The organism is Streptomyces sp. NPDC089919 (genome assembly GCF_040684615.1).
Lineage (GTDB): Bacteria > Actinomycetota > Actinomycetes > Streptomycetales > Streptomycetaceae > Streptomyces.
On sequence record NZ_JBFBGK010000032.1, the window covers coordinates 1 to 57,002 of the forward strand.

General features: G+C 72.9%; 46 protein-coding genes, 1 pseudogene and 1 riboswitch (1 of these 48 running past the window's edge). Of the genes and pseudogenes, 15 read left to right on the plus strand and 32 right to left on the minus strand.

What is annotated here, in order from left to right; translation table 11 throughout:
• Positions 1-116 precede the first annotated feature (116 nt).
• From AB0O40_RS15740 to AB0O40_RS15795, 12 genes and pseudogenes are all read right to left on the minus strand, one after another.
• Positions 117-1,511: pseudogene (locus AB0O40_RS15740) on the minus strand (proline--tRNA ligase); the annotation flags it as partial.
• A 71-nt stretch (positions 1,512-1,582) separates the two neighbouring features.
• A complete protein-coding gene (locus AB0O40_RS15745) occupies positions 1,583-2,164 on the minus strand; it encodes a GNAT family N-acetyltransferase (RefSeq protein WP_365040792.1) in 582 nt (193 codons plus the stop codon).
• 94 nt (positions 2,165-2,258) lie between these two features.
• On the minus strand, positions 2,259-3,101 hold the full coding sequence (locus AB0O40_RS15750) for a GNAT family N-acetyltransferase (RefSeq protein WP_365040952.1): 843 nt from the start codon (positions 3,099-3,101) through the stop codon (positions 2,259-2,261).
• Between the two features lie 172 nt (positions 3,102-3,273).
• The gene (gene ispG, locus AB0O40_RS15755; protein ID WP_365040795.1) at positions 3,274-4,431 is read right to left on the minus strand and encodes a flavodoxin-dependent (E)-4-hydroxy-3-methylbut-2-enyl-diphosphate synthase; all 1,158 of its coding nucleotides are present in this window, start codon (positions 4,429-4,431) and stop codon (positions 3,274-3,276) included.
• Between the two features lie 174 nt (positions 4,432-4,605).
• Positions 4,606-5,907, minus strand: a complete 1,302-nt coding sequence (locus AB0O40_RS15760; RefSeq protein ID WP_365040798.1) for a site-2 protease family protein — start codon at positions 5,905-5,907, stop codon at positions 4,606-4,608.
• Positions 5,904-7,154 carry a 1-deoxy-D-xylulose-5-phosphate reductoisomerase gene (gene dxr / locus AB0O40_RS15765; protein ID WP_365040801.1) on the minus strand — a complete coding sequence of 417 codons (1,251 nt, stop codon included), beginning with the start codon at positions 7,152-7,154 and terminating at the stop codon, positions 5,904-5,906. Before dxr ends, AB0O40_RS15760 begins: the two co-directional genes overlap by 4 nt.
• Before the next feature lie 21 nt (positions 7,155-7,175).
• Entirely contained in the window at positions 7,176-8,660 is a 1,485-nt protein-coding gene (locus AB0O40_RS15770; protein WP_365040804.1) for a hypothetical protein, read from the minus strand.
• Positions 8,661-8,717: 57 nt separating this feature from the next.
• Positions 8,718-10,667, minus strand: a complete 1,950-nt coding sequence (locus AB0O40_RS15775; protein WP_365040807.1) for an acyl-CoA dehydrogenase family protein — start codon at positions 10,665-10,667, stop codon at positions 8,718-8,720.
• Between the two features lie 209 nt (positions 10,668-10,876).
• On the minus strand, positions 10,877-12,457 hold the full coding sequence (locus tag AB0O40_RS15780) for a reprolysin-like metallopeptidase (RefSeq protein ID WP_365040810.1): 1,581 nt from the start codon (positions 12,455-12,457) through the stop codon (positions 10,877-10,879).
• Between the two features lie 275 nt (positions 12,458-12,732).
• Positions 12,733-14,178: an aldehyde dehydrogenase family protein gene (locus AB0O40_RS15785; protein ID WP_365040813.1), complete on the minus strand. Its 1,446-nt coding sequence runs from the start codon at positions 14,176-14,178 to the stop codon at positions 12,733-12,735.
• A 129-nt stretch (positions 14,179-14,307) separates the two neighbouring features.
• The gene (locus AB0O40_RS15790) at positions 14,308-15,894 is read right to left on the minus strand and encodes a PucR family transcriptional regulator (protein ID WP_365040816.1); all 1,587 of its coding nucleotides are present in this window, start codon (positions 15,892-15,894) and stop codon (positions 14,308-14,310) included.
• Positions 15,895-16,038: 144 nt separating this feature from the next.
• Positions 16,039-18,444, minus strand: coding sequence for an ATP/GTP-binding protein (locus AB0O40_RS15795; RefSeq protein WP_365040819.1), 2,406 nt, complete (start codon positions 18,442-18,444; stop codon positions 16,039-16,041).
• 221 nt (positions 18,445-18,665) lie between these two features.
• Here AB0O40_RS15795 and gabT point away from each other — a divergent pair, with 221 nt between their 5' ends.
• The gene (gene gabT / locus AB0O40_RS15800; RefSeq protein WP_365040822.1) at positions 18,666-20,000 is read left to right on the plus strand and encodes a 4-aminobutyrate--2-oxoglutarate transaminase; all 1,335 of its coding nucleotides are present in this window, start codon (positions 18,666-18,668) and stop codon (positions 19,998-20,000) included.
• Positions 20,001-20,383: 383 nt separating this feature from the next.
• Positions 20,384-21,010, plus strand: a complete 627-nt coding sequence (locus AB0O40_RS15805; RefSeq protein ID WP_365040825.1) for a phosphatase PAP2 family protein — start codon at positions 20,384-20,386, stop codon at positions 21,008-21,010.
• Here AB0O40_RS15805 and AB0O40_RS15810 read toward each other — a convergent pair.
• The 8 genes from AB0O40_RS15810 to AB0O40_RS15845 form a co-directional block, all read right to left on the minus strand.
• Positions 20,949-22,745: a glycoside hydrolase family 18 protein gene (locus tag AB0O40_RS15810; protein ID WP_365040955.1), complete on the minus strand. Its 1,797-nt coding sequence runs from the start codon at positions 22,743-22,745 to the stop codon at positions 20,949-20,951. The genes AB0O40_RS15805 and AB0O40_RS15810 overlap by 62 nt on opposite strands.
• A gap of 121 nt (positions 22,746-22,866) precedes the next feature.
• Entirely contained in the window at positions 22,867-23,340 is a 474-nt protein-coding gene (locus AB0O40_RS15815; protein WP_365040828.1) for a hypothetical protein, read from the minus strand.
• A gap of 174 nt (positions 23,341-23,514) precedes the next feature.
• Positions 23,515-24,933 carry an FAD-binding oxidoreductase gene (locus AB0O40_RS15820; protein ID WP_365040831.1) on the minus strand — a complete coding sequence of 473 codons (1,419 nt, stop codon included), beginning with the start codon at positions 24,931-24,933 and terminating at the stop codon, positions 23,515-23,517.
• 47 nt (positions 24,934-24,980) lie between these two features.
• Positions 24,981-25,775 carry an ABC transporter permease gene (locus AB0O40_RS15825; protein ID WP_365040834.1) on the minus strand — a complete coding sequence of 265 codons (795 nt, stop codon included), beginning with the start codon at positions 25,773-25,775 and terminating at the stop codon, positions 24,981-24,983.
• On the minus strand, positions 25,775-26,701 hold the full coding sequence (locus AB0O40_RS15830; RefSeq protein WP_365040837.1) for an ABC transporter permease: 927 nt from the start codon (positions 26,699-26,701) through the stop codon (positions 25,775-25,777). Before AB0O40_RS15830 ends, AB0O40_RS15825 begins: the two co-directional genes overlap by 1 nt.
• On the minus strand, positions 26,698-27,849 hold the full coding sequence (locus AB0O40_RS15835) for an ABC transporter ATP-binding protein (RefSeq protein ID WP_365040840.1): 1,152 nt from the start codon (positions 27,847-27,849) through the stop codon (positions 26,698-26,700). The genes AB0O40_RS15830 and AB0O40_RS15835 overlap by 4 nt, the downstream gene beginning before the upstream one ends.
• Positions 27,850-27,895: 46 nt before the next feature.
• Positions 27,896-29,146 carry a spermidine/putrescine ABC transporter substrate-binding protein gene (locus AB0O40_RS15840; RefSeq protein WP_365040843.1) on the minus strand — a complete coding sequence of 417 codons (1,251 nt, stop codon included), beginning with the start codon at positions 29,144-29,146 and terminating at the stop codon, positions 27,896-27,898.
• Between the two features lie 50 nt (positions 29,147-29,196).
• The gene (locus tag AB0O40_RS15845) at positions 29,197-30,711 is read right to left on the minus strand and encodes a gamma-aminobutyraldehyde dehydrogenase (RefSeq protein WP_365040846.1); all 1,515 of its coding nucleotides are present in this window, start codon (positions 30,709-30,711) and stop codon (positions 29,197-29,199) included.
• 174 nt (positions 30,712-30,885) lie between these two features.
• Here AB0O40_RS15845 and AB0O40_RS15850 point away from each other — a divergent pair, with 174 nt between their 5' ends.
• Positions 30,886-31,452, plus strand: a complete 567-nt coding sequence (locus AB0O40_RS15850) for an NADAR family protein (protein WP_365040848.1) — start codon at positions 30,886-30,888, stop codon at positions 31,450-31,452.
• Between the two features lie 39 nt (positions 31,453-31,491).
• Here the strand turns inward: AB0O40_RS15850 and AB0O40_RS15855 are convergent, their stop codons facing one another.
• Entirely contained in the window at positions 31,492-32,187 is a 696-nt protein-coding gene (locus tag AB0O40_RS15855) for a DUF4190 domain-containing protein (protein WP_365040851.1), read from the minus strand.
• A 113-nt stretch (positions 32,188-32,300) separates the two neighbouring features.
• Here AB0O40_RS15855 and AB0O40_RS15860 point away from each other — a divergent pair, with 113 nt between their 5' ends.
• The 5 genes from AB0O40_RS15860 to AB0O40_RS15880 all read left to right on the plus strand — a co-directional run bounded on the left by AB0O40_RS15860 (position 32,301) and on the right by AB0O40_RS15880 (position 37,366).
• A complete protein-coding gene (locus tag AB0O40_RS15860) occupies positions 32,301-33,326 on the plus strand; it encodes an adenosine deaminase (RefSeq protein ID WP_365040854.1) in 1,026 nt (341 codons plus the stop codon).
• A 21-nt stretch (positions 33,327-33,347) separates the two neighbouring features.
• Positions 33,348-34,070: a glycerophosphodiester phosphodiesterase gene (locus AB0O40_RS15865; RefSeq protein ID WP_365040856.1), complete on the plus strand. Its 723-nt coding sequence runs from the start codon at positions 33,348-33,350 to the stop codon at positions 34,068-34,070.
• Positions 34,071-34,201: 131 nt separating this feature from the next.
• A complete protein-coding gene (locus AB0O40_RS15870) occupies positions 34,202-35,293 on the plus strand; it encodes a sensor histidine kinase (protein WP_365040958.1) in 1,092 nt (363 codons plus the stop codon).
• Positions 35,290-35,958, plus strand: a complete 669-nt coding sequence (locus tag AB0O40_RS15875) for a response regulator transcription factor (RefSeq protein ID WP_365040859.1) — start codon at positions 35,290-35,292, stop codon at positions 35,956-35,958. The genes AB0O40_RS15870 and AB0O40_RS15875 overlap by 4 nt, the downstream gene beginning before the upstream one ends.
• A 211-nt stretch (positions 35,959-36,169) precedes the next feature.
• Positions 36,170-37,366 carry a serine hydrolase domain-containing protein gene (locus AB0O40_RS15880; protein WP_365040861.1) on the plus strand — a complete coding sequence of 399 codons (1,197 nt, stop codon included), beginning with the start codon at positions 36,170-36,172 and terminating at the stop codon, positions 37,364-37,366.
• Positions 37,367-37,405: 39 nt separating this feature from the next.
• Here the strand turns inward: AB0O40_RS15880 and AB0O40_RS15885 are convergent, their stop codons facing one another.
• Both AB0O40_RS15885 and AB0O40_RS15890 read right to left on the minus strand, forming a co-directional pair.
• Positions 37,406-38,584 carry a spermidine/putrescine ABC transporter substrate-binding protein gene (locus AB0O40_RS15885; RefSeq protein ID WP_365040863.1) on the minus strand — a complete coding sequence of 393 codons (1,179 nt, stop codon included), beginning with the start codon at positions 38,582-38,584 and terminating at the stop codon, positions 37,406-37,408.
• A 127-nt stretch (positions 38,585-38,711) separates the two neighbouring features.
• The gene (locus tag AB0O40_RS15890; protein ID WP_365040866.1) at positions 38,712-40,151 is read right to left on the minus strand and encodes a gamma-aminobutyraldehyde dehydrogenase; all 1,440 of its coding nucleotides are present in this window, start codon (positions 40,149-40,151) and stop codon (positions 38,712-38,714) included.
• 169 nt (positions 40,152-40,320) lie between these two features.
• Between AB0O40_RS15890 and AB0O40_RS15895 the strand changes: the two genes are divergently transcribed.
• The 6 genes from AB0O40_RS15895 (at position 40,321) to AB0O40_RS15920 (ending at position 46,353) form a co-directional block, all read left to right on the plus strand.
• Entirely contained in the window at positions 40,321-40,824 is a 504-nt protein-coding gene (locus AB0O40_RS15895) for an Lrp/AsnC family transcriptional regulator (RefSeq protein WP_365040869.1), read from the plus strand.
• A complete protein-coding gene (locus AB0O40_RS15900; RefSeq protein WP_365040872.1) occupies positions 40,809-42,188 on the plus strand; it encodes an aspartate aminotransferase family protein in 1,380 nt (459 codons plus the stop codon). Before AB0O40_RS15895 ends, AB0O40_RS15900 begins: the two co-directional genes overlap by 16 nt.
• Positions 42,189-42,429: 241 nt before the next feature.
• The gene (locus AB0O40_RS15905; RefSeq protein ID WP_365040875.1) at positions 42,430-43,206 is read left to right on the plus strand and encodes an ATP-binding cassette domain-containing protein; all 777 of its coding nucleotides are present in this window, start codon (positions 42,430-42,432) and stop codon (positions 43,204-43,206) included.
• Entirely contained in the window at positions 43,188-44,246 is a 1,059-nt protein-coding gene (locus AB0O40_RS15910) for a hypothetical protein (protein ID WP_365040878.1), read from the plus strand. The genes AB0O40_RS15905 and AB0O40_RS15910 overlap by 19 nt, the downstream gene beginning before the upstream one ends.
• 26 nt (positions 44,247-44,272) lie before the next feature.
• Complete coding sequence (locus tag AB0O40_RS15915) at positions 44,273-45,367, plus strand: LOG family protein (RefSeq protein WP_365040881.1); 1,095 nt, start codon at positions 44,273-44,275, stop codon at positions 45,365-45,367.
• 71 nt (positions 45,368-45,438) lie between these two features.
• Positions 45,439-46,353: a hypothetical protein gene (locus tag AB0O40_RS15920; protein ID WP_365040884.1), complete on the plus strand. Its 915-nt coding sequence runs from the start codon at positions 45,439-45,441 to the stop codon at positions 46,351-46,353.
• A 270-nt stretch (positions 46,354-46,623) separates the two neighbouring features.
• Here AB0O40_RS15920 and AB0O40_RS15925 read toward each other — a convergent pair whose 3' ends face one another.
• The 9 genes from AB0O40_RS15925 to rpsB all read right to left on the minus strand — a co-directional run bounded on the left by AB0O40_RS15925 (position 46,624) and on the right by rpsB (position 56,301).
• Positions 46,624-47,652, minus strand: a complete 1,029-nt coding sequence (locus tag AB0O40_RS15925; protein ID WP_365040887.1) for an ABC transporter ATP-binding protein — start codon at positions 47,650-47,652, stop codon at positions 46,624-46,626.
• Positions 47,652-49,259, minus strand: a complete 1,608-nt coding sequence (locus tag AB0O40_RS15930; RefSeq protein ID WP_365040961.1) for an iron ABC transporter permease — start codon at positions 49,257-49,259, stop codon at positions 47,652-47,654. The genes AB0O40_RS15925 and AB0O40_RS15930 overlap by 1 nt, the downstream gene beginning before the upstream one ends.
• Before the next feature lie 74 nt (positions 49,260-49,333).
• Positions 49,334-50,431 (minus strand): thiamine ABC transporter substrate-binding protein, encoded by a 1,098-nt coding sequence (locus AB0O40_RS15935; protein ID WP_365040890.1) that lies wholly within the window; start codon positions 50,429-50,431, stop codon positions 49,334-49,336.
• Positions 50,432-50,517: 86 nt separating this feature from the next.
• Positions 50,518-50,628, minus strand: a riboswitch (TPP riboswitch).
• 20 nt (positions 50,629-50,648) lie between these two features.
• On the minus strand, positions 50,649-51,761 hold the full coding sequence (gene rlmN / locus AB0O40_RS15940) for a 23S rRNA (adenine(2503)-C(2))-methyltransferase RlmN (RefSeq protein WP_365040893.1): 1,113 nt from the start codon (positions 51,759-51,761) through the stop codon (positions 50,649-50,651).
• A gap of 76 nt (positions 51,762-51,837) precedes the next feature.
• Positions 51,838-52,905: a phosphatidate cytidylyltransferase gene (locus AB0O40_RS15945; protein WP_365040896.1), complete on the minus strand. Its 1,068-nt coding sequence runs from the start codon at positions 52,903-52,905 to the stop codon at positions 51,838-51,840.
• On the minus strand, positions 52,905-53,462 hold the full coding sequence (gene frr, locus AB0O40_RS15950; protein ID WP_365040964.1) for a ribosome recycling factor: 558 nt from the start codon (positions 53,460-53,462) through the stop codon (positions 52,905-52,907). The genes AB0O40_RS15945 and frr overlap by 1 nt, the downstream gene beginning before the upstream one ends.
• Positions 53,463-53,514: 52 nt before the next feature.
• Entirely contained in the window at positions 53,515-54,294 is a 780-nt protein-coding gene (pyrH, locus tag AB0O40_RS15955) for a UMP kinase (RefSeq protein ID WP_365040899.1), read from the minus strand.
• 162 nt (positions 54,295-54,456) lie between these two features.
• Positions 54,457-55,293, minus strand: a complete 837-nt coding sequence (gene tsf, locus AB0O40_RS15960; protein WP_365040902.1) for a translation elongation factor Ts — start codon at positions 55,291-55,293, stop codon at positions 54,457-54,459.
• A 132-nt stretch (positions 55,294-55,425) separates the two neighbouring features.
• Positions 55,426-56,301 carry a 30S ribosomal protein S2 gene (gene rpsB / locus AB0O40_RS15965; RefSeq protein WP_365040905.1) on the minus strand — a complete coding sequence of 292 codons (876 nt, stop codon included), beginning with the start codon at positions 56,299-56,301 and terminating at the stop codon, positions 55,426-55,428.
• A 268-nt stretch (positions 56,302-56,569) separates the two neighbouring features.
• Between rpsB and AB0O40_RS15970 the strand changes: the two genes are divergently transcribed.
• Positions 56,570-57,002 carry the 5' portion of a M23 family metallopeptidase gene (locus tag AB0O40_RS15970; protein WP_365040907.1) on the plus strand. Its footprint extends 86 nt past the window's final position, so only the first 433 of its 519 coding nucleotides appear in the window; the start codon lies at positions 56,570-56,572; its stop codon lies off the right edge, out of view.

The window sequence follows — 57,002 nt, forward strand, 5'->3', positions numbered from 1 at the left end:
GCAGGCCGCCCGCCTCGGCGCGATGACGGCCGTGCACTCCTGGGTGTTCAACGGCACCGCGCAGCGGCACGGCCCCACCGGCACCGCCACGGAGCCCCAGCGTCCGGCCGGAGGTCCAGCCCCCGCGCGTCCGCGGTCTGCTCGGCCAGGGCCGCGACCACCCGCGAGACGCCGATGCCGTACGAGCCCATGGTCACCCGCACCGGCTTGCCCTGCTGCCCCAGCACGTCCAGCCCGAACGCGTCGGCGTACTTGCGGCCCAGCTGGAAGATGTGGCCCACCTCGATGGCCCGGTCCAGCCGCAGCCCGGCCCCGCAGGAGGGGCAGGGGTCGCCCTCGCGGACCACCACCACGTCCAGGTACCGGTCCACCTCGAAGTCCCGCCCGCAGACGACGTTCCGGGCGTGCGTGTCGGCCTTGTTGGCCCCGGTGACCCAGGACGTGCCGGGCGCCACCCGCGGGTCGGCGAGGTAGCGGACCTTCTCCAGGCCCTGGGGGCCGACGTAGCCGCGGACCAGGTCGGGACGGCCCGCGAAGTCGGCCTCGGTGACCAGCTCGACCACGGCCGGTGCCAGGTGCTCGCCGAGCTTGCCAAGGTCCACCTCCCGGTCGCCGGGCACGCCCACCGCGACGATCTCCCCGTCCACCTTGACCAGCAGGTTCTTCAGCGTGGCCGAGGCCGGTACGCCCAGGTGCGCGGCCAGCGTCTCGATGGTGGGGGTGTCGGGGGTGGCCAGCTCCTCCACCGCCCCGGCGCCCTCGGCGGAGACCGGCGCGAGGGCGAAGGTCACCGCCTCGGTGTTGGCCGCGTACGCGCAGGAGGGGCAGTCGGCGAAGGTGTCCTCGCCGGCCGCGGCGGGGGCCAGGAACTCCTCGGAGGCCGAGCCGCCCATGGCGCCCGAGATCGCCGAGACGATCCGGAAGTCCATCCCGAGCCGGGTGAAGATGCGCTGGTAGGCGGCCCGGTGCAGGGCGTAGGACTCGGCCAGCCCCTCGTCCGTGGTGTCGAAGGAGTAGGAGTCCTTCATCTGGAACTCGCGGCCGCGCAGCACGCCGGAGCGGGGCCGCGCCTCGTCCCGGTACTTGGTCTGGATCTGGTAGAGCATCACCGGCAGGTCCTTGTAGGACGTGCACTGGTCCTTGACCACCTGGGTGAAGACCTCTTCGTGGGTGGGCCCGAGGAGGTAGTCCGCGCCCTTGCGGTCCTTGAGGCGGAAGAGCAGGTCGCCGTACTCCGACCAGCGCCCGCTCACCTCGTACGGCTCCCGGGGCAGCAGCGCGGGCAGCAGCACCTCCTGGGCGCCGATCGCGTCCATCTCCTCGCGCACGATGCGGGAGACGTTCTCGAGGACCTTCTTGCCGAGCGGCAGCCAGCTCCACACCCCGGCCGAGCTGCGCCGCACGTAGCCGGCCCGGACCAGCAGCTTGTGGCTCAGGGTCTCGGCGTCCGCCGGGTCCTCGCGGAGGGTCTTCGCCATCAGTCGGGACATCCGCTGGACAGGCTGGGACATGGTGCGCTCCTGCACGTGAAGGGTGTGGTGACCAGGAGGTTAGCCAAGCCGGACGGGCCCGCGGAAACCGATTACGGCCCCGCCGGCCGCAGCAGCGGCAGCGGCGCGCCCATGACGGCGTACGGCTGCGCCGCGCTGGGGAAGTACACCCGGCGGGCGAGGTCCCGGTACCCGAGGGAGCGGTAGAGCCCGCGGGCGGGGCTCTCGACGTCGATGGCGGACAGCAGCGAGCGCGGCCGGTCGGCGGTGTCGGTGATCCGGGTGATCAGGGCGCGGCCCACGCCCCGGCCCTGGAAGCCGGGGTGGACGTGCAGCTCGGTGATGACGAAGGAGTCGTCGAGCCAGTCCTCGTCGTCCCCGGCGCGGAGGTAGGGCTCGACGACGGTGGACCACCAGTGGGCGCGGTCGTTGGGCATGCCGTAGACGAAGCCGACCAGCCGGCCGTCCTCCTCGGTGCTGGCGCCGAGGGCCCGGGCCCCGGGGAACTGCATGTGGCGCTGGACGATGTGGCGGCGGATGCCGACCTCCTCGTCGGTGAGCCCGAAGGCGACGGCCTGGACCTCCAGCGCCTCGTCGACCCGGGCGGCGAGGTCCAGCGGGCCGATCACCACTCCGGCGGGAAGGCGGGGGCCGGCCCCGGTCGCATGCACCATGCCGCGAACCCTACTGGGCGCTCCGCGGTCGCGACAGGACGTGCTCCGTGCTGGTCGCAGCGTACGGACGGCTCGGGGCGGTCTCCCCCGGCCTTCAGAACAACACGCTCATGAACGCGCCGACCTCGCGGAAGCCGACCCGGCGGTAGGCGGCCCGGGCCGCGGTGTTGAAGTCGTTGACGTACAGGCTCACCAGGGGTGCGACGTCCCGCAGGGCGTACTCGACCACGGCGGCCATGCCGGTCTCGGAGTGGCCCCGGCCGCGGAACTCGGGGGCGACCCAGACGCCCTGGATCTGGCAGGCGCGGGCGGTGGCGGCGCCGATCTCGGCCTTGAAGACGACCTTGCCGTCCTCGATCCGGGCGAAGGAGCGGCCGGATCCGACCAGTTCGGCGACCCGGGCCTGGTAGAGCAGGCCGCCGTCGCCGGCCAGCGGGGAGATGCCCACCTCCTCGGTGAACATCGCCACGCAGGCGGGCATGATCAGGTCCATCTCGGTCTTGCGGATCCGGCGCACCAGCGGGTCGGGGGCCACCTCCGCGGAGGGCTCCTCGGTGACCATGAGGGGCTGGTGGGCGCGGACGTCCCGGGCCGGGCCCCAGTGCGGCTCCAGGAGCCGCCAGAGCGCCGTGGTGGGCTCGGCCGGGCCGACGATCGAGGAGCAGCGGCGGCCGGTGCGGCGGGCCCGGTCGGCGAAGGCGCGGACGGCCTCGGGGGTGGCGCAGACGGGCACCAGATTGGCGCCCGCGTAGCACAGGGACTGCAGCTCGCCGTCGGCGTAGAAGCCCCACATCTCGCCGCCCAGCCGCCACGGGTCGAGGCCGGCGACCCGGACGCGGGAGGTGACGAAGGCGTTGGCGACCGGGTCGCGGTCGAGCACCTCGAGCGCGGCGTCGAGGTCGCTGGGCTCGAGGACCCTGGTGGTGGTCTGCGTCAACACTGTGGGGGGCCTCACCATGCAGTTGCTGCTGATCTCCGCACTGTACCCGCCGGGGCGCGCCGATGCGGCCCCGCGCGGGTCACGAAAAACGGCCCCGGCCCCGCCCCCGCGAGCTGCGGGAACGGGGCCGGGAGGAAGCCGTGGGCGGGCGGGCCCGGGGCGGTCCGGGTCAGACGCCGATGGCGACGCTGGGCTCGCCGGAGGCGACGCCGTCCTTCTCCATCTGCTCGGCGATCTTCAGCGCCTCCTCGATCAGGGTCTCCACGATCTTGGACTCGGGGACGGTCTTGATGACCTCGCCCTTGACGAAGATCTGGCCCTTGCCGTTGCCGGAGGCGACGCCGAGGTCGGCCTCGCGGGCCTCACCGGGGCCGTTGACCACGCAGCCCATGACGGCGACGCGGAGCGGCACCTCCATGCCCTCGAGACCGGCGGTGACCTCCTCGGCGAGCTTGTAGACGTCGACCTGGGCGCGTCCGCAGGACGGGCAGGAGACGATCTCCAGGCGGCGCTGGCGGAGGTTGAGGGATTCCAGGATCTGGATGCCGACCTTGATCTCCTCGGCCGGGGGCGCGGAGAGGGAGACGCGGATGGTGTCGCCGATGCCCTGGGAGAGCAGGGCGCCGAAGGCCACGGCGGACTTGATGGTGCCCTGGAAGGCCGGTCCGGCCTCGGTGACGCCGAGGTGCAGCGGGTAGTCGCACTGGGCGGCGAGCTGGCGGTAGGCCTCGACCATCACGACCGGGTCGTTGTGCTTGACCGAGATCTTGATGTCGCGGAAGTCGTGCTCCTCGAAGAGGGAGGCCTCCCACAGCGCGGACTCGACCAGCGCCTCGGGGGTGGCCCGGCCGTACTTCTTCAGCAGCCGGGCGTCGAGGGAGCCGGCGTTCACGCCGATGCGGATGGGGGTGCCGGCGTCCTTGGCGGCGCGGGCGATCTCCTTGACCTTGTCGTCGAACTGCTTGATGTTGCCCGGGTTGACCCGGACCGCGGCGCAGCCGGCGTCGATGGCGGCGAAGACGTACTTGGGCTGGAAGTGGATGTCGGCGATCACGGGGATCTGCGACTTCCTCGCGATGGTGGCCAGCGCGTCGGCGTCGTCCTGGGTCGGGCAGGCGACCCGGACGATCTGGCAGCCGGAGGCCGTCAGCTCGGCGATCTGCTGGAGGGTGGCGCCGATGTCGGAGGTACGGGTGGTGGTCATCGACTGCACCGAGACGGGTGCGTCGCCGCCCACGGCCACCGAGCCGACCTGGATCTTGCGGCTGACCCGCCGGTCGGCGAGCTTCGTCGGCACGGCCGGCATTCCGAGAGAAATGGCAGTCATCTGCTGTGCAACCCCAAGGTGTGGATCAAGGTCCCGAAATCGGCGGGCTCCAGCACCCGAGATTACGCCAATCAGTGCGCGGCCCGTGCACTCGGCGGGGCCGCACCACCCGAACGTAGGGGGCCGGGCACGTACCGTGCCCGGCCCCTCGTACGCCTGTTCCGCGGCGCCCGGTCAGGAGATCTTGACCGGGTTCACCACGTCCGCGACGAGCACCAGCAGGGTGAAGCAGACGAAGATGCCGGCGACCACGTACGCCACGGGCATCAGCTTGGCCACGTCGAACGGACCCGGGTCGGGCCGCTTGAAGAGCCGGGCCAGGTTGCGCCGCAGGGACTCCCACAGGGCGCCGGCGATGTGGCCGCCGTCCAGGGGCAGCAGCGGCAGCATGTTGAACAGGAACAGCGAGAGGTTGAAGAAGCCGATCAGCTGGAGGAAGAAGACCATCCGGTCGGTGGCGGGGATGTCCAGGGTGGCGATCTCGCCGCTGATCCGGGCGGCGCCGACGATGCCCATCGGGGAGTCCGCCTCGCGGGGGCCGTCGCCGAAGGCGGCGTCCCACAGCGCGGGGATCTTGGAGGGCAGCTTGAGCAGGCCCTGCACGCCCGCGTCGACCATCTCGCCCATGTGGTCCACGGACTCGCCGAAGCCCAGCTGCACGGTCTCGGTCTTGGGCGTGAAGCCGAGGAAGCCGGCGGTGACGTACTGGCCCTCGACGTAGCCGCCCTCGCCGTTGGTCTTGGCGACCTGGTTGGGGATGAGGGTGGCCTTGAGGGTCAGCTCCCTGCCGTCGCGCAGGACGGTGAGGGTGGCCGGGCCGACGGTGGCGCGGATCCGCTCCTGGAGGACCGACCAGTCGTCGACGCGCTCGCCGTCGAACGCGACGATCTTGTCGTCCGCCCGGAGTCCGGCGGCCTTGGCCGGGGCGACCGGGTCGCCGGCACGGCAGACGTCGCGGTTCTGGCTCTGCTGGATGACGCAGGGGGTGACCGAGCGGACCGCGGTGGTCTGCATGTTCACGCCGAAGGTCATCCAGACCCCGAAGAACACGGCCAGCGCGAGGACCAGGTTCATGAAGGGGCCGGCGAACATGACGATCACGCGCTTCCACGGCTTGCGCGTGTAGAAGAGCCGGGTCTCGTCGCCGGGCTCGAGCTCCTCGTACGCGGCCGACCGGGCGTCCTCGATCATCGAGCGCCAGGGGGAGGTCGAGCGGGCGGTGATCCGGCCGTCCTCGCCGGGCGGGAACATGCCGATCATCCGGATGTAGCCGCCGGCCGGGATGGCCTTGATGCCGTACTCGGTGTCGCCCTTCTTGCGCGACCAGATGGTCGGGCCGAAGCCGACCATGTACTGCGGCACGCGGATGCCGAACAGCTTGGCCGTGGACAGGTGCCCCAGCTCGTGCCACGCGATGGAGACCAGCAGCCCGAAGACGAAGACGAGTATGCCGAGCACCGTCATCAGAAGGATCATGCGCGCGCCTCCACTGCGGCCTCGGCCGCCATTTCCCTGGCCCGGGCGCGGGCCCAGGTCTCCGCTTCGAGGACGTCGGCGACCGTGAGCGGGGTTCCCGTGTCCGGGGTCCCATGGTCCTCGACGACAGCGGTGACCGTATCCATGATTGCTGTGAACGGCAGCCGACCGGCCAGGAACGCGTCGACACACTCCTCGTTCGCCGCATTGAAGACGGCCGGGGCGGTGCCGCCCAGGCCGCCGACGTGGCGGGCGAGGTTCACCGACGGGAAGGCCTCGTCGTCCAGCGGGAAGAACTCCCAGGACGAGGCCCTGGTCCAGTCGAAGGCCGGGGCGGCGTCCGGGACCCGCTGCGGCCAGCCGATGCCGAGGGCGATGGGGCCGCGCATGTCCGGCGGGGTGGCCTGGGCGAGCGTGGAGCCGTCGGTGAACTCCACCATCGAGTGAACGTAGGACTGCGGGTGCACCACGACCTCGATGCGGTCGAAGGGGATGTCGTAGAGCAGGTGGGCCTCGATCACCTCCAGGCCCTTGTTGACCAGCGTGGCGCTGTTGACCGTGATGACCGGGCCCATCGCCCAGGTCGGGTGGGCCAGGGCGTCCTCGACGGTGACGTCCGCCAGCTCGGCCTTGGTGCGGCCGCGGAAGGGGCCGCCCGAGGCGGTGACGACCAGCTTGCGGACGTCGGCGCGGGTGCCGGCGGCCAGCGCCTGGAAGAGCGCGGCGTGCTCGGAGTCCACCGGGATGATCTGGCCGGGCTTCGCCAGGGCCTTCACCAGCGGGCCGCCGACGATCAGCGACTCCTTGTTGGCGAGGGCGAGGGTGCGGCCGGCCTTCAGGGCCGCGAGGGTGGGCGCCAGGCCGATCGAGCCGGTGATGCCGTTGAGCACGGTGTGGCACGCGGAGGCGGCGACCTCGGTGGCGGCGTCCGGCCCGGCCAGGATCTCCGGCAGCGGCTCGGAGCCGTACTGGGCGCTCAGCGCCTCCTTGAGGGCCGGGACGGCGTCCTCGCGGGAGACCGCCACCGTCTCGACCCGCAGCAGCCGGGCCTGCTCGGCGAGCAGCCCGACCCGGCCGCCCGCGGCGGAGAGGGCGGTCACCCGGAACCGGTCGGGGTTGCGCTGGACCAGGTCGACGGCCTGGGTGCCGATCGATCCGGTGGAGCCGAGGACGACGATGTCCCGGCGGCCGGCCGCGGGGTCGAAGAGGACGTGCGGGTCGGCGAGGGGGGCTGGGCTGTCGCTCATGCCCCCCATTGTTGCCGCAACTCAGGGGCGGCCGGGCACGGAGCCCCCTTCCGTGACCCCGGCGAGGAGTTCGGGCAGCGGCCCGATGAACTCGGGGAGCACGAGCGCGGCGCGCCACCAGGCGTCGACGTCGGCGCCGAGGGCGGCCGTGAGCTGCCGGTCCGCCTCGTCGCGGGCCGCCAGCAGGGCCCGGGCGCGGGTCCGCGGCGCCGGGTCGGCGGGGGCGTCGTCCCCGAGGAAGGTGTCCCACGGGTCGAGGTCGGCCAGCCAGTGGTCCTCGTCCAGGGCCCAAGCGGCGGGGGCCTTGTGGCGGGTCACGTCGGTGCCGGAGAGCAGTTCGCGGGCCAGGCAGGCGCCGACCCAGCGGACGTCCTCGCGCCGGTCGCCCATGGCGTTGGGCACGCCGAGCGCGGCCAGCGCCAGCTCCCGCTCGGGCCCGGCGGGTGCCGCGGGCGCGGGCGGCACCAGTCCGGCGACGGCCCGGCGCAGCGGTTCGCCGAGGGGCCCGGGGGCCGGTGCGGCGGGGGCGGTCGGCGGGCCTGCCGCCGGGCCGGCCGCGACGCTCGCGGCGAGTTCCGGGAGGGTGCCCGGGAAGTCGGGGGCGCGCCGCAGCAGCTCGGCCCAGCGGAGGGGGTCCGCGCCCAGCGCGGGGGCGAGGACGCGGTGCAGCGCGGCGCGGTAGGCGGCCTGCTCGGTCAGGTCCCAGCGCAGCCCGCTGCGGATCCGGCGGCCGGCCGGCTCGGTCAGGGCGCCCAGCAGCAGGGCCCGGTGGGCGGGGGCGACGGCGGCGACCAGCTCGTCGCAGGTCAGCCGGCCGGTGCGGACGGCCCGGACGGCGGGCCGGTGCCAGCCCGGTCCGTACGAGGACCCGGTACGCGTGTCCAGCAGCCGGGCGCAGACCTCCGGGGGCAGACCGCCCACCAGCAGCAGCGCCTCCACGGAGCCGGCCGGCAGCGGCCGGCGCGCGTGCTCGCGCACCACCAGCTCGTGGTCCAGCGGCTCCCGGGGCAGGCGGAGCAGCGCCAGGGGCACCCGGGGGCGCCGGGCACCGTGCCCGCGCAGCAGCGCCACCAGCTCGCCGGAGGTGAGCGGGGCCGGCTCGGCCGGGTCGCCCGGACGGACGGCGTCGGCGGCGCCGGGTGCGGGCGGCGGCGCGTCAGGACCGGGGACCGGGGCCGGGCGGAGCCGGGAGAGTTCGGCGGTGACGGTGCCGCGGAGGTCCGCGGGGGGCAGCGGGCGGGCGGCGTAGACCGCGACGCCCGGCAGGCCCGGCAGCGGACGGCCCAGGACGTGCGGGTTGGCGGCCACCCGGCGCCGGTCCTCCGCCGAGCCGTGCCGCAGCAGCAGCGTGACGGCCGAGGGGGCCAGCGGCTCGTCGCGGCACAGGTAGCCCCGTACGGCCGGGTCCAGGCGGTCCAGCAGCCCGGTCACCACGGTGTCCGGTGCGTGGCGCAGGAGCAGCGCCACGCACCAGGCCAGCCGTCGGTGCTCCCTGTCGTACGTCATCTTCTGCTCCACCCGCCGGACCCGCGCGCCTCTCCGGCGCCCGGCGATGATCGCAGGTCAGCGGATGGGACGGTGGACGTTCTTGTGCCGGGAGGGGCCGGGGGTGGCGTCCGCGATCCAGGGGCCCTCGCCCGAGGGGTCGATGACGCCCGCCTCCAGCCATTCGTACGTGCCCGAGAGGACCCCGGCGACCACCTTGCGGTCGAGGTCGTCGGTGTTGGCCCAGAGCCGGCCGAACAGTTCCTCGACCCGCAGCCGGCTCTGCCGGCAGAAGGCGTCGGCGAGCTGGTAGGCCTCCCGGCCGTGGTCCCCGGTGGCGCGCAGGTGCTCGGCGCGCACGCAGGCCGCGCTCATGGCGAAGAGCTCGGCGCCGATGTCGACGATCCGGCCGAGGAAGCCCTGCTTGGTCTCCATCCGGCCCTGCCAGCGGGACATGGCGTAGAAGGTGGACCGGGCCAGCTTGCGGGCGCTGCGCTCGACGTAGCGCAGGTGGACGGCGAGGTCGGGGTGGCCGCCGGGGTGGAACTCGCGGAACGCGCCGGGCACCTGGCCGGCGCCGGTGGCCAGCTTGGGCAGCCAGCGGGCGTAGAAGCCGGCCGCCCGGGCGCCGGCCCGCGCCTTCTCGCCCAGGGCCTTCTCGGGGTCGATGAGGTCTCCGGCGACGGACAGGTGGGCGTCCACGGCCTCCCGGGCGATCAGCAGGTGCATGATCTCGGTGGAGCCCTCGAAGATGCGGTTGATCCGCAGGTCGCGGAGCATCTGTTCGGCGGGGACGGCGCGTTCGCCGCGGGCGGCCAGCGAGTCGGCGGTCTCGAAGCCGCGGCCGCCGCGGATCTGGACCAGTTCGTCGGCGATCAGGCAGGCCATCTCGCTGCCGTAGAGCTTGGCGAGGGCGGCCTCGATGCGGATGTCGTTGCGGTCCTCGTCGGCCATCTGGGAGGACAGGTCGACCACGGCCTCCAGCGCGAAGGTGGTCGCGGCGATGAAGGAGATCTTGGCGCCGACCGCTTCGTGCCGGGCGACCGGGCGCCCCCACTGTTCGCGGACCGAGGACCACTCGCGGGCGATCTTCAGGCACCACTTGCCGGCCCCGACGCACATGGCGGGCAGCGAGAGCCGGCCGGTGTTGAGGGTGGTGAGGGCGATCTTGAGGCCGGCGCCCTCGGGGCCGATGCGGTGGCCGGCGGGGACCCGGACGCCGTGGAAGCGGGTGACGCCGTTCTCCAGGCCCCGCAGGCCCATGAAGGCGTTGCGGTGCTCGACGGTGATGCCGGGCGAGTCGGCCTCGACGACGAAGGCGGTGATGCCGCCCTTGTGGCCCTCGGAGACGGGCACCCGGGCCATGACCACGAGCAGGTCGGCGACCACGCCGTTGGTGGTCCACAGCTTCACGCCGTCCAGGACGTACTCGTCGCCCTCGGGCACGGCGGTGGTGGCCAGCCGGGCCGGGTCGGAGCCGACGTCCGGCTCGGTGAGGAGGAAGGCCGAGATGGCGTCGGTGGCGCAGCGCGGGAGGAAGGCGTCCTTCTGCTCCTGGGTGCCGAAGGTCTTCAGCGGCTGGGGGACGCCGATGGACTGGTGGGCGGAGAGCAGGGCGCCGATGGCGGGGCTGGCCGAACCGGCCAGTGCCAGGGCTTTGTTGTAGTACACCTGGGTGAGGCCGAGGCCGCCGTACTTGGGGTCGATCTTCATGCCGAGGGCGCCGAGCCGCTTGAGGCCCCGGATCGTCTCGTCGGGGATGCGGGCCTCGCGCTCGATGCGGGCGCCGTCGACCTCGCTCTCGCAGAACTCCCGCAGCCGGGCCAGGAAGGCCTCGCCGCGCCGGGCGTCCTCGGCGGCGGGTTGGGGGTGCGGGTGGATGAGGTCGAGCCGGAACCTGCCGAGGAACAGTTCCTTGGCGAAGCTGGGCTTTCGCCAGTCCTGTTCCCGGGCCGCCTCCGCGACCTGCCGGGCCTCGCGCTCGGTCACCTTGGGCTGTGCGGGCTGTGCGGGCTGTGTTGCGGACATGAGGGCGCTCACCTCGCGGCCGGAGTGGGGACACTTCCGATTACCAGTGGGTGCTACCTGTCAGTCGTACCCGGATCCGGGGACGGGGAAAAGCCGGGCGGGCCGGGCGGGGGAAGCACGGCGCGGGCCGGGTGGGGGAAGCACAGCGCGGGCCGGGCGGGGGAAGCACAGCGCGGGCCGGGCGGACGGCCGTCCGCCCGGCCGGGCCGTCAGCGGCGGGCGAAGAGCACCTTGACGGTGTGGGCGCGGTCCATGGTGACGGTCGCCTCGGTCCCCGTGTAGCTGTAGGACACGCCGTCGGACTCCCAGCCGGCCACCCGGTAGCCGTCCGCGGGGCGGGCGGTGAGGGTGACGGTGGTGCCCGGCGCGTAGGGCCCGTAGGTGGAGGGGCGCAGGGTGCCGCCCGGGCCGGCGGTGAGGGTGAGGGCGTAGCGCTGGCGGGCGACGGCGAGCGTGCGGTAGCCGGCGACGATCGGGGTGGTCAGCCGGGCGACGGCCGCGTTGTCGTTGTACCGGTCGCCGAGCGGCTGCCCGTCCACCGTGTTCTCGGTGTTCGAGTACTGGTTGACGGCGGTGCAGGGCTGTCCGCAGGCGGTGGCGTACGCCATCAGCGTGTGGAAGCGGCGGTCGGGGGTGATGTACCCGGTGCTGTACGGGGTGGTCAGGTACGGGCGGTAGTCCTGTCCGCCGGCCTGCACGTCCAGGGTCGCCCGGTCGTGCCAGAGGCCGAGGTTGTGGCCCACCTCGTGGCCGAAGTTGTACCAGTTCACGATGGACTGGACGTCGACGACGGAGAAGGCCTGGTCGTCGCTGCGCTCGCTGATGGGCATCGGCAGGCTGGCGTTGCCGGAGGAGCCGTCGGGGACGTCGTTGATCACCGACACGAGGTCGACGCCGTACTGCCGGCGCAGTTGGGCCGCGCGGGCGCCGAGGTCGCGGTCGTTGGGGTTCTCCAGCTTCTCCTTCATCAGGGCGGCGGTCTGGTCGCCGCGGTACCCGGTGTCGTAGGTGCCGATGACGTCCACGCTCGCCTGGACGTTGCTGTCCGCGAAGGCCTGGTTGAGGTAGGACTCGGCGAGCCGGATGCGGGACTGCACGGCCTGGTCGCCGCCGACCCGCCAGGCGGCGGCCGGGGTGTAGCCGACGATCATGTCGATGACCACCGGCCCGTCGGTGCCCGCGGCCGCCCGCTGGCGCAGGCGTTCCAGGCCCTGGCGCATCACCGCCGGGTCGGGCAGCGGGTTCTCCTGGTCGGCGTCGTCGCCCGTGGGGTGCTTGCGCTGGTCGGGGTCCTCCTCGGTGATCCGCAGCCGGCCCGGCTCGTTGCGGGGCATGGAGATCCGGTAGACGCGTTCGCCGAGGTCGAAGTGGGCGTCGATGCCGACGGACGCCGGGTCGGGGGTGTCCGCGCAGACTCCGGTGGCCGACAGCACCGCGTTGGAGGACGGCTCGCCCCGCACGTGGCCGGTCCAGGTCAGCGAGTCGCCGTCGTGGTCGAGGCGGTCCTCCACGATCCGCAGCCGCAGGTCCGGGAAGAGGTCGAAGACGTGTTCCCGGGGTGCGCCGAAGGGGCGGGTACCGCACAGCCAGCGGTAGTCGGCGGGGTCGAGGGGGACGGTGCGCTCGCGCAGGATCTCCTTGCCCTCGGTGGCGGGGCGGGCCGGGCCGCGGGCTCCGGGGCGGGCCGTGGTGCCGGTCGCGGCGGGGGCGGCGCCGGCGAGGGGCAGGACGATGGCGGTGGCGCACAGGGCTGCGAGGCCCGCCCGCAGGACGGGGTGCGAAGTGGTCATGGACGGCATGACACACGGACCGGGTCGGCCGCATCGGGCCGACAGGCCCGGTCCCCCGGCCCCGTCACCCGGTTCCGCGCGCGCCGCCCGGCAGATGGCGGATCGGGCGGCGGGTCGCGCGAGCGGGCGGTGTTCCCGCCGTGTTCCCCGGACCCTTCCCCGGGCCGGCGGAGGGACGAAAATGCCCGTCCCCGCAGGTCAGCGGGGACGGGCAGGGTGACGGCTGGAGCCCCCGCACAGTGGGCTCCAGACGTCGGTTCAGTGGTCGGCCGGGATCAGATGTCCAGGCCGGTCAGGACGAGCACGCGCTCGTAGGTGTAGTCGTCCATGGCGTAGCGGACGCCCTCGCGGCCGACGCCGGACTGCTTGACACCGCCGTAGGGCATCTGGTCGGCGCGGTAGGACGGCGCGTCGCCGATGATCACGCCGCCGACCTCGAGCTCGCGGTGGGCGCGGAAGGCGATCTGGACGTCGCGGGTGAACACGCCGGTCTGCAGGCCGAACTTGGAGTCGTTGACCTTGGCGAAGGCCTCGTCGGTGCCCTCGACCTTGTGCAGGGTCAGGACCGGGCCGAAGACCTCCTCGCAGGCCAGCTTGACGCCGTCGGGGACCTCGGCGAGCACGGTCGGCTCGAAGGAGGCGCCCTCGCGCTTGCCGCCGGCGAGGAGCTTGGCGCCGGCGGAGACGGCCTCGTCGACCCAGGCCTCGACGCGCTTGGCGGCGTCCTCGGAGACCAGCGGGCCGACGTCGGTGGCGTCGTCCGCGGGGTCGCCGGTGACCTGCGCCTGGACCTTGGCGACGACCTTCTCGACCAGGCGGTCGTAGACGGCGGCGTCGGCGATCACGCGCTGCACGGAGATGCAGGACTGGCCGGCCTGGTAGTTGGAGAAGGTCGCGATGCGGGTCGCGGCCCAGTCCAGGTCGGCGTCGGAGGCCCAGTCGGCGAGGACCACGGCCGCGGCGTTGCCGCCGAGCTCCAGGGTGCAGTGCTTGTGGGGCACGGACTGCTGGATGGCGTAGCCGACGGTGTCGGAGCCGGTGAAGGAGATGACCGGCAGGCGCTCGTCCTTGACGAGGGCGGGCATCTTGTCGTTGGCGACCGGCAGCACCGACCAGGAGCCGGCCGGCAGGTCCGTCTCGGCCAGCAGCTCGCCGAGGATCAGACCGGAGAGCGGGGTGGCCGGGGCGGGCTTGAGGATGATGGGGGCGCCGACGGCGATGGCCGGGGCGACCTTGTGGGCGCACAGGTTCAGCGGGAAGTTGAACGGCGCGATGCCGAGGACCGGGCCCTTGACGAAGCGGCGGGTCAGGGCCAGGCGGCCGACGCCACCGGCGTCGGTGTCCAGGCGCTGGGCCTCTCCGCCGTTGAAGCGGCGGGCCTCTTCGGCGGCGAAGCGGAACACGGACACCGCGCGGCCGACCTCGCCGCGCGCCCACTTGATGGGCTTGCCGTTCTCGGCGGAGATCAGCTGGGCGATCTCCTCGGTGCGCTCGACCAGGCGCTTGGAGACGTGGTCGAGGGCGGCGGCGCGCACGTGGGCGGGGGTGGCGGAGAACTCCGCCGTCACGGCGTACGCCGCGGCCACGGCCTCTTCGACCTGGGCGTCGGTGGGCACGCTGACGGTGCCGACCAGACGGCCGTCCCACGGGTTGTGGACGTCGAAGCTGTCCTCGCCGGTGGCCTGGCGGCCGGCGAGCCAGAAGGCGTGGGTGGAAGTCATGCGAATCCCGGCCCTTCCAAAGTTGTGCGGTGTCCTGTCACCACCACGTTAGGACCGCCGGGCCGATCGGGCGTTTGTCCGGGGTGGAGTGCCGCGGGGCGCCGGCGCGCCGGTTTGTCAGTGTGCCGGCTACTCCGCCGGGGCCGGCGGGCTCGCCTTGAGGGCCAGCCACAGCTCCATGCGGACGTCCGGGTCGTCCAGGGAGCGGCCCAGGATCTCCTCGACCCGGCGCATCCGGTAACGCAGGGTGTGCCGGTGGACGCCGAGGTCGGCGGCGGCGGCGTCCCACTGGCCGTGCCGGGAGAGCCAGGCGTGCAGGGAGGCGACCAGGTCGCCGCGGCCGGTGGCGTCGTGTTCCCGCAGGGCGCGCAGGGTGCCCTCGGCAAAGGCGCGTACGGCGTCGTCGGCGAGCAGCGGCAGGACGGAGCCGGCGGCCAGGTCCTCGTGCTCGACCAGGACGCGGGCGCGCCGCCGGGCCACCGCGAGGGCCTGGTCGGCCTGCTTGTGGGCGGCTGCGGCGGTACCGGGGCCGGCGGGGCCGGAGAGGCCCACGACCAGGTCCTCGGCGGGCGGCTCGGGGGCGGTGGCGGCACCCGGGTCCCGGCCGCGCAGGGACTCCACGGCCTCGGCGTAGTCGGCGCAGGCGGTCACGGCGGCGCCGCCGTCGGCGGCCAGCACGACCAGGCGGCCCTCGTCGGGGACCAGCAGCAGGGCCTCGCCGGCCCGGGCGGCGGCGGCCTCCAGGGCGTCGGCGAGGGTGGTCAGCCGGTCGGCGGCCGAGGCCTCGGCGATCAGCAGCCGGAAGGGCGCGTCCAGCAGGCCGCCGTAGAGGTCCCCGGCCACCGTGCGGGCGTGCCCGGCCTCGCCGGCCAGCAGCATCCGCAGGACGGCCGCGCCGAGCCGGGCCTCGGCCTCGTGCAGCGAGCGGGAGCGTTCGGTGGTCAGGGTGAGCAGGGCGACCGCGGAGTGCACGGCGTACCGCTCGGCGGTGCCCAGGGGCGCTCCGGTCCCGACGGCCAGGGCGCCCCGGGGCCGTCGTCCGGTGCCCAGGGACTGCAGTTCGACGCGGTCCTCGGTGCCGCCGACCACGGCGCTGGCCGGGGCCGGCCGCTCGCGCAGCCGCTCGACGTCGGGGGTGAGCCGGGCGGCCCGGCGGGCGGCCCATTCGGGGGCGGCGGCCACGACCGTGCCGGAGGTGTCGTAGAGCGCGGCCCAGCCCTGGACGTGGGCGGCGAGCCGGCCGAGCAGTTCGGTGGGGCCCTCGGCGGAGAGCGCGGCCCGGGTCAGCTCGCGCTGGGCCTCGAAGCCGGCCGTGACGGCCCGGTACTGGTCGGCGGCGAGGGCGGCCGAGACGGCCTTGGAGATGGCCAGGAAGGGGGTCCGCCGGGGGACCTCCAGCAGCGGCAGGTCCTCGGCCCGGGCGGCCTCGACCAGGGCCTCGGGGACGGCGTCGTAGTTCACCCCGACCGCGAAGCCGATGCCGACCACGCCGGCCGCGGCCAGCCGCCGGACGTAGCGCCGCATCTCCTCGGGGTCCTCGGCGTCCAGCTTCATGGCGGTGATCAGCAGCAGCTCGCCGCCCTCCATATAGGGGACGGGGTCGGCCAGCTCGCTGACGTGCGCCCACCGCACGGGGGTGTCCAGCCGGCCCTCCCCCGCCCGGACGCTGAGCTTGAGCGCCGAGTGCTGGACGAGCGAGGCGAGGGTGAGCGGCATGGGGACCCGTGGCTTTCGGAGGCGGGAGGCGGCCCGGGGGCCTTTTCGCCGTGGCGTATGAACGGCTCAGCTCGATTCTGCCACCTCGTAGGGGTCGACCGCCGTCGGTCGGGCCGCCCCGCGGTGGCTGGGCCACCTCGCTCGTCAGGGCTCCAGGCGGACCAGCAGGGGGGCGGCGTGGTCGCCGGTGACGGAGGTGACCGAGAGGACGGCGTGGCCGGCGGGCAGCGCGTGCGCCAGCTCGGAGGCCGACCAGCGCTCCCGCTCGACCTCGCGGACGGTGACCGCCTCGGTGGTCACGGCCTTGCCGGTGACCAGCTTGCGCAGCCGGTGCACGGCCCGGGTCATCGGCTGGTCGGCGAAGACGGTGTGGTGGGTGACCTCGGTGGTCTCCACCCATTCGGTGCCCCAGGCCCCGGCGAAGGCACGGCCGTCCCAGGCGGAGAGCCCGCTGAAGGCCATCCGGCAGCCGACCGCCCCCAGCAGCGGGCCGTGCAGCGCCTCGGGCACCTCCGCGAGGGTCCGCAGGGCGAGCAGCACGCCCGCGTGCTGCGGGCGCAGCCGCCCCAGGCCCCGGACGGTCCCCGCGGTGAGGGCGCCGGCGGCGTCGTCGAGCACCAGGCAGGCGAAGTGCGGGCGGCCGGCCCGCTCCCGGGTGACGGCCTGGAACTGGGCCAGCAGGAGCCTGGCCAGCAGCCGGGCGGCTTCCTCGTGGCCGCCGTCCGGGAGGCTGATCCGGACCCGCATCGGGTGCTGGGCGACGGCCCGCAGGGAGAAGGGGACGTCCGGGCCGCCGCCGAAGAACTCGGCGAAGGCGGGCCGGTCCAGGGCGGCGAGCCGGTCGGCCAGGACCGGGCCGAGGTCGGCCGCGGTGCCGGCCTGCCGGATCCGGGAGTCCAGTTCGCGGTGGAGCGCCGCGGGGGCGTCGGCGGGCAGCCGCTCGGTCAGCGCCCGCAGGGCCTCCGGGCGCCCTTCGAGGAGTTCCCGCAGCACCGGGACCGTGGGGAAGGCGCCGTGCGCGGCCCGGTAGGGGCCGATGAGCTGGGCGAGGACGGTGGCCGCGCGCAGGGTCTCCACGCCTTCGATGTCGCCGACCAGCCCCTCGGCGAGGAAGGCGGCGGCCTCGTCCGGGTCGGTGGACCCGGCGTACAGGTCCAGGTCGTAGGGCGAGCGCGGGTCGCCGATCCGGACGACCACGTCGTACGCCTCGTCGGGTCCCAGCGGGGCGCCGGCCGGGCCGACCGCGACCACGGCGCAGCTGCCGGTGAGCGCCTGGAGGGTGAGGGCCTCGACGACGGGGGCGACCAGGGCCCGGGTCTTGCCGGCGCCGGCCGGGCCCACCGCGAGGAGGGAGGTGCCCAGCAGCGCGGGGTCCAGTGCGGTCCCGGCGCCTTCGTAGGCGCGCGGGGTGCGCTTGTCGGCGGCGTACCGGCCCAGCCGGACCTGGCCGGCGAGCAGGTCGTGGCTGCCGGAACGCTTCGGCAGGTCCCGCTCGCCGGAGGGGTGCACGCCCGCCGCGGCGCCCTCCGCGAGCACCGCCCGGACCAGCGCGGCGCGGCCGGCGGCGTCCCGGCCGACGGCGTGCCAGGCGTGCCGCAGCCGGGCGCAGTCGACGTCGTTCATCCGCCCGCCGGCCGCCTCGCCGGCCAGCAGGTCGGCGGCCCGGTGCTCGCCGGCGGCCCGCAGTTCGGGCCACTGGGAGCGGGGCAGGTCCGCCGGTGCGGCGGCGGCCGGGGCGGCGGGGGCGCGGCGGGCCCGGGCCAGGGCGGCCCACTCCCCGATCCGGGCGAACGGCCAGGCCACGACCGCCACGAGCAGGGCCTTGACCAGGTAGATGAGGAGCTGGGAGTCGAAGACCGAGCCGCCCGTCAGGAGCGCGAGGAGCGAGAAGACCGGGGACTCCACCGGCAGCGGCTTGAGGCCGAGGCCGAAGAAGTCCGGCCAGACCAGGGCGACGGTCACCAGGGCCAGCGCGCCGGTGACCGCGGCGCGCGCGGGCGGGGTGCAGCGGCCGAGGTAGTAGCGGGTGATCCGGCCCCAGGCGCCCAGCCGGCCGATCGCCAGGACCAGGCCGACGAAGAAGACCCCGCCGAAGACGTCGTGGGCGGCCGTGCCGTGCCAGTCCTTCGGCCAGGTGGTCCCGGCGTACCACCAGTCGGTGGGGGTGAAGGTGCGCAGCAGGAGGTGCATGTAGGGGAGCGTGCCGCGGCGCCAGGCGGACCAGACCACCAGCCCGACGGCGACCGGGATCAGCATGCCCGCCACCGTCACCGGCGCCAGCCGGGCCGAGGCCGCGGCGGGCGGCGCGTACCGCAGCCGCCAGATCCCGGGCCCGGCCTTGGGGCGCGGCGCGTCCAGCCACTCGGTGAGGGCGCCGGCCCGGGCCGGCGCGGCGGTGGGCCGCGGCGGGACCACGGGCGCGGGGGCCGCGGGGAGGCTCTTGTGCGGCGCGGGCGGGGCCGTCGGCCGCGCCGGGAGCTCGCCGGGCGGCTGGGCCGGGCGGGGCACCCCGGCCCCCCTGGTGTCGCTCGATTGCGTGCCTTCGTCCATGACCCCTGCCCCCTGACCGCTCGCCGTGCTGCGCCGCTCAATCTAGTGGCCGGGTACGGCGGGTGCGGCGCATCCCGGCATGATCCACAAGACACTCCCTATGGCCGTACCGGACAAGGACACGCGGGCACCACTCCCGAACGGAGCATGCCGTACCCCCCTGCCCGGGCCTAGCCTGCGGACAAAGACACAAGTGCGTCCGAAACACCCCAGGAGCCCCCATGACCGCTGTCCCGCAGGAGCGCAAGCTCGTCACCGCGATCCCCGGCCCGAAGTCCCAGGAGCTGCAGGCCCGCCGCCTCGAGACGGTGGCCGGCGGCGTGGGCTCCGTACTGCCCGTGTTCACGGCCCGTGCGGGCGGCGGCATCATCGAGGACATCGACGGCAACCGCCTGATCGACTTCGGTTCCGGCATCGCCGTGACCTCGGTCGGCGCCTCCGCCGAGGCCGTGGTCCGCCGCGCCTCCGCGCAGCTCGCCGACTTCACCCACACCTGCTTCATGGTGACCCCGTACGAGGGCTACGTCGAGGTCTGCGAGGCGCTGGCCGAGCTGACCCCGGGCGACCACGCCAAGAAGTCCGCGCTGTTCAACTCGGGCGCCGAGGCCGTCGAGAACGCCGTCAAGATCGCCCGTGCGTACACCAAGCGCCAGGCCGTCGTGGTCTTCGACCACGGCTACCACGGCCGCACCAACCTGACGATGGCGCTGACGGCGAAGAACATGCCGTACAAGCAGGGCTTCGGCCCGTTCGCGCCCGAGGTCTACCGCGTGCCGGTCGCCTACGGCTACCGCTGGCCCACCGGCCCGGAGAACTGCGGCCCCGAGGCCGCCGCCCAGGCCATCGACCAGATCAGCAAGCAGATCGGTGCCGAGAACGTCGCCGCGATCATCATCGAGCCGGTGCTCGGCGAGGGCGGCTTCATCGAGCCGGCCAAGGGCTTCCTGCCGGCGATCGTGAAGTTCGCCAACGACAACGGCATCGTCTTCGTCGCGGACGAGATCCAGTCCGGCTTCTGCCGTACCGGCCAGTGGTTCGCGTGCGAGGACGAGGGCATCGTCCCGGACCTGATCACCACCGCCAAGGGCATCGCGGGCGGTCTGCCGCTCGCCGCCGTCACCGGCCGCGCCGAGATCATGGACGCCCCGCACGCGGGCGGCCTGGGCGGCACCTACGGCGGCAACCCGGTGGCCTGCGCCGGTGCGCTGGGCTCCATCGAGACCATGAAGGAGCTCGACCTCAACGGCAAGGCCAAGCGCATCGAGGAGGTCATGAAGACCCGTCTCGCCGCGATGGCCGAGAAGTACGAGGTCATCGGTGACATCCGCGGCCGCGGCGCCATGATCGCCATCGAGCTGGTCGCCGACCGCGCCACCAAGGAGCCGAACGCGGCCGCCGCCGGCGCGCTGGCCAAGGCCTGCCACGCCGAGGGTGTGCTGGTCCTGACCTGCGGCACCTACGGCAACGTGCTGCGCTTCCTGCCCCCGCTGGTGATCGGCGAGGACCTGCTCAACGAGGGCCTGGACGTCATCGAGGCGGCCTTCGCGGCGCTCTGACGGACCGTCCTCGGACATCCGAACGGACCGTGCCTGAACGCCTGTTCGCGGTACCGCCGGTAACGGGCGGGCGCTGTGAAGATGGTGTGGGGGGCCGATGGCGGGACCGCGTTCCCGCTGTCGGTCCCCTTTCGGCTGCCGTACGGTTTCTGCAGATGAGTGAAACACCCCGTCCGCAGGGGACTGCGGGCGACTCCGGTACCGGGCTTCCCCAGCTCCGGGCCGGTCGTGCCTTCACCCACCGCGCCGGGGCCTCGGGCCCCGGTACTCCTCACCGATCGGACGGTCGCTCGCCCCAAACCCCCCGGGGCGTGCGGCGACCCGGTCCGGGCGGCCGCCCCGGAACCATCCCCCCTGTTCCGGGGTGGCCGGCCTTCTCGGCCGTGCTCTGCACGGCCGTCCTCATCCTCACCACCTGGCAGGTGCGGGCCTCGGGCCCCCTGCTGGATCCCGACACACGGCTGAGCCGGGCGCTGGTGCGCACCGTGCCGGACGCCGTCACCGAGCGGCTGGCCGACCTGGGCAACATCTCCGTCGCCGTGCCCGTCCTGGCGCTGGCCGCCTGCTTCGGGGCGGTGCGGGCCCGCCGGGCCGGGGCCCGCCGCTGGTGGCTGCCGTCGCTGGCGGCCGCGCTGGCGATGGCCGCGGTGCCCGCGGTGATCGTGCCGCTCAAGGACTGGACCGCCCGGCCGGGGCCGCTGGAGCCGTGGGCCGCCGGGTACTTCCCCTCGGGCCACACCGCCACGGCCGCCGTCGCCTACCTCGGCGCGGCGCTCGTGGTCTCCCCGTACCTGCGCCGGAAGTGGGCGGTGCCCGCCGCCCTCGCTCTCGCGACGGCGACGGGCACCGGTCTGGTGCTGCGCGGTTTCCACTGGCCGCTGGACGTGCTGGCCAGCGCGGCGCTGAGCACGCTCCTGCTGCTCCCGGTGGCGGCGGCCGCCCGCCGGGTCAGCCGAAGTACGCGTGGAAGTTCTTCGAGAACTCCCAGCCGCCGAACCGGTCCCAGTTGACCGACCAGGTCATCAGCCCGCGCAGGCCCGGCCAGGTGCCGTGGGTCTGGTACGACCCGCAGCTGCCGGCGGCCTTCTTGGTGAGGCAGTCCAGCGCCTTGGTCACCTCGGCGGGCGCGGTGTAGCCGTTGCCCGCGTTGGTGGTGGCCGGCATGCCGATGGCCACCTGGCCGGGGCGCAGCGGCGGGAAGAAGCGGTCGGCGTTGCCGGCCACCGGGAAGCCGGTGAGCAGCATGTCGGTCATGGCGATGTGGAAGTCGGCGCCGCCCATCGAGTGGTACTGGCCGTCCAGGCCCATGATGGAGCCGGAGTTGTAGTCCTGGACGTGCAGCAGGGTGAGGTCGTCGCGCAGGGCGTGGATGACCGGCAGGTAGGCGCCGGCCCGCGGGTCCTGGCCGCCCCAGGGGCCCGATCCGTAGAACTGGTAGCCGAGCTGCACGAAGAAGGTCTCGGGGGCCATCGTCAGGACGAAGCCGGCGCCGTACCTGGCCTTGAGGGTCTTCACCGCGGATATGAGGTTGACGACCACCGGGGTGGTGGGCGCGCGGAAGTCGGTGTCGCCGGTGGCGAGGGAGAGCGAGTGGCCCTCGAAGTCGATGTCCAGGCCGTCCAGGCCGTATTCGTCGATGATCTTTCCGACCGAGGAGACGAAGGCGTCCCGGGCGGCCGTGGTGGCGAGCTGGACCTGGCCGTTCTGGCCGCCGATGGAGATCAGCACCTTCTTGCCGGCCGCCCGCTTGGCCTTGATGGCGGCCTTGAGCTCCGCGGGGCTCTCGGCGCCCGGGCACTCGGTGACCGGGCAGGGCGTGAAGCGGATGTCCCCGGAGGTGACGGAGGTGGGCTCGCCGAAGGCCAGGTCGATCACGTCCCAGGAGTCCGGCACGTCGGCCATCCGGACGTACCCGGAGCCGTTGGCGAAGCTGGCGTGCAGGTAGCCGACCAGGGCGTGGGCGGGCAGTTGGCCGCCCGGGTCGCCGCCGCCGCCGGACGTGGTGGTGGCGGTGACGGCCGCGCTCTTGGCGGACTCGCCCGCCGCGTTGGTCGCGCTCACCTGGAACGTGTACGAGGTCGAGGGCGCGAGGCCGGTGACGGTGGCCGAGGTGCCGGTGACGGCGAGGGGCGCGGCCCCGTCGCGGTGGACCTTGTAGCCGGTGGCGCCGGCGGACGCGGACCAGTTCAGGGTGACGCTGCTCGAGGTCGCCTGGCCGGCACTCAGCCCGGTGGGGGCGGCCGGCGGCTGGGTCTGCCCGCCGTCGGGCGCGGGGCCGGTGAGCGTGAGGTCGTCGGCGTAGTGGGCGGGCTGCCCGTACCAGCCGTTGACGTACACGGTGACCGAGGTGGTGGCGGCGCCGGTGGTGAAGGCGGTGGTGAGCTTGGACCAGGCGCCCGGGGACTGGGTCCAGGTGGACACGTCCGTGGTGCCGGTGCCGCTGGCCCCGAGGTAGACGTACGCGCCCTGCACCCAGGCGGAAAGCGTGTACGAGGAACCGGGCTTGACAGCGACGGTCTGGGCGCAGCGGGCGTTGTCCTGGCCCGCGGGGGTGGCCTTGAGGGCGGAACTCCCGCTGTGCGCGGGCGTGCTGACGACGGCTCCGCTGCCGGCCGAGCAGGTCCAGCCGTCGAGGCCGGACTCGAAGCCGCCGTTGCGGACCAGGTCGGCGTCGGCCGCGGCGGCCGGGACCGCGGCGAGGCCGCCGGCCGCGGCCAGGAACAGTCCGGTCAGGGCGGACAGCAGCCGGCGTGGGGTACGGCCGCGGGACGTGCGGGGGCGGGGCGTGCGGGACACAACTGCCTCCGGAACATGGGGGGACGGAGAGGCGAACCGCCGCACAAGATGGTCCAGACCAATGCTGATGTCAAGGGTTTCGGCCACCCTGGCGGGCCAGCCCGGCGGCGGCCTCGTGCATCGCCAGCTCCAGCAGCACCGGGTCGGTGAGCTCTCCGGAGCCGTCCGGCGGCACCAGCCAGCGCACTCCCCCGGTGGCCCGGCCGGGGTAGGGCACCACGATCCAGGTGCCGCGGCCGGCGCCCCGCACACCGGTGCCCAGCCAGCGGGCGGCGGTGCCCGCGGGGACGAAGAAGCCCAGCCGGGAGTCGCCGAAGTCGGCGAGCACCGGGCCGGGCCGCTCCACCAGCCGGGCCAGCACCTCCAGCGTGGGGTGCCCGAGCTCGCCGGGCAGGATCAGCACGTCCCAGCTGCGGCCGGCCGGCAGCAGCGCGACCCCGAGGGGGTTGCGCTCCCACTCCCAGCGGCACGCGTCCGGGTCCGGGGCCACCGAGGCCAGCCACTCCACCGCGGGCTTGGCCCCGGGGTGATCCGAGCGGTTCATCGCGCACTCTCCCTGCGTCGTGACGGCAGTGTCACCCGGGGAGAGCGGGCCCGGCGCCGGGGATGACGCGGGTTCCGCTACCGATTGGTAGTGAGAGGGGTCACATTTCGATCATGGTTGTGCGCCCCCGGGCTCCGGGGGCGCACGACGGACGATCGTCCGATCAGCCTCCGATCAGCTGTCGAAGCCCAGGCCGAACTTGTCGAGGGTCTTCAGCCACAGGTTGCGCCGGCCGGCCCGCTCGTCGGCACGGGCCAGCGACCACTTGGTCAGCGAGATGCCGGTCCACTTGAAGGGCTCGGGCGGGAAGGGCATCGGCTTGCTGCGCACCATCTCCAGCTCGGTGCGCTCGGTGCGCTCCCCCGCCAGCAGGTCGAGCATCACGTCGGCGCCGAAGCGGGTGGCCCCGACGCCCAGGCCGGTGAAGCCCGCCGCGTAGGCGACCTTGCCCTTGTGGGCGGTGCCGAAGAAGGCCGAGAAGCGCGAGCAGGTGTCGATCGCCCCGCCCCAGGCGTGGCTGAAGCGGATCCCCTCCAACTGCGGGAAGCAGTCGAAGAAGTGCCCGGCCAGCTTGAGGTAGGTCTCCGGCCGGTGGTCGTACTCGGAGTCGAGCTTGCCGCCGTACGGGTAGATCGCGTCGTAGCCGCCCCACAGGATCCGGCGGTCGGGGGTGATCCGGAAGTAGTGGAACTGGTTGGCGCTGTCGCCCATGCCCTGGCGCCGCTTCCAGCCGATGGACGCCAGCTGCTCCGGCGTCAGCGGCTCGGTCATCAGCGCGTAGTCGTAGACCGGGACGGTGTACGGCCGCAGGCGCTTGACCAGCGACGGGAAGATGTTGGTGCCCAGCGCGACCTTGCGGGCCAGCACCCGGCCGTAGGGGGTGCCGACGGCCATGCCCGGGCCGGAGGACTTCAGCGACAGGCCCCGGGTGTTCTCGTAGATCCGCACCCCGAGCCCGAGGCAGGCCTCCTTCAGGCCCCAGGCCAGCTTCGCCGGGTTGAGCATGGCGACGCCCTCGCGGTCCCACAGGCCGCCCAGGAAGGTGGGCGAGTCGACCTCGGCGCGCAGCGCGTCGCGGTCCAGGAACTCGTACCCGCCCGCCAGGCCCAGCCGCTCGGCCTCGGCGTGCAGCTCCTTGAGCTCCTCCACCTGGTGGGGCTCGGTGGCCACGTCGATCTCGCCGGTGCGCTCGAAGTCGCAGTCGATGCCGTAGCGGGCCACCGCCTCCTCGATCGCGTCGAGGTTGCGGGTGCCCAGCTCCTCCAGCTTGGCGAGCTCCCCGGGCCAGCGGGTCAGGCCGTTGTACAGGCCGTGCGTGAGGGAGGCGGCGCAGAAGCCGCCGTTGCGGCCCGAGGCGGCCCAGCCCACCTCGCGGCTCTCGATCAGGACGACGTCCCGGCCGGGGTCCCGCTCTTTGGCCAGCAGTGCGGTCCACAGGCCGCTGTAGCCGCCGCCGATGACGAGCAGGTCGCAGTGCTCGTCGCCGGTGAGCGCGGGCTGCGGGGCGGGCTTGCCGGGGTCGTCGAGCCAGTACGAGACGGGACGTGCTTCGGAAAGGGATTGTGCAACGGTACGCATGGCGACTGGGGCCATGGTTTCCAACTCCTCACGAGGTGTTGCTCAGGGTATTGCTGCGGCGCTCAGGACGCCGCTTGCTTCTTGCGCCGGTTGCTGACCAGCTGGCCGGCGAGGACCACCACGACCGCGACGACGAACATCGCCGTCCCGATGACGTTGATCTGCACGGGCGTGCCGCGCTGGGCCGATCCCCAGACGAACATGGGGAAGGTGACCGTGTTGCCCGAGTTGAAGTTCGTGATGATGAAGTCGTCGAACGACAGGGCGAAGGAGAGCAGGGCGCCCGCCGCGATGCCGGGGGCGGCGATCGGCAGGGTCACCCGCAGGAAGGTCTGCACCGGGCCGGCGTAGAGGTCCCGGGCGGCCTCCTCGAGCCTCGGGTCCATGGACAGCACGCGCGCCTTGACGGCGGCGACCACGAAGCTGAGGCAGAACATGATGTGGGCGATCAGGATCGTCCAGAAGCCCAGCCGGATGCCCATGTTGAGGAAGAGCGCGAGCAGCGAGGCCGCCATCACGATCTCCGGCATGGCCATCGGCAGGAAGATGAGCGAGTTGACCGCGCCGCGGGCCCGGAAGCGGTACCGGACCATCGCGAAGGCGATCATCGTGCCCAGCACGGTGGCGCCCACGGTCGCCCAGAAGGCGATCTGGAGGGAGAGCGAGAGGGAGCCGCACATGTCGGCGACCCCGCACGGGTCCTTCCAGGCGTCCAGGGAGAACTCCTGCCAGGCGTAGTTGAAGCGCCCGGTGGGGTTGTTGAAGGAGAAGACCGTCACGACCACGTTCGGCAGGATCAGGTAGGCGAGCGTGCCGAGCCCGCCGATGACGACGAGATTGCGTCGGAGCCACTGCATCAGACCAGGTCCTCCGTTCCGGCGCGGCGGATGTAGACGGTGACCATGATCAGCACGATCGCCATCAGGATGAACGACAGCGCGGCCGCCGTCGGGTAGTCCAGGATCCGCAGGTACTGCGACTGGATGACGTTGCCGATCATGCGGGTGTCGGTGGAGCCGAGCAGTTCGGCGTTCACGTAGTCGCCGCTCGCCGGGATGAAGGTGAGCAGCGTGCCCGAGACCACGCCCGGCATGGAGAGCGGGAAGGTCACCTTGCGGAAGGTGGTGGCCGGGCGGGCGTACAGGTCCCCGGCCGCCTCGTGCAGCCGGGTGTCGATCCGCTCCAGCGAGGTGTAGAGCGGCAGGATCATGAACGGCAGGAAGTTGTACGTCAGACCGCAGACCACCGCCATCGGGGTGGCCAGCACCCGGTCGCCCTCGGTCATGCCCAGCCAGCTGGTGACGTCCAGGACGTGCAGGCTGTTGAGGGCGCCGACCACCGGTCCGCCGTCCGCGAGGATCGTCTTCCAGGCGAGGGTGCGGATCAGGAAGCTGGTGAAGAAGGGCGCGATGACCAGGATCAGCAGGACGTTGCGCCAGCGGCCGGCCTTGAAGGCGATCAGGTAGGCCAGCGGGTAGCCCAGGATCAGGCACAGGACCGTGGCGGTGCCGGCGTACAGCAGCGAGCGCAAGAACTGCGGGTAGTACTCGGTGAAGGCGTCCCAGTAGGTCTGGAAGTGCCAGGTGACCTTGAACCCTTCCTCCAGGGAGCCGGTCTGCACCGAGGTCGAGGCCTGGTAGACCATCGGGAGGACGAAGAAGACCACCAGCCAGACGATGCCCGGCAGCAGCAGCCAGTACGGCACGAGCTTGCGCCGTACCGAGGGCTTGTGGACCGGCGGTTCCGCCTGGACGGCGGGCGCCGGCGCCTGGGTGGCGCTCATGCGCCCTCCTCGACGGTCGAGGCGCCCGCGTCGATGTCCTGGGCGGCGTCGAGGCCGAAGGTGTGCGCCGGGTTCCAGTGCAGCACCACCTCGGTGCCGGGGGTCAGGCGCGCGTCCCGCTCGATGTTCTGCACGTACACCTCGAGCTCCGGGCAGACCGGGCTGTCGATGACGAACTGCGTGGAGACGCCGATGAAGGACGAGTCCGCGATCTTGCCGGTGATCGTGTTGCGGCCGGCCGCGACGGTGTGCGCCTCGTCGGCCGCGACCAGCGAGATCTTCTCGGGACGCACGCCCACCAGCAGCTTGCCGCCGGTGCGGGGGGTGGTCGAGCAGCGTGCGGCGGGCAGCCGGAGCGTGGTGCCCGGGGCGGAGACGACGACCTCGTCGGAGTCCGCGGACTCGACCGAGGCCTCGATGAGGTTGGAGGTGCCCAGGAAGTTGGCCACGAAGGTGGTCTTGGGGTTCTCGTAGAGGTCGGCGGGGGCGCCCAGCTGCTCGACCCGGCCGCCGTTCATCACCGCGACGGTGTCGGCCATGGTCATGGCCTCCTCCTGGTCGTGGGTGACGTGCACGAAGGTGATGCCGACCTCGGTCTGGATGCGCTTGAGCTCCAGCTGCATCTGGCGGCGCAGCTTGAGGTCGAGGGCGCCCAGCGGCTCGTCGAGCAGCAGCACCTGCGGGTGGTTGATCAGGGCCCGGGCGACCGCGACGCGCTGCTGCTGGCCGCCGGAGAGCTGGTGCGGCTTCTTGTGGGCGTGCTCGCCGAGCTGGACCAGGTCGATCATGTCGTCGACCTGCTTCTTGACCGACTTGATGCCGCGGCGGCGCAGGCCGAAGGCGATGTTCTCGAAGATGTTCAGGTGCGGGAAGAGGGCGTAGCTCTGGAAGACGGTGTTCACCGGGCGCTTGTACGGGGCCAGGTGGGTGACCTCCTGGTCGCCCAGGTGGACCGTGCCGGTGGAGGGGTCCTCCAGGCCGGCGATCATCCGCAGGGTGGTGGTCTTCCCGCAGCCGGAGGCGCCGAGCAGGGCGAAGAAGGAGCCCTGGGGGATGGTCAGGTCCAGCGGCTGCACGGCGGTGAAGGAGCCGTAGTGCTTGCTGATCCCGGTGAGGCGGACGTCGCCGCCCGCGGTCTTTTCAGTCATGGGTCGCGGTCCCGGTGGTGTGGAATTCGGTAAGGGGGCGGCGGGCTCAGGCGCCGATGAGCTTGGCGAACTTCTCCTCGTACGACGTCTCTTCCGCGGTGGTGAGGGAGCGGAAGGAGTGCGACAGGGCCGCCATGGCCTTGTCCGGGACGATGAGGGGGTTGTCCGCGAGCGCGGGGTCGATCTTGGCGAGCTCGGGCTTCACGCCCTCGACCGGAGTGACGTAGTTGATGTACGCGGCGAGCTGCGCGGCGACCGGGGGCTCGTAGTAGTAGTCGATGAGCCGCTCGGCGTTGGTCTTGTGGCGGGCCTTGGCGGGCACCAGCAGGTTGTCCGTGGAGGTCATGTAGCCGGCCGCCGGGATGGCGTACTTGATGTCCGGGTTGTCGGCCTGGAGCTGGATGATGTCGCCGGCCCAGGCGAGACAGGCGGCGAGGTCGCCCTTGTCCAGGTCGGAGGTGTAGTCGTTGCCGGTGAAGCGGCGGATCTGCTTCTTGTCGACGCCCTTCTGGAGGCGCCCGATCGCGGCGTCGTACTGGGCGGTGGTGACGGTCGCCGGGTCGTGGCCCATGTCGAGCAGGGTCATGCCCATGGTGTCGCGCATCTCGGTCAGGAAGCCGACCCGGCCCTTGAGCGAGGGGTCGTCGAGCAGCTGAGTGACCGAGTCGACCTTCTTCCCGCCGGTCGCCTTGGAGTTGTAGGCGATCACGGTGGAGATGCCGGTCCAGGGGTACGAGTAGGCCCGGCCCGGGTCCCAGTCGGGCATCCGGAACTGCTGCGAGAGGTTCGCGAAGGCGTGCGGCAGGTGCGCGGGGTCCAGCTGCTGCACCCAGCCGAGCCGGATCAGGCGCGCGGCCAGCCAGTCGGTGACCACGATGAGGTCCCGGCCGGTGTCCTGGCCGGCGGCCAGCTGCGGCTTGATCTTGCCGAAGAACTCGACGTTGTCGTTGATGTCCTCGGTGTACTTGACCTTGATGCCGGTCCGCTTGGTGAAGGCCTCCAGGGTCGGCCGGTGCTTCTCGTCCTCGCTGGTGTCCATGTACTCGGTCCAGTTGGAGAAGTTGATCACCTTCTCCTGGGCCGAGTGGTCGTCGGAGGCCGCCGCCGTGTCGCCCTCGCGCTTCGCCGCCGGGATGCCGCAGGCACTGAGGGTGCCGAGGCCGCCGAGGGCGAGCGCGCCCATTCCCGAGGCGCGCAGCAGCGAGCGGCGGGTCAGGGCGCCGCGCCCGCTGTCGAGGCTGCGCCGCATCGCGGCCAGTTGCGCCGCCGAGAGGGTCTCGGGCTCGTACTGCTCCATGCGCTGTGCCCTTTCGGGTGGTGTGTGTCCGCTGGTCGGGCGGAGCGCTGTTATCGGTCCCCGAAGATCGTGCGGTGCCAGTCCTTGCGGGGCACCCCGGTGTTGTCGAACATGACGTGCTTGACCTGCGTGTACTCCTCGAAGGAGTAGGCGGACATGTCCTTGCCGAAGCCGCTCGCCTTGTACCCGCCGTGCGGCATCTCGCTGATGATCGGGATGTGGTCGTTGACCCAGACGCAGCCCGCCTGGATCTCGCGGGTGGCCCGGTTGGCACGGTAGACGTCCCGGCTCCAGGCGGAGGCGGCGAGTCCGTAGGGCGTGTCGTTGGCCAGTGCGATGCCCTCGTCGTCGCTGTCGAAGGGGAGCGCCACCAGGACCGGGCCGAAGATCTCGGACTGCACGACCTCGCTGTCCTGGGCGGCCCCGGTGATCAGCGTCGGCAGGTAGTACGCGCCGTCGGCGAGCGCGCCGCCCGGGGCGGCACCGCCGGTCACGACGGTGGCGTAGCCGCGGGCCCGCTCGACGAAGGCGGCGACCCGGTCGCGCTGGACGTGCGAGACGAGCGGCCCGAGGTCGGTGGCGGGGTCGAAGGGGTCGCCCAGCCGGACGCCCTCCATCAGTTCGGCCACCCGGGCGACGAAGGCGTCGAAGAGCGGGCGCTGGACGTAGGCGCGGGTGGCGGCGGTGCAGTCCTGGCCGGTGTTGATCAGCGAGGCGGCGACGGCGCCGTTGGCGGCGGCCTCCAGGTCGGCGTCGTCGAAGACGACGAAGGGGGCCTTGCCGCCCAGTTCCAGGTGCAGCCGCTTGACGGTGGCGGTGGCGATCTCGGCCACCCGCCTGCCCACGCCGGTGGAGCCGGTGAAGGAGGTCATGACCACGTCCGGGTGGCCGACCAGGTGCTCGCCGGCCACCCGGCCGGCGCCCGTGACGACGTTGACGACCCCGTCCGGGATGCCCGCCTCGGTGGCCGCCTGGGCGAACATCAGCGAGGTCAGCGGGGTCAGCTCGGCCGGCTTGAGGACGATGGTGTTGCCCGCCGCGATGGCCGGCAGGACCTTCCAGGCGGCCATCTGGAGCGGGTAGTTCCAGGGGGCGATCGAGCCGATCACACCGATCGGCTCGCGGCGTACGTACGAGGTGTGGTCCCCGGAGTACTCGGCGGCGCCCTGGCCCTGGAGGTGGCGGGCGGCGCCCGCGAAGAAGGCGGTGTTGTCGATGGTGCCGGGCACGTCGAACTCGGTGCTCAGCTTGACCGGCTTGCCGCACTGCAGCGACTCGGCGTACGCGAAGTCCTCGGCCTGCGCGGCCAGCACGGCGGCGAACCGGTGCAGCGCGTCGGAGCGCTCCCCGGGGGTGGCCGCCGCCCAGCCGGGGAAGGCCGCCTTGGCCGCGGCCACGGCCGCGTCCACGTCGGCCGTGGAGGCCAGCTCGTAGGTGAGGACCTCCTCGCCCGTGGCGGGGTCCACCACGGTGTGTGACTCTCCGGCGGTGCCGGCTCGCAGCCGCCCGCCGATGTACTGCGCGCCCTCTGCGAAGCGGTCCTTAACCTGGAAGCGGTTGCCCATCACGCTCTCCGTAGCTCCAGCTCGAATTGAGTGCCGATCCTGACAGAGGCAAATCCCTCCAACAAGTGATTCCGTTGTTGCCTTTTGGTCACGCGACGGAATCGGTCGACCATGTGTCGCGTCGGAGAAGAAATCCCGTACGAAGTGTCCGTGGCGACTGCCAGACTCGCGTGCATGACGAAGATCGACACATTGATCGGGCAGGTCAGCCGGGGTGAACGGGTGAAGTTCCTGCCCTTCTGGGGGCATCGCCCGCGGCCCGACGGACGGCTCGGTGCGAGCTGTCTGTCTCAATGGTGGCCCTCGGCGTTCACGGTCGGTGAGCAGGAGTACGCCACCGCCGAGCACTGGATGATGGCCGGCAAGGCCCGGCTCTTCGACGATCCCCAGGCGCTGGCCGCCGTCCTGGCCGCCCGGACGCCCGCGGAGGCCAAGAAGGCCGGCCGGCTGGTGCGCGGCTTCGACGGCGCGCTCTGGGAGCGCGAGCGCTACGACCTGGTGGTGGCGGGCAGCGTGCACAAGTTCGCGTCCGACCCGGCGCTGCTCGCCTTCCTGCTGGGCACCGGCGAGCGGGTGCTGGTGGAGGCCAGCCCGCTGGACCGGATCTGGGGCGTGGGGCTGGCGGCCGACTCCCCCGACGTCCTGGACCCGGCGCGCTGGCGCGGGCTCAACCTGCTCGGTTTCGCGCTGATGGACGCGCGCGAGCGGCTGCGCGGCGGTGCGCAGCCGGCCGGCGGCTGAGTCGCGGCGGCACCCGCCGCGACCCCGGCCGCCCGCCGGCTACGGCACGACCAGGCTGGTCGAGAGGGACGGCGGGTCCTCGTCGTACTGCGAGTCCACGTCCGCCCCGCCGAAGACCACACCCGCGATGATCAGCGCGAACATCGCGATGCCGAGCACCACCCCGACCGCGCCGAGGATGATCCCGGCCAGCGCCTGGCCGCCGTTGGTCGCCTCGCCGCGCTTGGCGCGGCCCCGGCCCAGGAAGCCGAAGACGATCGCGGTGATGCCCATGACCACCGCGAAGACGCTCGAGCAGAAGATCAGCACGGACAGGATGCCGAGCACCAGGGCCGTGACGCCGAAGGCGTTCCGCGGCTGGGGCGCACCCCAGCCGCCGTGCGCGTAGCCCGGGTAGCCGGGGTAGCCCTGGTAGCCGGGCGGGGGTCCCTGCGGGTAGCCGGGAGGTGCCTGCTGGTATCCCGGGGGTCCCTGCGGCGGGAAGCCCGGGTAGCCGTACGCCGGGTCGGGACCGCTCTGGCCGACCGGCGGTGCGTACGCCGGGCCCGGCGGCTGCTGAGCGGGACCGCTGCCGTAGCCGAACGGCTCCGCCCCCGGCATCTGGGCCATCGTCGGCTGGTCGTGGACCGACGGCGCGGCGCCCGTGGCGCCGCCCTGCTTCTCCAGCGGCACCTTGGGTGCCTCCGGCGGCGCCCACGGATCCCGCGCGCCCGCTTCCCGGTTCTCTTCGGACATGTCGGCGCCCCCCTCTCGTCACCGCCATGCTATGCGCTGCCCGGGACAGTGCGGCGGCCTGCCTACGATGAGGCCCGACCTGCCCGTACCGCCGTCATTCCGGAGGAATCCCCGTGCCCGATCTCCAGTCCTTCATCGCCGGGCTGCCCAAGGCGGAACTCCACGTCCACCACGTCGGTTCCGCCTCGCCGCGGATCGTCGCCGAACTGGCCGCGCGCCACGCCGACTCCAAGGTGCCCACCGACCCCGAGGCGCTGGCGGACTACTTCACCTTCACCGACTTCGCCCACTTCATCGAGGTCTACCTGTCGGTGGTGGACCTGATCCGCACCCCCGAGGACGTCCGGCTGCTCACCTTCGAGGTGGCCCGGGACATGGCCCGGCAGAACATCCGCTACGCCGAGCTGACCATCACCCCGTACAGCTCCACCAAGCGCGGCATCGACGAGAAGGCCTTCATGGCCGCGATCGAGGACGCCCGCAAGGCCGCCGAGAGCGAACTGGGCGTCATCCTGCGCTGGTGCTTCGACATCCCGGGCGAGGCCGGCCTGGAGGCCGCCGAGGAGACCGCCCGCCTCGCGGTGGAGCTGCGCCCCGAGGGCCTGGTCTCCTTCGGCCTGGGCGGCCCCGAGATCGGTGTGCCGCGGCCGCAGTTCAAGCCGTACTTCGACCGGGCCCGCGAGGCCGGTCTGCACAGCGTCCCGCACGCCGGCGAGACCACCGGCCCGGAGACCGTCTGGGACGCCCTGCGCGTGCTGGGCGCCGAGCGCATCGGGCACGGCACCAGCTCCACCCAGGACCCCGAACTCCTGAAGTACCTGGCGGAGAACCGGATTCCGCTCGAGGTCTGCCCGACCTCCAACATCGCCACGCGCGCGGTGGCGGACCTGGACCGGCACCCGATCAAGGAGATGGTGCAGGCCGGCGTGCTGGTCACCATCAACAGCGACGACCCGCCGATGTTCGGCACCGACCTGAACAACGAGTACGCGGTGGCCGCCCGGCTGCTCGGCCTGGACGAGCAGGGCCTGGCCGCGCTGGCGAAGAACGCCGTCGAGGCGTCCTTCCTGGACCCGGCCGGCAAGGCGCGGCTGACCGAGGAGATCGACACGTACACCCGGACCTGGCTGGCGGGCTGAACTCCCCCGACAATGGCGGCCATGCGCACCGATGCCGCCCCCCGCACCGTCCTCGCCGTCGCCCACCGCGGAGATCCGTACCGGGTCCGTGAGAACACCCTCGCCTCGGTCCGCTCCGCCTTCGGGCGGGGCGCCGACGCGGTGGAGATCGACGTCCGGCTGACCCGGGACGGCGTGCCCGTGCTGCTGCACGACCACTCCTTCAAGCGGCTGTGGCGGCACGACCGGCCGCTGGCCGACCTCTCCGCGTCCGAGGTCGCCGAGCTGGCGGCCGGCGGGGTGCCGACGCTGGCCGAGGTGCTGGCGGGGACCGGGGACGGCCGGCTGATGATCGACCTGCCGGGGGCGAGCCCCGGAGCGGTGCGCGCGGTGGTGGGGGTGGTGCGCGACTGCGGGGCGCGCGAGCGCGTCTACTACTGCGCGGGCCCGACCACCATGCTGGAGGTGCGGGCGGCCGACCCGGGCGCCGAGATCGCGATGACCTGGACCTCGCTGTGCCCGCCGAGCCGCAGCCTGGTCGACGCGGTGGCGCCGCGCTGGCTCAACTACCGCTTCGGGCTGGTGGACCGGGAGCTGGCGGACGCCCTGCACGCGGACGGCTTCCTGGTGTCGGTCTGGACCGCGGACACGGAGCGGACCATGCGCCGGCTGATGGCGGCGGGGGTCGACTCGATCACCACCAACCGGATCGACGCCCTGGTCCGGGCCCGCGCCGCAGTCGGCGTCGCGGGCGGTACGCCGTGATACCCCGCCGGGCCGCGGTCCGGGTCCGGGCGGCCGGCGAGCGGCTGCGGCGGGCGGCGGAGCAGGTCCGGCGGGCCCGGCCGTGGGTGCTGGACCTGGGGCTGACCCTGCTGGTGCAGCTGGCCGTCACCATGCCCTTCGTCCTGCCCCGGGAGCCCGGCCTGCCGCCGGTGGGCTGGGGGTCGTACGCGATGACCACGCTCGGGGTGGTGCCCCTGGTGTGGCGGCGGCGGTGGCCGGTGCCGGTGCTGGCCGCCGTCGTGCTGGTGGGCCTGGTCTACCGGACGGCCCTGGACGGACCCGGCCAGCCGCTGCCGTACGCCGTGCTGCTCGCCTTCTACACGGTCGCGCTGCGCTGCTCGGCGCGGGTCCGGGCGGTGGTGGGCGCGGTGGCGCTGGTGGTGCTCTGCTACGCGGTCGGCCTCAACTCCGGTACCGCCCGCGAGCTGTTCTTCACCGGCTTCTGCGCGGCCACGGCCTACACACTGGGCCGCCTGCAGTTCACCCGGCACGCCTACACCGCGGCCGTCGAGGACCGGGCGGCCCAGCTGGAGCGGGCCAACCGGATCGAGGCGGAGCAGGCGGCGGCCCGGGAACGCGCCCGGATCGCGCGGGAGATGCACGACATCCTCTCCCACGCGGTCAGCATCATGGTCGTCCAGGCGGAGGCCGGGCCGGTGGCGGTCCGGCGGGCCCCCGAGCGGGCCGAGGCGGCCTTCGAGGCGATCTCGGAGACCGGCCGGGACGCGATGGTGCAGCTGCGCCGGATGCTGGGCGTGCTGCGGGAGGACGGTCCCGCCGGGGCGGTCCCGGCGCCGCGGGAGCCGCAGCCGGACGTGGCCGGGCTGCCCGCCCTGCTGGAGCGGGTGCGGCGGGGCGGGCCGGTGGTCTCCTACGCGCGGCACGGCGCGGTGCGCCCGCTGCCCGCCCCGCTGGAGACGACCGTCTACCGGATCGTGCAGGAGGCGCTGACGAACGTGGTCCGGCACGCGGACGCGGCCACCGTCGACGTGTCCCTGGAGTACGGCGCGTCGGAGGTCTCGGTGACCGTGCGGGACGACGGCCGGGGTCCGGCCGGCCCCGGCACCGGCGGGCACGGGCTGACCGGGATCCGGGAACGCGCCGCGGCGCACGGCGGGAGCGCGGTGGCGGGCCCGGCCCCCGGCGGCGGCTTCGAGGTGCGGGCCACGCTTGTAGTGTCGCCGCGGGAGGTGGGGAGTTGACGATCCGTGTGGTGGTGGCCGACGACCAGGAACTGGTGCGCAGCGGCTTCGCGATGATCCTGGACGTCCAGGAGGACATCGAGGTGGTCGCGGAGGCGGGCGACGGCGCGGCGGCCATCGAGGCGGTCCGCCGGCACTCCCCCGACGTGGCCCTGCTGGACATCAGGATGCCGGGCACCGACGGCATCGAGGCCTGCCGGGCGATCACCGCGGAGTCCGCCTGCCGGACCGTCATGCTGACCACCTTCGACTCGGACGAGTACGTGTACGAGGCCCTGCACGCGGGGGCCAGCGGCTTCCTGCTCAAGGACGTGCGGCGGGACGACCTGGTGCACGCGGTGCGGGTGGTGGCCGCCGGGGAGTCGCTGCTGGCGCCCTCGGTGGCCCGGCGGCTGATCGAGGAGTACACGGCCGCCACGGCCCGGCCCGCGGCGGTGTCCCCGGAGCGGGCGGCCCGGCTGGCGGTGCTGACCGCGCGGGAGCGGGAGACCCTGCTGCACCTGGCGCGGGGGCTGTCCAACGCGGAGATCGCGGCGGCGCTGACGGTCAGCGAGCACACGGTCAAGACGCACGTGGGCAACGTGCTGGCCAAGCTGGGCCTGCGGGACCGGATCCAGGCGGTGATCTGCGCGTACGAGACGGGGCTGGTGGCCGCGGGCGGCTGAGCCCGCTCCCCCGCGCGGGGGAGCTCCGGGCCGCCCGCTCCCCCGCGCGGGCGAGGCGGGCGGTGCCGGGAATTGGCCCGGGCGCGGGATCCGCGCGGGTGGGGTGAGCGGCGAGATTGGGGGTGTCGCCGGGAACGGCGGCCGGACGGCCCCCGAGGGGCCGGTCCGCATCGCCGACCGCGTCCGCGGTCGCCGTCACGGGGAGTCCTTCATGAACGCTCGCATCCGCACGCTGGCCGCCGCCGCCCTGGTCCTGGGCCTCGCCGCGGGACCGTCGGTGCTGCCGGCCGCCGCAGCCCCCGCCTCGCCGGACCGTACGGCCGTGGCGGCGGCCACCGGCCCGGAGGTCGCCACGCCGCCGGACGCCGCGGCCCTGCGGGCGGCCCTGTCCGGGCTGCCGACGGCGGACGCCACGGCCGCGCTGGTCCGGGTCGGCGGCACCAGCGGCAGCTGGCACGGCGGCGCGGGGGTGGCCGAGGTCCGCACCGGCCGCCCGGCCCAGGAGCGGGCCCGGTTCCGGGCCGGCTCGGTGACCAAGGCCTTCACCGCGGCGGTGGTGCTCCAGCTGGCGGCCGAGGGCCGGGTGGAGCTGGGCCGGCCGGTCCAGGAGTACCTGCCGGGCCTGCTGCCGGACACCTTCGAGCCGGTGACGGTCCGCCAGCTGCTGAACTACACCAGCGGCATCCAGGCGGCCGACGGGCCCGGGGACGCCTTCGAGGACCAGTACGCGGCCCGCTTCGACCGGGTCGACCCGCGCGCGCAGATCGCGGACGCGGTCGCCAAGGGCCCCGAGTTCCGGCCCGGCACGGCCCAGCACTACCTGAACATCGACTACACCGTGCTGGGCGTGCTGATCGAGAAGCTGACCGGCACCTCCTACGAGCAGGCGGTGGCCGCCCGGATCCTGCGCCCGCTGGGGCTGCGGGACACCTCGTACCCGGGCACCGACGTCCGCATCCACGGCCCGCACCACCACGGCTACCAGGCGGTGCGGCGGGCCGACGGCTCGACGGAGCTGGTGGACGTGACGGAGTGGGAGTCGCGCAGCCGCTGGGCGGCCGGGGACATCATCTCGACCACGGCCGATCTGGAGCGCTTCACCCGGGCGCTGTTCCGCGGCCGGGTGGTGCCCGCCCGGCAGCTGGCCGAGATGTTCACCGTGCCGCAGGTCGCGGACTTCGTCTCGGGCAAGCCCGCCCAGCTCACCGCCGGCCTGTCCCGGATCGTGCTGCCGGACGGCACGGTCGTGTGGGGCAAGAGCGGCAGCCGCTTCGGCTACAGCACGGCGATCGGCGGCACCCGCGACCTGTCCCGGACGCTGGTCTACTCGGTCAACGCCACGGACGCCAAGGGCGAGTCGATGAACCCGGTGGCGCTGCGCATCCTGATGGCCGCCTTCGCGAAGTGACCTCCCGGCGGGAGCCCGGGGACCCCCGGGCCCGGCCGGTCAGAGCCCGACGATCGCGTTCCAGCGCTTGGCCAGGGCCGGGCGTTCACCGGCCGTGATGTCGCGGGCCACGACCAGGTGCTTGCGCATGCCCGCGTCGGGGAAGATCAGCGTGTTCTCCGCCAGCTCGGCGGTGTCCTTGTCGTCCGAGTCGGCGAGCACCGCCTGCGCGGCGGGGACCGGGCAGACGTAGTTCACGTACGCGGCCAGCTGCGCGGCGATCTGCGGGTCGTAGTAGTGGTCGATCAGCGCCTCGGCGTTGGCCTTGTGCCGCGCCAGGTCGGGCACCAGCAGGCTCTCGGCCCACAGCTCGGCGCCCTCCTCCGGGACCACGAACTCGATGTCCGGGTTGTCGGCCCGGAGCTGGATCACGTCACCCGAATAGGCCTGGCAGGCCAGCACGTCGCCCTTGCTCAGGTCGGAGGTGTAGTCGTTGCCGGTGAAGCGGCGGATGTGCTTGGCGCGCACCATCTTCTCGATCCGGTCGCACACCCGGTGGAAGTCGCCCTCGGTCCAGCGGGTGGTGTCCACCCCGTCCCCCTGCATCAGCAGGGCGAAGGACTCGTCGAGGCCGGACAGCAGCGTCACCTTGCCCTTGAGGTCCGGGTGCCACAGGTCCTCGACGGACTTGATCTCCCGGCCGAGCTTGCGGCGGTTGTAGGCGATGCCGGTGATGCCGCTCTGCCAGGGGACGGTGTGCAGCCGGCCCTCGTCGAAGGCCGGGGAGCGCAGCTGCGGGTCGAGGTTGCGGGCGACGTTCGGCTGCCCGGCCCGGTCCATCTTCTGCGCCCAGCCCAGCCGGACGAAGCGGGCGGCCATCCAGTCGCTGACCACGACCAGGTCGTGGCCGGTCTCCTGGTGGTTCATCAGGGCCGGGCTGACCTTGCCGAAGAACTCGTCGTTGTCGTTGATCTCCTCGGTGTACCGGACGGCGATGCCGGTGCGCCGGGTGAAGGCGTCGAGGGTGGGCCGCTCGGACTCGTCGGCCTCGTCGGTGTCGATGTACAGCGGCCAGTTGCTGAAGCTGACCGTCTTGTCGGCGGCCGAGCGGTCGGGCGCGCCCCGCCGGCCCTCCGCCACGTAGGCGGCGGGGACACCGCAGCCGGCCAGGGCGGCAGCCAGGCCCGCCGCACCGAGTCCGCGCAGCGCCGCGCGGCGGGAGAAACCGAGTTCAGGCATGTGCCCACCCTCGGGGGAAGCCGAAGGGGCGGGCAATAGACAGGCTGTCTATCGTCCGCCCCTTCAGGACCCACGGGTGATCACCCCTGCGGCGGTGTCCCGCGCGGGACGCCGCCGTCGTCGGTGATCAGCCGTCGAGGGAGGTCATGACGTGCTTGATGCGCGTGTAGTCCTCGAAGCCGTAGGCCGAGAGGTCCTTGCCGTAGCCGGACTTCTTGTAGCCGCCGTGCGGCATCTCCGCGACCAGCGGGATGTGGGTGTTGATCCAGACGCAGCCGAAGTCCAGGTTCTTGGACATCCGCATGGCGCGGCCGTGGTCCTTGGTCCACACCGAGGAGGCCAGGGCGTACTCGACGTCGTTGGCGTACGCGAGGGCCTGCGCCTCGTCCGTGAAGGACTGGACGGTGATGACCGGGCCGAAGACCTCGTTCTGGATGATCTCGTCGTCCTGCTTGAGGCCCGAGACGACGGTCGGGGCGTAGAAGTAGCCCTTGTCGCCGACCTGGTGGCCGCCGGCCTCGACCTTGGCGTGGGCCGGCAGGCGCTCGATGAAGCCCGCGACCTGCTTGAGCTGGTTCGGGTTGTTCAGGGGGCCGAAGAGCACGTCCTCGTCGTCCGGCTGGCCGGTCTTGGTGTCGGCGGCGGCCTTGGCGAGGGCGGTGACGAACTCGTCGTGGATGGACTCGTGGACCAGCACGCGGGTGGCGGCGGTGCAGTCCTGGCCGGCGTTGAAGAAGCCGGCGACGGAGATGTCCTCGACGGCCTTGGCCAGGTCGGCGTCCTCGAAGACCACGACCGGGGCCTTGCCGCCGAGCTCGAGGTGGACGCGCTTGACGTCCTTGGAGGCGCTCTCGGCGACCTGCATGCCGGCGCGCACGGAGCCGGTGATCGAGGCCATCGCCGGGGTGGCGTGCTCGACCATGGCCTTGCCGGTCTCGCGGTCGCCGCAGATGACGTTGAAGACGCCCTTGGGCAGCACCGAGTCGATGATCTCGGCGAGCAGGATCGTGGAGGCCGGGGTGGTGTCCGAGGGCTTGAGAACCACGGTGTTGCCCGCGGCGATGGCCGGGGCGAACTTCCACACGGCCATCATCATCGGGTAGTTCCACGGCGCGACCTGGGCGCAGACGCCGACCGGCTCGCGGCGCACGATCGAGGTCATGCCGTCCATGTACTCGCCGGCCGAGCGGCCCTCGAGCAGGCGGGCGGCGCCGGCGAAGAAGCGGATCTGGTCGACCATCGGCGGCAGCTCCTCGCTGGCCGTCAGGCCGAGCGGCTTGCCGGTGTTCTCGGACTCCGCGGCGACCAGTTCGTCGGCGCGGGCCTCGATCGCGTCCGCGATCTTCAGCAGGGCCTTCTGGCGCTCGGAGGGCGTGGTGTCGCGCCAGGCCGGGAAGGCGGCCGCGGCGGCGGCCATGGCGGCGTCGACGTCGGCCTGGCCCGAGAGCGGGGCGGTCGCGTAGACCTCGCCGGTGGCGGGGTTGACCACCTCGGTGGTCCGCCCGTCGGCGGCGTCCTTGAACTCCCCGCCGATGTAGTTGCGCAGACGACGCAGTTCGGTGGTCACTACAGCCACTCTCCTGATCACATGTCCAATGGTTGAGACAAGGCTAGAGCCTAGCCGCTGGGGCTCCGCTTTCGACAGGGCGAGACCCTACAAACTACGGAATCCGTGAGATCCGGAGCCCTCGACAACGAATTTCATCGGTTCCGTCTTGCGGAACTGCCGAGTCCTCGTGCACAGTGAAGGCGTGGTCAGTCGAAGCACAGATGCCAGGAACCGGCAGCCGACCCCTTCGGTCGATGCTGTATCCCTGGCGATCATCGAGCAACTGCAGGAGGACGGACGCCGTCCCTACGCAGCGATAGGCAAGGCGGTGGGCCTCTCCGAGGCGGCCGTCCGGCAGCGGGTCCAGAAGCTCCTGGACCAGGGCGTCATGCAGATCGTCGCCGTCACCGACCCGCTCACCGTGGGCCTGCGACGGCAGGCCATGGTCGGCATCAACGTCGAGGGCGACCTCGACCCGGTGGCCGACGCGCTGGCCGCGATGGCCGAGTGCGAGTACGTGGTCATGACCGCGGGCTCCTTCGACCTCATGGTCGAGATCGTCTGTGAGGACGACGACCACCTGCTGGAAACCATCAACAAGCGGATCCGTGCGCTCCCCGGCGTGCGCTCCACCGAAAGCTTCGTTTACCTGAGGCTGAAGAAGCAGACCTACATGTGGGGAACCCGATAACCGTGACCCAGGACCTGTCCAAGACCGCGTACGACCACCTGTGGATGCACTTCACCCGCATGTCCTCGTACGAGAACAACCCCGTCCCCACCATCGTGCGTGGCGAGGGCACCTACATCTACGACGACAAGGGCAAGCGCTACCTCGACGGTCTCGCCGGACTGTTCGTGGTCAACGCCGGTCACGGCCGCAAGGAGCTGGCCGAGGTCGCCTACAAGCAGGCGCAGGAGCTCGCGTTCTTCCCCGTGTGGTCGTACGCGCACCCCAAGGCCGTGGAGCTGGCCGAGCGGCTGGCGCACTACGCCCCGGGCGACCTGAACAAGGTCTTCTTCACCACCGGCGGCGGCGAGGCCGTCGAGACCGCGTGGAAGCTGGCCAAGCAGTACTTCAAGCTCAAGGGCAAGCACACCAAGTACAAGGTCATCTCGCGTGCGGTCGCCTACCACGGCACCCCGCAGGGCGCCCTGTCGATCACGGGCCTGCCGGCCCTGAAGGCCCCCTTCGAGCCGCTGGTGCCGGGCGCCCACAAGGTCCCGAACACCAACATCTACCGCGCCCCGATCCACGGCGACGACCCGGAGGCCTTCGGCCGCTGGGCCGCCGACCAGATCGAGCAGCAGATCCTCTTCGAGGGCCCCGACACCGTCGCGGCCGTCTTCCTCGAGCCCGTGCAGAACGCCGGCGGCTGCTTCCCGCCCCCGCCCGGCTACTTCCAGCGGGTCCGCGAGATCTGCGACCAGTACGACGTGCTGCTCGTCTCCGACGAGGTCATCTGCGCCTTCGGCCGCCTCGGCACGATGTTCGCCTGCGACAAGTTCGGCTACGTACCGGACATGATCACCTGCGCGAAGGGCATGACCTCGGGCTACTCCCCGATCGGTGCCTGCATCGTCTCGGACAAGATCGCGGAGCCCTTCTACAAGGGCGACAACACCTTCCTGCACGGCTACACCTTCGGCGGCCACCCGGTCTCCTCGGCGGTGGCCCTGGCCAACCTCGACATCTTCGACAAGGAAGGCCTCAACCAGCACGTGCTGGACAACGAGGGCGCCTTCCTGTCGACGCTGCAGAAGCTGCACGACCTGCCGATCGTCGGCGACGTCCGCGGCAACGGCTTCTTCTACGGCATCGAGCTGGTGAAGGACAAGAACACCAAGGAGTCCTTCTCGGACGAGGAGACGGAGCGCGTGCTCTACGGCTTCCTCTCCAAGGCCCTCTTCGACAACGGCCTGTACTGCCGGGCCGACGACCGCGGCGACCCGGTCATCCAGCTGGCCCCGCCGCTGGTCTCCACCCAGGAGCAGTTCGACGAGATCGAGCAGATCCTGCGGTCGGTGCTGACCGAGGCGTGGACCAAGCTGTAGCCAGGACGGCGCAGGTTCGCGCAGGCACCCGTCCCGCCTGACGAACCGCAGCCCGACACACGGCCCGGATCCTCCGTTCGAGTGAGAACGCGAGGGTCCGGGCCGTGTGCTGTCCGGAGTTCCCCCGACGCCCTCCATACGGTGCCCAGTGACCGATCGGCCGCCGCTTCGTTCCCCCGGACGGGGGAAACGGAAATGCGGAAGCGAAGATCCGCAGTCGATGTGAACCGAGGTGTACGCCATGGTGGCCCCGCCGGACGACGACGTGCTCTGGGCACGCTCCCTGCACCACACCCACGGCGGGTCCCCCGCCCTGTCCGGCCTCTCGGTGGGGGTCCGCGCCGGTGAGGTGCTGGCCGTCACCGGCCCCCGCGGCAGCGGCAAGACCACGCTGCTGCACTGCCTGTCCGGCCGGCTGCGGCCCGACGAGGGCGAGGTGTGGTTCAACAGCATGCCGGTGCACACCATGACCGCGCTCACCCGCGAGCGGCTGCGCCGGGACCGCTTCGGCTGGCTGGGCCCCGAGCCCCACCTGGTCCCCGAACTGAACGTCTGGGAGAACGCCGCCCTCCCCCTGCTGATCGCCGGCGCCCCGCACCGCACCGCCAAGCGGGCCGCCCTGGAATGGCTGGACCGGCTGGACATCGCGGCCCACGCCCGCCGCCGGCCGGCCGCCCTGGACCGGCCCCGGGCCCAGCGCGTCGCCCTGGCCCGGGCGCTGGTCAACGAGCCGGCCGTGGTCTTCGCCGACGAGCCGACCGCGCCCCTGCACCGCGCCGAAGGCGCGCTCCTGCTGCGGACCCTGACCACCGCCGCCCGCTCCCACGACATCACCGTGGTCCTCGCCACCCACGACCCGGAGACCACCGCCCTGGCCGACCGCACGATCGCCCTCCTCGACGGCCGCCTCGCCGGGTCCCCCGCCGCGCCTCCGGCCGCCGGCGCGGGCGCCGCCGGCCCCGGCTCCTCCGGCCCCGGCGAAGCGGAAGGCCGCACCGCGTGCTCAGTCTCCGTCTAGCCCGGGGCGGCCGGCCCCTGGTCCAGCTGCGCCGGCTGCTGGTCGCCGGCGCCTCGGCCGGCACCGGCTTCCTGCTGCTGGCCGTGCTCGCCGGTGCGGTGGCCCGGCCCGAGGGCTCGGTGCCGCGGCTGCTGTGGTGCCTGGTGCCGTTCGCGCTCACCGTCCACTTCGCCGTGGTGGTGGCCCGCGCCGACCCGGCCGCCCGGCCCCGCGAGGACCTGGGCGCGGCCGGTCTGGGCCCAGGCCGGCTGACCCTGGTCGCCGCGATCTCCACCGCCATCGCCTGCACCCTCGGCAGCGCCCTGGCCCTGCTGTGCTTCCTGCACCTGCGCGGGGACCTCACCGGCCTGCCCTTCGACGGGGCCGGGGCCGCCCCGCTGCGGGCCGACCGGCCCTTCCCGGTGGCTGCCGGGCTCACCCTGCTGGCCCTGGTCCCGCTCGCCGGGGCCGCGGGCGCGGCGCTCTCGCTGCGCCGGCGCGCCGCCCTGCCGCCCCAGCAGGCCCTGCCCTGGGGCGTCGCGGCCTTCGCCTGCGGGCTCGCCGCGCTGGCCTACGCCGGCGGCGGCACCGCGGGCCGGCTGCCCGGCTGGGCCCTGACCACCCTCGGCCTGGCGCTGGCCGGGCCGGCCCTGGCGTACGGCTGCGGGGCGCTGGTCCAGCTCGGCCGGCCGGGCGCGGTGCGGCTGCTGGCCGGCCGGGGCCTCCAGGAGGAGGCGGGCCGGATCGGCCGGCCGCTGGGCGTGCTGTGCGCGGTGGCCGCCGCGCTGCTGACCGCCGCCCGCACCGGCCTGCTGACCTCGGACCCGCTGACCGCCGGGGCGGCGGTCCTGGCCGGGGTGTGCGCCGCGGCCACCCTGCTGACCGCGGCCGTGGAGTCCCGCCAGGCCCGCGCCCGGACCCGCGAGGGCCTGCTGGAGCTGGGCACCCCGGCCGGCGCGCTGCGGTCCGCGGCCGTGCTGCGCACCGCGGCGCTGGCCGCCGGCTGCCTGCCGGTGCTCTGGGGTGTGACGGAGCTGGCCGAGCGGGCCCTCACCCGTTAGGGGGACGGTGCGCTTAGGGTTGCCGGATGGCCAGTGAAGACATGGAGATCGAGACCCTCGCCGAGTTCGACCGGGTGATCGTCCGGGGGTCCCTGAGCGGCTACCGGATCCAGTCGGTCAACCTGCTTGAGCGCACCTTCGCGCTGCTGTCCGCGGACACCGCCACGGCGGTGTTCCTCGGCTGCCCGATGGAGCCGGACGCCGCCGCCAAGGTCCGTGCGGACGGCGCACTGGTCTTCCCGCCCGTCCCCGACCTGCCCTTCGACCCGTACCGGGGGCTGCTGTACACCCCCGAGGAGCTGTTCGCGGGGCTGGCCGAGGGCGGGTACGAGGCCACCCCGGACGCACAGTCGTACGCGTGGTTCCAGCAGACCAGGGCCGACGGCGACATCTTCTCCTCGATGCTCCGCTCCGTGCACGACGACGCCGTGTCGGACGCCCTGGACGAGCACCTGGCCGGGGCCCCGGTGGTGGGCGTGATGGGCGGACACGCGATGGCCCGGGGCGGCGAGGCGTACGCGGGCACCGCCCGGCTGGCCCGGACGCTGGCCCGCGGCGGCCGCACGATCGCCACCGGCGGCGGCCCGGGTGCGATGGAGGCGGCCAACCTGGGCGCGTACCTGGCCCCCTTCGAGGACGGGGCCCTGCCCGCCGCCCTCGACCTGCTCGCCAAGGCCCCGTCCTTCGCCCCCTCGGTCACCGACTGGGCCTCGGCGGCCTTCGCCGTCCGGGACACCTGGCCCGGCGGCGGGGACTCGGTCGGCATCCCGACCTGGTTCTACGGCCACGAGCCGCCGAACGCCTTCGCCGGCCACATCGCCAAGTACTTCGCCAACGCCACCCGCGAGGACGGCCTGCTGGCGCGCTCCACCGCGGGCGTGGTCTTCCTGCCCGGCGCGGCCGGCACCGTCCAGGAGATCTTCGACAACGCCACGCCGAACTACTACGGGTCCAGGGGCGAGCCGACGCCCATGGTCCTGGTCGACCGGGCCCACTGGACGGAGCGGCTGCCGGCCTGGCCGCTGCTGCAGGCCCTGGCCCGGGACCGGGCGATGGAGTCGCGGATCGCCCTGGTCGACTCGGTCGACGAGGTCCCGGACGCGCTCTCCTCGATGGGCTGAGGCAACCTCCGGGGCGTTGCGGACGTCTGGCAGAGGTACCCGCGACCGCCCCACCCGAACGGAGCCGACCCGTGCTCATAGGACTGCTGACCGCCGTGGCGGCCTCCCTCTGCTACGGCACGGGGTCGGTCCTCCAAGCGGTGGGCTCCCGCCGGGCCGCCCGGCAGGCGCCGGCCGAGGCCGGACTGACCCAGCACGGCGGACCGAACCTCTCCTCCACCGCCCAGGCGGCGATGACCTGGGAGTTCATCCTCGGCACCGTGCTGGACTTCATCGGCTTCGGGCTGGGCGCGCTGGCGGCGCGGCTGCTGCCGCTGTTCCTCTCGCAGACGGTCATCAGCGCCAACCTGGTCGTCACGGCGGTGCTCAGCGTGCGGCTGCTGGGGCTGCGCCTGACCCGCAAGGAGTGGGCCTCGATCGGCGTGGTCTGCGGGGCGCTGGTCCTGCTGGCCACCTCCGCGGGCCACGAGGGCACCGGCGACACCGCGCGGGCCGGCCACTGGTGGCTGCTGGCCGTCACGGTCGCCCTGATGCTGGCCGGTACCGCGGCGGTACGGCTGCTCGGCGCGCGGGCCGCGATCCCGGCGGGCCTGCTGTCCGGTCTGGCCTTCGGCGCGCTGGGCGTCGGGGTGCGGATCCTGGACGGGGTGGACCCCTTCGACCTGGGGACGCTGCTCGCCGACCCGGCCCTGTACGCGATCGTGATCGCCGGCGTGGGCGGCATGTACCTGCACACGGTCGCCCTGCAGATCGGCTCGGTGAACGGCGCGACGGCGGCGCTGGTGGTCGGCGAGACGGTGCTGCCGGGGGCCATCGGCGTCCTGTGGCTGGGCGACGCCTCGCGGGCCGGCCTCGGCTGGCTGGCCGTCCTGGGCTTCGCCCTGGCCGTCGCCGGCGCCGTAGCCGTAGCCGCCTACGGCACCCACGACGCCCCGCAGCCCGCCCCCGCCGGGGACCCGGCCCGGGCCCCGGTCCCGGTCCCGTAGCCGCTGCGCGGAGCCTTTCCCCTCCCCGCCCTTCCCGAACTGGGGCTCCGCCCCGGACCCCGCGCCTCAATCTCCCCCAGCTACCGCTGGGAGGTGCCCCCAGCGGGGCTGGATTTTCCAGCCCCGCCGGCGATTGAGGCGACCGCCGCGCAGCGGTGGTGCGGGGGATCCGGGGGCAGCCGCCCACCGGTTTCGGGATGGGGGTCCCCCCGGACGGAGTCTGGGGGAGGGCGGGGAGGGGAACCAGCCCCGCAGGGCAGCCCAGCCCCGCTACTCCGCCGGGAGGGTGACGACCTCGGCGGCGGCGAAGGTGACGCCGACCCGGTCGGCGAGGGCCGGCGCGGCGCCGAGGTCGCACTCGGCCTCAAGGACCGGCCCACCCCCGCACGGCCGCAGCGTCACCGCCACGTGCGACCCCCGGAAGGTCCGCGCGACCACCTCGCACGGCAGCCCCGCGTCGGCACCGACGATCCGGACCCCCGCCGGCCGGACCAGCACCCGGCAGGAACCCTGGCGGGAGCCGTCGGGGACGGGCAGCTTCCCCCAAGCCGTATCCGCCGAGGGCCCCGTCACCGTCGCCGGGACCACGTTGTCGAAGCCCAGGAAGCGGGCCACGAACTCGGAGGCCGGCCGCTGCCACACCTCCAGCGGCGTGCCCGCCTGCGCGATCCGCCCGTCCCGCATGACCACCACCCGGTCCGCGAGCGCGAAGGCCTCGCCCTGGTCGTGGGTGACCGCCAGGACCGTGGTGCCCAGCCGGGTGAACAGCGCCCGCAGCTCCACCACCAGCCGCTCCCGCAGCCCCCGGTCCAGTTGGCCCAGCGGCTCGTCGAGCATCAGGAGCCGGGGCCGGGGGGCCAGCGCCCGGGCCAGCGCCACCCGCTGCTGCTCGCCGCCCGACAGGGAGGCCACGGCCCGGCGCTCCGACCCCGGCAGCCCCACCAGGTCGAGCAGTTCGGCGACCCGCTCCCGCTGTTCGGCCTTGCCGGCCCCGTGCATCCGTAGCCCGAAGGCGACGTTGCCGCCGACGTCCCGCTGCGGGAAGAGCTGGTGGTCCTGGAACATCAGGCCGACCCCGCGCCGGTGCACCGGCACCGGGGCCTGGTCGGCCCCGCCGAGCAGCACCCGCCCGGCGGCCGGCTGGAGTCCGGCGATCGCCCGCAGGAGGGTGGACTTGCCGCTGCCGCTGGGCCCGAGCACGCACACGATCTCGTGCTCGGCCACGGTCAGGCCGACGGAGTCGAGCACCGCCCGGCCGCCGAAGCGCACCGTGAGGTCCTCGAGTTCCAGCAGGGTCATCAGAACTCCCCGGACTTGTCGGGCCGCAGGCGCTCCAGCACCAGCAGCGAGACCGCACACACCAGCATCAGGATCGTGCTCAGGGCCATCGCCTGCCCGTAGTTCAGCTCACCCGCCCGGCCCAGCAGCCGGGCCACGGCCACCGGCAGGGTCGGGTGGTCGGGCCGGGCGATGAACACGGTCGCCCCGAACTCCCCGAGCGAGACCGCGAAGGCGAACCCGGCGGCGATCAGCAGCGCCCGCCGTACCAGCGGCAGGTCCACCTCCCGCCAGGCCCGCAGCGGGGAGGCGCCGAGCACGGCCGCCGCCTCGCGCAGCCGCCCGTCCACCGCCCGCAGGACCGGGAGCATCGTACGGACCACGAACGGCACGCCGACCAGGGCCTGCGCCAGCGGCACCAGGATCCAGGAGGTCCGCAGGTCCAGCGGGGGCTCGTCCAGGGTGATCAGGAAGCCGAAGCCCACGGTCACCGCGGACACCCCCAGGGGCAGCATCAGCAGCGCGTCGAAGCCGCGCACCAGCCTGCCGCCGCGCCTGGTGAGCGCCGCCGCGGCCAGGCCTCCGACCAGCAGCGCGATGCCGGTGGCGGCAAGCGCGTACTGGAGGGAGTTCCAGATGGCCTCCAGCGGCGGGACGAGGAAGGTGCCCCCGTCGGCCGACTGGAGGGCCCGGTAGAAGTCCAGGCCGTAGCCGCCGGGCGCGTCGAGGGAACGTTCCACCAGGACGCCCAGCGGCAGCACGACCAGCAGCGCCACCGTCGCCAGCACCCCGCCGAGCAGCGCCCACTGCCCGGCGCCCTGCGGCCGGTGCGCGGTCCGCGCCGGGTCGACCAGCCGCAGCGCGGTCTCCCGCTTGCGCACGGTCCAGGCGTGCAGGGCGAGGATCGCGCCCACCGCGGCGAACTGCACCATCGTGAGCACGGCCGCGGTCGGCAGGTCGAGCAGCTGCGCCGTCTGCCGGTACACCTCCACCTCGAGCGTGGAGTACGCGGGCCCGCCGAGGATCTGCACGACGCCGAAGGAGGTGAAGGTGAAGAGGAAGACCATCAGGGCGGCGGCGGCCACCGCGGGCGCCAGCGCCGGCAGGGTCACCCGGCGCCAGGCCGCGAACCGGCCCGCGCCGAGCACCCGGGCGGCCTCCTCCTGGCGGGGGTCCAGTTGGGACCACAGGCCGCCGACGGTCCGCACCACCACCGCGTAGTTGAAGAACACGTGCGCGAGCAGGATGGCCCACACGGTCGTGTCCAGCCGGACGCCCCACAGCTCGTCGAGCAGCCCGCCGCGCCCGACCAGCGCCAGGAAGGCGGTCCCGACCACGACCGTGGGCAGCACGAACGGCACGGTCACCACGGCGCGCAGCAGCTGCTTGCCGGGGAAGTCGAAGCGGGCGAAGACGTACGCGCCGGGCAGCGCGACCAGCAGGGTCAGCGCGGTCGAGGCGAGCGCCTGCCAGGTGGTGAACCACAGGACGTCGGCGATGTCGGGCCGGGCCAGCGTCTCGCCGATCCGGCCGAACTGCCATCCGGCGTCGGTCTTGAGGCCCCGGCCCACGATCGCGGCCACGGGGTAGGCGAAGAACAGGCCGAAGAAGGCGAGCGGCAGGGCCATCAGGGCGAGCCGCACCGCGGTGGCGCGCCGGGCGGGCCGGGGGTCCCGGCCCGCCCGGGCGTCCGCCGTCCCGGTTACTTCAGGACGAGCGAGGACCATGCCTTGACCCACTGCTCACGGTTCTTGGCGATGGCGTCGGGGGCCACGTTCCACGGCTTGTCGATCACCACGCCGTGCTTCGTGAAGAGCGCCGGCAGCTTCGCGTCCTTGACGACGGGGTTGACGAACATCTGGAGCGGCATGTCCTCCTGGAACTTCTTGCTCACCAGGAAGTCGATCAGCGCCTTGCCGCCGGCCTCGTTCTTCGCGCCCGTCAGGAGGCCGGCGAACTCGGTCTGCCGGAAGCAGGTGCCGGTGGCCACCCCGGTCGGCGCGGTGGCCGGCTGGGGCTCGGAGTACAGCACCTCGACCGGCGGGCTGGAGGCGTAGGAGACCACCAGCGGGCGGTCGGCCTTGGCCTTCTTGCCGCCGGCGGAGCCGGAGAAGCGCTCGTTGTAGGCCTGCTCCCAGCCGTCGACCACCTCGACGCCGTTGGCCTTGAGCTTGCTCCAGTAGTCCTGCCAGCCCTGCTCGCCGTACTTGCCGACGGAGGCCAGCAGGAAGCCGAGGCCGGGCGAGGAGGTCGCGGCGTTCTCGGTGACCAGGAGGTTCTTGTACGCCGGCTTGACCAGGTCGTCGAGGGTGACCGGGGGCGCCAGCTTCTTGTCGGCGAAGTACTTCTTGTCGTAGTTGACGCAGATGTCGCCGGAGTCGACCGGGGTGACCCGGTGCTGCGCCTTGTCGAGCTGGTACTCGTCCGGGATCCCGGCCAGGCCCTTGGCCTCGTACGGGGTGAAGACGCCGTTGTCGAGGGCGCGCGAGAGCAGGGTGTTGTCCACGCCGAAGAAGACGTCCCCGCGCGGGGAGCCCTTGGTGAGGATCTCCTGGTTGAGCGCCGCGCCCGCGTCCCCGCTCTTGAGGATCTTGACGGTGTAGCCGCTCTGCTTCTCGAACTCCTTCAGGACCGCCGGGGTGGCGTTGAAGGAGTCGTGGCTGACGAGGGTGACGGTCGTGGACTTCGGCGACTCGCCCGCCCCGGCCTTGTCCTTGCCGTCGCCGCCGCAGGCGGTGAGCGTCGACACGCCCAGGGCGGCGACCAGCGCCGCGCCCGCCATCTTCTTGGTGGTGCTCACGAAAATTCCTCCTGGAGTGACCAGGAGAAGACGCGGCCCGGCCCCGGCGCTCATCAGGAGCGGACGCCGGGGCAGGGCGCAACAGCTTGAGGTGATGACCGAACTTCCTACCCGGAATGACCCGGGCGAGGTTCAGAGGGTCTGCGGCTTGACGGTGCCCGCACTCTCAGCGCTGTGGCGCTCCCCTGTCGGAATATGCAGATGTACGGGAGCCAGGTTACCGCTCGCTGGCCGCGAGCTGACCGCACGCTCCGTCGATCTCCTGGCCCCGGGTGTCGCGGACGGTGACCGGCACGCCGTGGTTGGCGATCGCCTGGACGAAGGCCCGCTCGTCCTCGGGCCGGGAGGCGGTCCACTTGGAGCCGGGGGTGGGGTTCAGCGGGATCAGGTTGACGTGCACCCGCTTGCCCTTGAGCAGCCGGCCGAGCAGGTCGCCCCGCCAGGCCTGGTCGTTGATGTCGCGGATCAGCGCGTACTCGATGGAGATGCGGCGGCCGGACTTCTCCGCGTACTCCCAGGCCGCGTCCAGGACCTCGCGGACCTTCCAGCGGGTGTTCACGGGCACGAGGGTGTCGCGCAGCTCGTCGTCGGGGGCGTGCAGCGAGACCGCGAGGCGGCACTTGAAGCCCTCGTCGGCGAACCGCAGCATCGCCGGGACCAGGCCGACGGTGGAGACGGTGATGCCCCGCTGGGACAGGCCCAGGCCGTCGGGCTCGGGGTCGGTGAGCCGGCGGATGGCGCCGACCACGCGCTTGTAGTTGGCCAGCGGCTCGCCCATGCCCATGAAGACGATGTTGGAGAGCCGGGCCGGGCCGCCGGGCACCTCGCCGTCCCGCAGTGCCCGCATGCCGTCGACGATCTGGTGCACGATCTCGGCGGTGGACAGGTTGCGGTCCAGGCCCGCCTGGCCGGTGGCGCAGAACGGGCAGTTCATGCCGCAGCCGGCCTGGGAGGAGATGCACATCGTCACCCGGTCGGGGTAGCGCATCAGCACGGACTCGACGAGGGTGCCGTCGTGCAGCTTCCACAGGGTCTTGCGGGTGGTGTCGTCGTCGCAGCTGATGTGCCGGATGACGGACATGAGGTCCGGCAGCAGCTCCTGCTGGAGCTTCTCCCGGGAGCCGGCCGGGATGTCGGTCCACTCGGCCGGGTCGTGCGCGTAGCGCGCGAAGTAGTGGGTGGAGAGCTGCTTGGCGCGGAACGGCTTCTCGCCGATCGCGGCCACCGCCTCGCGCCGCTCGGCCGGCGTGAGGTCGGCCAGGTGCCGGGGCGGCTTCTTCGCTCCCTTGGGCGCGACGAAGGTCAGTTCTCCCGGGACGGGGCGGGCCATGGCAGGTACTCCTCGTAAGACGAAAGGCGCGCCGCAAGAAGCAGCGCGCCTTTCCAGGGTAACCCGGTCCCGTCGGTCAGCCCGTGCCGACGAAGAGCGCCAGCAGCAGCCACACCACCGGGGCCGTCGGCAGCAGGGAGTCCAGCCGGTCCATGATGCCGCCGTGACCCGGCAGCAGCGTGCCCATGTCCTTGATGCCCAGGTCCCGCTTGATCATCGACTCGCCCAGGTCACCCAGGGTGGCGCTGACCGCCACCGCGAGGCCCAGCAGCAGGCCCTGCCACCAGGAGCCGTCGTCGATCAGGAACTGCATGCACAGCGCGCCGGCCACCATCGCGAAGGCCACCGCTCCGAACAGGCCCTCGCGGGTCTTGCCGGGGCTGATGCGGGGGGCGAGCTTGTGCTTGCCGAAGCGCCAGCCCACCGCGTAGGCGCCGGTGTCGCTGACGACCGTGAGCACCAGGAAGGTGACCACCCGCTGCGGGCCGTCGTCGGCGGTCAGCAGCATGGCCACGAAGGTGGCCAGGAAGGGCACGTAGAACGCCGCGAAGACACCCGCCGTGACGTCCTTCAGGTAGCCCTCGGGGGGCTCCGTCATCCGCCACACGAGCACCGCCAGGGCGGTCAGGGCCATCGCGACCCAGGCGCCCTCGGCGCCCCGGACGTAGCCCGCGACGACCATCGCCGCGCCGCCGACCGCGAGCGGTACCAGCGGCGCCTTGATGCCCTTCTGCTCCTGGAGCCGGGAGGTGAGCTCCCACAGGCCGACGACCACCGCGACGGCGATGACGCCGATGAACACGGCCTTGACGATGAACAGCGAAGCGAAGATCACCGCCCCGAGGCCGACGCCGACCCCTATGGCGGCGCGCAGGTCCCGCCCCGCCCGCTTCTTCTGCGGTGGCTGCGGGGCGTCCTGGGGGGCCTGCGGTGGCGGCGTGGGCATGGGCTCCTGCGGCGGCGTCTCGTCGCGGAACAGGGGGCCGTCCAGCGGGGCGGCCCCCCTCTCGCGTGCTTCCCGGTCTTCGAAGTCTGATCCAGCGGGGTCGGGCACGATGGGCATGGGCCGAGTGTGCTGGCCTGCGTACGCATCGTATGCGGGACCCGCCGGAACCGGCTCCGCCGCCCAGGGAGAGTCGTTCATCAGACCTCGAGGAGCTCGGCTTCCTTGTGCTTCAGCAGCTCGTCGACCTGGGCCACGTACTTGTTCGTGGTGTCGTCGAGCTCCTTCTCGGCGCGACGCACCTCGTCCTCGCCGGCCTCCTTGTCCTTGACCAGCTTGTCAAGGGCGTCCTTGGCCTTGCGGCGCACGGAGCGGATCGAGATCTTGGAGTCCTCGGCCTTGGTGCGCGCGACCTTGATGTACTCCTTGCGGCGGTCCTGGGTCAGCTCCGGGAACGTCACGCGGATGATGTTGCCGTCGTTGCTGGGGTTGACGCCCAGGTCCGAGTCGCGGATGGCCTGCTCGATGTTGCGCAGGGCGCTCTTGTCGAACGGGGTGACCACGGCCATGCGCGGCTCGGGCACCGAGAAGGACGCGAGCTGGTTGATGGGCGTGATGGCGCCGTAGTAGTCCGCCACGATCTTGTTGAACATCGCCGGGTGCGCACGGCCGGTGCGGATCGCGGCGAAGTCCTCCTTGGCCACCACGACGGCCTTCTCCATCTTCTCCTCGGCCTCGAGGAGGATTTCTTCGATCACCACGTGCTCCTGCATGTCTTGAATGGATGGTTCAGGCGGGGGGCGGGCACGGTCAGGCCCGGGTGCCCTGATCGCTCACGAGCGTGCCGATCTTCTCACCCTTGACGGCGCGCGCGATATTCCCTTCCGCGAGCAGCTCGAAGACGAGGATCGGGAGCTTGTTGTCGCGGCACAGCGTGATGGCGGTGGCGTCGGCGACCTTCAGGTCGCGGGAGAGCACCTCGCCGTACTCGAGCGCGTCGAACTTGACCGCGTCCGGGTTGGCCTTCGGGTCGGAGTCGTAGACGCCGTCCACGCCGTTCTTGCCCATGAGCAGGGCCTCGGCGTCGATCTCCAGGGCGCGCTGGGCGGCGGTGGTGTCCGTGGAGAAGTAGGGCATGCCCATGCCGGCGCCGAAGATGACGACGCGGCCCTTCTCCAGGTGGCGCACGGCGCGCAGCGGGATGTACGGCTCGGCGACCTGGCCCATGGTGATGGCGGTCTGGACCCGGGAGTCGATGCCTTCCTTCTCCAGGAAGTCCTGGAGGGCGAGGCAGTTCATGACCGTGCCGAGCATGCCCATGTAGTCGGACCGGGCCCGGTCCATGCCGCGCTGCTGCAGCTCGGCGCCGCGGAAGAAGTTGCCGCCGCCGATGACCACGGCGATCTCGGCGCCGTCGCGGACCACGGCCGCGATCTCACGCGCGATGGCGTGCACGACGTCGGGGTCGACACCCAGGCCCCCGCCGCCGGAGAAGGCCTCGCCCGACAGCTTCAGCATGAAGCGGCGGCCCTTCTTGTCGTGGTCGCTCTTGTCGTCGGAAGCGGTGTGGGAATCCACGCCCTGATTCATGGAGATCTCCTCGTGCACATACGAAGAAGGCCATTGCCGGGGGGTCCTTGCGGTTCCCTGTGCGGCAATGGCCTCCTCGTCAGATCTGCGGTCGTCCTGCGCGAGCGCGGACGACTGCCTCAGACCCTACCGGGGTCCGGTGTCCGTCGCGTACGGACGGACTCAGATGCCGACCTTGATGCGGGTGAAGCGCTTCAGGGTGACACCGGCGTCGGCCAGGATCTGCTGGACGGACTTCTTGTTGTCCAGCGCGTACGGCTGGCCGAGGAGGGTGGCCTCCTTGAAGAAGCCGTTGACGCGACCCTCGACGATCTTCGGGAGGGCGGCCTCGGGCTTGCCCTCGGCGCGGGTGGTCTCCTCGGCGACGCGGCGCTCGGACTCGACGACCTCGGCCGGGACGTCTTCCTTGGCCAGGTACTTCGGGGCGAACGCGGCGATGTGCTGCGCGATGCCCTTGGCGAGGTCGGCGTCGGCCTTGTCCAGCTCGACCAGGACACCGATCTGCGGGGGCAGGTCGGGCATGGTGCGGTGCATGTACGCGTAGACGAAGCCGTCGGCGTACTGCGCGAAGCGGTCCAGGACGATCTTCTCGCCCAGGTTGGCGTTGGCCTCGTCGACGAACGCCTGGACGGTCTTGCCGGCCTCGATCTCGGAGGCGAGCAGCGCCTCGATGTCCGCCGGGGAGGTGGCGGCCACGTGCTGGGCGATGTCGGCGGCGACGGACTGGAACTTGTCACCCTTGGCGACGAAGTCGGTCTCGCACTTCAGCTCGACGAGGACACCCGCGGTGTTGTCGTCGGCGATGAGGGAGACGACGGCGCCGTTCTCGGCAGAGCGGCCCTCGCGCTTGGCGACGCCCTTCTGGCCCTTGATGCGCAGGGCCTCGACGGCCTTGTCGACGCTGCCATCGGCCTCGTCCAGGGCCTTCTTGCAGTCCATCATGCCGGCGCCGGTGAGCTCGCGGAGCTTCTTGACGTCAGCGGCGGTGTAGTTCGCCATGAGTCTGTGATTCTCTCTCGAAGTCGTAGATCTACGGGTGAACGGCGGGGGCCGGTGCTCGTGGCACCGCCCCCGCCGTCATCGTCCGTGCTGTGAGTGCCCGGCGCGTGAACGCCGGGCCCCCTCAGTGGGTCAGGCCTGCTCGGCGTCGGCGGCCGGAGCCTCGGCCTCGGCGGCCGGGGCCTCGACGGCCGGAGCCTCGGCGGCGGCCGGAGCCTCGTCCGCCTTCTTCTCACCCTCGAGCAGGTCGCGCTCCCACTCGGCGAGCGGCTCGCCGACGACCTTGTCGCCCGGCTTCGAGTCACCGGTGGCGACGCCGGAACGGGCGATGAGGCCCTCGGCGACGGCGTCGGCGATCACGCGGGTGAGCAGGGTGACGGAGCGGATCGCGTCGTCGTTGCCCGGGATCTTGTAGTCGACCTCGTCGGGGTCGCAGTTGGTGTCGAGGATCGCGACGACCGGGATGTGGAGCTTGCGCGCCTCACCGACGGCGATGTGCTCCTTCTTGGTGTCGACGATCCAGACGGCGCTCGGCACCTTCTGCATCTCGCGGATACCACCGAGGGTCTTCTCCAGCTTGGCCTTCTCGCGGGAGAGGACCAGGAGCTCCTTCTTGGTGAGGCCGGAGGCGGCCACGTCCTCGAAGTCGATCGCCTCGAGCTCCTTCAGACGCTGAAGGCGCTTGTAGACGGTGGAGAAGTTGGTGAGCATGCCGCCCAGCCAGCGCTGGTTGACGTAGGGCATGCCGACGCGGGTCGCCTGCTCGGCGATCGCCTCCTGCGCCTGCTTCTTGGTGCCGACGAACATGATGGAGCCGCCGTGGGCAACGGTCTCCTTGACGAACTCGTAGGCGCGGTCGATGTACGACAGCGACTGGAGCAGGTCGATGATGTAGATGCCGTTGCGCTCGGTGAAGATGAAGCGCTTCATCTTCGGGTTCCAGCGACGGGTCTGGTGACCGAAGTGGACGCCGCTCTCCAGCAGCTCCCGCATCGTGACGACGGCCATGGCCGTACTCCTTGATTGCTCGGTTGTCGCGACCACCGGACGGCGGTCGCGCCTGACGCCCCGACGCGCCGTGCCACGAGGGACCGAGGAGCGCGGCCACCGGTCGTGATCGACCAGGTGGCGGGGCGTGCGAAGTCGACCCGGTGACCCGGATCGCCACAAGAAGTGTACGGGACCGGGGCCGGTGCCGGGTGACGCGCCTGTCCACAGGGCCCTCCCCGTCCACAGCCCGGCCCCCCGCCGGCCCGCCCCACGCCATCCTGCGGCCATGACGACCCTGCCGTTCACCCTGCTGCTCACCGTGCTCCTGGCCCTGCTACCGACCCCGGCTCCGACGCCCGCCCCGACCCCGGCTGCCGCTCCCCCGCCCGGCCGGGCGCGACCGCTGCCCGCCCCGCTGCACCTGCTCCGCGGCTGGCACCCGCCACCCACCCCGTACACGGCCGGCCACCGCGGCGTGGACCTCGCCGCACCCCCGGGCACCCCGGTCCGCGCGGTCGCCGACGGCCGGGTGCATTACGCCGGACGGGTGGGCGGCCGCGGGGTGCTCTCGCTCACCCTCGCGGGCACCGCACTGCGCACCACCTACGAACCGGTCCGCCCCCTCGTCGCGGCGGGCGACCGGGTCACCCGCGGCCAGCTGGTCGCCCGCACGGAAGCGGGCACCCACTGCCCGACCCCCTGCCTCCACTGGGGCCTCC

Excerpts from the sequence above, each read along its gene's own strand:
- AB0O40_RS15745 (WP_365040792.1), bottom strand. The coding sequence starts at position 2,164 with ATGGTGCATGCGACCGGGGCCGGCCCCCGCCTTCCCGCCGGAGTGGTG.
- ispG (WP_365040795.1), bottom strand. The coding sequence starts at position 4,431 with ATGACTGCCATTTCTCTCGGAATGCCGGCCGTGCCGACGAAGCTCGCC.
- AB0O40_RS15760 (WP_365040798.1), bottom strand. The coding sequence starts at position 5,907 with ATGATCCTTCTGATGACGGTGCTCGGCATACTCGTCTTCGTCTTCGGG.
- dxr (WP_365040801.1), bottom strand. The coding sequence starts at position 7,154 with ATGAGCGACAGCCCAGCCCCCCTCGCCGACCCGCACGTCCTCTTCGAC.
- AB0O40_RS15770 (WP_365040804.1), bottom strand. The coding sequence starts at position 8,660 with ATGACGTACGACAGGGAGCACCGACGGCTGGCCTGGTGCGTGGCGCTG.
- AB0O40_RS15775 (WP_365040807.1), bottom strand. The coding sequence starts at position 10,667 with ATGTCCGCAACACAGCCCGCACAGCCCGCACAGCCCAAGGTGACCGAG.
- AB0O40_RS15780 (WP_365040810.1), bottom strand. The coding sequence starts at position 12,457 with ATGACCACTTCGCACCCCGTCCTGCGGGCGGGCCTCGCAGCCCTGTGC.
- AB0O40_RS15785 (WP_365040813.1), bottom strand. The coding sequence starts at position 14,178 with ATGACTTCCACCCACGCCTTCTGGCTCGCCGGCCGCCAGGCCACCGGC.
- AB0O40_RS15790 (WP_365040816.1), bottom strand. The coding sequence starts at position 15,894 with ATGCCGCTCACCCTCGCCTCGCTCGTCCAGCACTCGGCGCTCAAGCTC.
- AB0O40_RS15795 (WP_365040819.1), bottom strand. The coding sequence starts at position 18,444 with ATGGACGAAGGCACGCAATCGAGCGACACCAGGGGGGCCGGGGTGCCC.
- gabT (WP_365040822.1), top strand. The coding sequence starts at position 18,666 with ATGACCGCTGTCCCGCAGGAGCGCAAGCTCGTCACCGCGATCCCCGGC.
- AB0O40_RS15815 (WP_365040828.1), bottom strand. The coding sequence starts at position 23,340 with ATGAACCGCTCGGATCACCCCGGGGCCAAGCCCGCGGTGGAGTGGCTG.
- AB0O40_RS15820 (WP_365040831.1), bottom strand. The coding sequence starts at position 24,933 with ATGGCCCCAGTCGCCATGCGTACCGTTGCACAATCCCTTTCCGAAGCA.
- AB0O40_RS15825 (WP_365040834.1), bottom strand. The coding sequence starts at position 25,775 with ATGCAGTGGCTCCGACGCAATCTCGTCGTCATCGGCGGGCTCGGCACG.
- AB0O40_RS15830 (WP_365040837.1), bottom strand. The coding sequence starts at position 26,701 with ATGAGCGCCACCCAGGCGCCGGCGCCCGCCGTCCAGGCGGAACCGCCG.
- AB0O40_RS15835 (WP_365040840.1), bottom strand. The coding sequence starts at position 27,849 with ATGACTGAAAAGACCGCGGGCGGCGACGTCCGCCTCACCGGGATCAGC.
- AB0O40_RS15840 (WP_365040843.1), bottom strand. The coding sequence starts at position 29,146 with ATGGAGCAGTACGAGCCCGAGACCCTCTCGGCGGCGCAACTGGCCGCG.
- AB0O40_RS15845 (WP_365040846.1), bottom strand. The coding sequence starts at position 30,711 with ATGGGCAACCGCTTCCAGGTTAAGGACCGCTTCGCAGAGGGCGCGCAG.
- AB0O40_RS15850 (WP_365040848.1), top strand. The coding sequence starts at position 30,886 with ATGACGAAGATCGACACATTGATCGGGCAGGTCAGCCGGGGTGAACGG.
- AB0O40_RS15855 (WP_365040851.1), bottom strand. The coding sequence starts at position 32,187 with ATGTCCGAAGAGAACCGGGAAGCGGGCGCGCGGGATCCGTGGGCGCCG.
- AB0O40_RS15865 (WP_365040856.1), top strand. The coding sequence starts at position 33,348 with ATGCGCACCGATGCCGCCCCCCGCACCGTCCTCGCCGTCGCCCACCGC.
- AB0O40_RS15870 (WP_365040958.1), top strand. The coding sequence starts at position 34,202 with ATGCCCTTCGTCCTGCCCCGGGAGCCCGGCCTGCCGCCGGTGGGCTGG.
- AB0O40_RS15880 (WP_365040861.1), top strand. The coding sequence starts at position 36,170 with ATGAACGCTCGCATCCGCACGCTGGCCGCCGCCGCCCTGGTCCTGGGC.
- AB0O40_RS15885 (WP_365040863.1), bottom strand. The coding sequence starts at position 38,584 with ATGCCTGAACTCGGTTTCTCCCGCCGCGCGGCGCTGCGCGGACTCGGT.
- AB0O40_RS15905 (WP_365040875.1), top strand. The coding sequence starts at position 42,430 with ATGGTGGCCCCGCCGGACGACGACGTGCTCTGGGCACGCTCCCTGCAC.
- AB0O40_RS15915 (WP_365040881.1), top strand. The coding sequence starts at position 44,273 with ATGGCCAGTGAAGACATGGAGATCGAGACCCTCGCCGAGTTCGACCGG.
- AB0O40_RS15925 (WP_365040887.1), bottom strand. The coding sequence starts at position 47,652 with ATGACCCTGCTGGAACTCGAGGACCTCACGGTGCGCTTCGGCGGCCGG.
- AB0O40_RS15930 (WP_365040961.1), bottom strand. The coding sequence starts at position 49,259 with ATGGCCCTGCCGCTCGCCTTCTTCGGCCTGTTCTTCGCCTACCCCGTG.
- rlmN (WP_365040893.1), bottom strand. The coding sequence starts at position 51,761 with ATGGCCCGCCCCGTCCCGGGAGAACTGACCTTCGTCGCGCCCAAGGGA.
- AB0O40_RS15945 (WP_365040896.1), bottom strand. The coding sequence starts at position 52,905 with ATGAACGACTCTCCCTGGGCGGCGGAGCCGGTTCCGGCGGGTCCCGCA.
- pyrH (WP_365040899.1), bottom strand. The coding sequence starts at position 54,294 with ATGAATCAGGGCGTGGATTCCCACACCGCTTCCGACGACAAGAGCGAC.
- tsf (WP_365040902.1), bottom strand. The coding sequence starts at position 55,293 with ATGGCGAACTACACCGCCGCTGACGTCAAGAAGCTCCGCGAGCTCACC.
- rpsB (WP_365040905.1), bottom strand. The coding sequence starts at position 56,301 with ATGGCCGTCGTCACGATGCGGGAGCTGCTGGAGAGCGGCGTCCACTTC.